The organism is Corallococcus sp. EGB (genome assembly GCF_019968905.1).
Classification (GTDB): Bacteria; Myxococcota; Myxococcia; order Myxococcales; family Myxococcaceae; genus Corallococcus.
In genome coordinates this window covers 6,406,143-6,463,813 of the sequence record NZ_CP079946.1, presented here as the reverse complement: position 1 = coordinate 6,463,813, position 57,671 = coordinate 6,406,143, and the positions used below count along the sequence as shown (strand labels likewise).

Genomic DNA, 57,671 nt, shown 5'->3' with positions numbered 1-57,671 from the left:
CACGCTCTCTGGAAACACGTTGTCGCTCGTGGGGGAGAAGACGCTCGGAGTCGCGGCCACGTCCGTTACGGCGCTGGGCCCGTGGCTGCTGGCGGGCTCCGACACCGGGCTGACGGTGCTGGACGCGCGGACGGCGCCCCGGATCGCGGGCTTCTATCCGGCGGTCCAGGGACGCGTCAGCGCATCGGGCAATACCATCGCCGCGGCGAAGGGGACGTCGCTGTCCCGGCTCATGCTGGGGCGGGGGCCCGGGGCGCCCCAGCTGACGCTCGCGCTGGCCGCCACGGCGGCCGCGGGCGCCCGGCTGCCGCTCACGGCGACCTGGTCGGACGGCGTGGTTCCTTTGAATGCGTTCACGGCCGAGCTGAGCGTGGGCGGGCGGGTGGTGCAGGTGCTCGACAATGCCTTGCCGACATCGGTGGACCTGCCGCCCGTGCAGGGTGTGGTCCAGGTGTCGCTGCGGGTATGGGACCTGGCGGGCAACGAGGCTCAGGCCTCGGGGACCGTGACGCTCGTGGACGCCGGCTCGGGGCCGGTGCTCCTGTCTCTGAATCTGCCGGCGGCTGTCCTTGAAGGGACGGAGTTCCTGATGCGCCCGGAGGCGGCGGCGCCGAATCAGGTGGACCGGGTGGAGGTATCGGTCGCGGGCGGTGAGCCCGTGGTCTTCAGCGCACCCGCGTGGGCCGGCATGCTGCGTGCGCCGCAGGTCACAGTGGATGGAGACGTGACTGTCACAGCCGTGGCGGTGGACGCTCAGGGCCGCCATGGCCCCGCGAAGCAGGGCTCAATCCGGGTGCTCAACGACACGGGAACCACACCGGGCGTGCTGAGCCTGGTGCTCGAGACCCCGTCCTCCATCGTGGAGGGGACTCGCGTGCGCATGGTCGCTACGACGGATCCGGGCACGGTCGAAGAGGTTCGTTTCCGACTCCTCGGCGCAGGCCAGCAGCTCCTGGATCAGCAGCGCGTGAAGGTAAAGCCCTACGTCGCCTCCCTGTTGATGCCGCAGGTGACGGGCAGCACGGAGGTCTTGGTGGAAGCGGTGGCCGTGGACGCATCTGGACGCACGTCCGCGCCCTACACGACGAAGCTCATCGTGGTGGATGACACCACCGCTCCGACCGTGAAGGTGGATGTGGAGCCCTCCGCGGGACGTATCGCCGCAGGCAGTCCGCTTTCGTCGAAGGTGACGGCGGAGGCCACGGGTGGGGTGGCGCGCATCCAGCAGGTCCTGACGCTGAATGGCGCCCTCGTCGCCAAGGGGAGCGGCCTGCTCCGCTATGTCGTGCCGGAGTCGACGCCCGTTGGCGCGGAGCTGAAGCTGGAGGTCATCGTCACGAGCCGCGCGGGGCTCTCACCGTCGCTGACGCCGACAGTGTGGAAGGTCGTGGCGCCCATCACGTCCCAGCAGGGCACGCTGTTCGCACAGGGCTTCGAGGGCGCCGAACAGGTCGAAGTGATAGAGGACCGTGTCTATGTCCGCACGGCCACGGGCTTTGCCGTGGGCCAGCTGACGCGTGGGCCCGTGCCTTCGCTTACGTACCTGGGGCGGTTCACGTCCGCTTCCCGTCCCTTGTCCATGGCCATCCGGGGCAACCTGGTCCTCCTGGCCTATGGCGATCCGGGCCTGGACATCGTGGACGCGTCCACGGTGGCGACTGCGCGCGTCGTGGGGCACGTGGAGCAATCCCTCGCGCAGGTCGCCACGTTCGGGAAGTGGGCATGGGCCTCGAAGGGTACGGCGCCCCTGGCGTATCCGAAGTACATCGACCTCGACGAGCCCTCGCGACCCGTCGTGACGAACTCGGGTTGGGGCTCTGGGACGGTGCTCGCGGCCGAGCGGGACGGATACATCGCCCGCCTTTCTGACGGCCGCATCCAGACGCTCTTCCGGGTCGGACAGTGGCCGACAGGCGTGTCGGATGCCGCCTTCTACCTGCCGGCCGGACAATCCGTCATCGCCGCCGAGCGGGATGGCAACCGGCTTGTTGTTGCCACGGACAAGTCCCTCTACGTTCGCGAGTATTGGGACGGGGGTACGTTCTCCGTCCCGCTCGGCGCGGCGGCACGTGCGCTGCATGTCGCTGACGGGCTGGCCTATGTCCTGTGCGAGGACGGGTTCCTGCGGGTCGTCGACGTGCGCGAGCCCATGTCCGTGGCCATGCTGACCACCTCGGCCATGGAAGCCAGCGACCTGCAGGTTTCGGGTGAGCTGATGCTCGCCGCGGGGGCCTCAGGCATCGAATTGCGTCGACTGCCCCAGCGGTTGGAGACGGTGGAAACGACGCCGTCCGCGACCTATGCCGCGACGCCCGCTCCTCTGGGCCTCACGGCTTTCCACGAAGGGGTCCTCGTCGCGGCGGGAAGCAGCGGCCTCCGTCAGCTGGGGGTGTCGAAGCCTGGGACGCTGGAGGTCCTCAAGCCCTGGAGCGGGTCCAGCGTCATGCAGATCGAGCAGGCGGGCGGCTATCTGTATGCGCTTGCTGGGAACTCGGTCCTCCGCATGAACGACCGGGGTAACGGGACCATCGACAGTGTTCCATCGAGTCTCGGTCAACTCCTTGGACAAGTTTCACGCATCAGCGTGTCGCCTGGGCGAATCTGGGGGCTCAACGGCCAGCGCGTCTCAAGCCTCACGCTGCTCCCGGACACCGGCGCCGTGTCACTCAGCCTCAATGTCGCCCCTGTGGACGTCTCGGGCTCGGAGGGAAAGGCCGCGATCGCACTGGGATCCGCAGGATGGACCCTGGTGGGCGTGGACGGCTCGGGCAGCCTGCGGCGTTGGGCAACCCACTCCGAGCTCCCGGTCCAGGCCCTGGCTCTGGATGACACGATGCTCGTGACGGGCAACGCGTCAAGCCTGACGATCTGGAAGGTGACGGACGCGGGCGGCGTGCTGCAGAAGACGGTGCCTACCGCTGGCTCGGTGACCCGCGTCCGGCTCCACGGCCGCCTGGCCATCGTGAGCGAAGCGGCCAGCGGCGTGCAGCTCTTCGACCTGACGGATCCGAATGTCCCTCGGCTCGTGCAGACAGTGCCGGCGGGGCGTGCGGACGATGCGGTGGTGGTCGGGTCGGATCTGGTTGTCGCGGACGCCTACCTGGGCGTCCGCCGCTTCCCGGTGGACTCCCTGCGGGCCGCGCCCTCGGTCCGCATCGCCTTGCCGCTCCCCGGGACAGAAGTGCTCCCAGGCGCGGAATACCTGGTGATGACCCAGGCTTCCGGCTTCGGCCTGAACACCGCCGAACTGCTGGTGAATGGCCAGCCGGTGGGCGTCCTGGATGACATCGTGGCGCAGGCCATCCCGTGGATCCCCGTGGGCAGCAGCGCGGGGACGGAAGTGTCGCTCCAGGTGCGGGTGCGTTCCGCCAACGGTGCCTCCGCGCTGTCGGAGCCCGTGAGCATCCGGGTCGGAGCGCCAGTGCTTCCGCAGAGACCGTTGGACCTCCGCTTCGCGTATACCCGAGAGACCTATTTCTCGGGTGAGCTCGTGACGGTCTACATGAACGGCCAGAGCGTGGTCGCTCCAGGACGCATCCGCTTGATGCTGGGAGGCAAGCTGCTGGCGGAAACCGTGACGCAAGCGGAGAACCCGTCGGTGACGTTCTCCGTGCGGATGCCCGTGACCCAGGTCCAGGTGACGGAGGTCCTGCGCGCGGAGCTCGTGGACGGTGCGGGGCGGCCGTTCTCAACCGAAACACCGGTGACCATCAATCCGACTCCGGTTTTCACGACGAAGCCCACAGGCCTGCCAACGGAGCTTCGTGCCCTGCCGTTCGAGAACGTCATCCAGAGCGGCAACTATTACTGGGGCAGTGGGCCATACACCCTGGAGTTGCTGATGGATGGCGTGACGGTCGCGACGGCCGAGCGCCTGATTCCGGCTGCAAATCCGCTGAGCGTGCGCCACGTGCTGCGCATTCCGCAGACACGTGTGGGACAAAAGGTGTCGCTGACCCTCCAGGTCCGCGACCCGCTGGGGCGCACCTCCGGGGACACGGTGGAGTACACAGTCAAGCCTGCCAGCGAGCCGCCCTCGGTTGCGTTCACTGACGTGCCCGATGTGGCGCGTTCTGGCGACATCGTCGGGGTGCGGGTGGAGGCGGACGATCCGAATGGGGAAAATGACATCGTCTCGTTGCGACTGCTGGCAAACGGCGAGGAGGTCGCCTCGACGACGTCGGCGGCGCTGTACGCGGAGTTCGTGCTGCCGGCTGCTGGGCCTTCCAACGAGGTGACCCTGACAGCCCTGGTCCGAGACCGCGCCGGGACTGAAGTTCCCGCCGCCGCGAGCATCCAGGCTTTGCCCAACCTGCCGCCCGAGGTGGCGTTGGATATCAGCAACAGTTCGTCACTGTATGCAGGCTATCCCGAAGAGATCTGCGTGCAGGTTGACGACAGCGGCCCACTTGCGAGCGTAGAGATTCGCCTGAATGGTTCGGTGATCAAGCATGAGGCGGATTGCGCTCATGCGGATTGCAAGAACGCCTGTGTACAGGTTGAGCACCTTCCGTCCTCGGTAACCCTGTCCGCGACCGCAGTGGATGCATTGGGGGCCGTCGGCGTCACTCCAGCGGCCTCCTACGTCGTGGGCGCCAACAATCCTCCAAGAGTGGTTCTGGAGACGAGCTACCTGTTCGCCGGCCAGGCCACGACCATCCGGGGACGTGTGGCGGATGAGTGGCAGAGCGTGGACTGGGTCGAGTTCAGCCTGGAGGGCACGCCATTCAGACGTATCATTGGTGCTTCGTCCTCCGGGGAGCTGGGCTCGAACGTGACGGCATCGGTCATCGCGCCTGTCGAAGGGACACATCAACTCAAGCTGGAGGCTCGGGACTACTCGGGACTCAATACAAGCGTTTCCCGGAATGTGTACGTGGTGCCTGAGGGCTCGGGGCAGTCCTGCGCGCTCCCTGTGCCCCTCAAGGATTCGCAGACTTATCTGTCTTGGAACTACGCCTCGGATGCTCCCCACTATTGCAATAATGAATTCTACGGTACGTGGGTTTCACTGCCATTCGACGGGCCCCTGAAGAGCCTCACGTTTGAAGCCAACGGCAGTGCCGCCATCATGGAGGATTGCGAGACAGGCATCACCTACTGCTTCAGCGAGGCAACACCCGCGAGGACCGTGTACGACGTCCCCGCGAAGGCCCGCATCTTCGTGGGTCAGCCCGCACGCTACGCTGAGGCCTCCGTCATCAAGCTCATCAGCGCGCGGTTGGGCCAGAATGCGAAGTGCGATCCTGCGTCCACGGACTTTATGTGTGCCGCGGGAACCTGCGAGCCTGACGCGCAGGGTGTGAACCGTTGCCATCTCCCGGCCTGCATGGACGGGGAGGACAACGAGGCAACGCCTGACCACAAGGTGGACTACCCGTTCGATCCGGGATGCGAATCTCCGGAGGACACTTCCGAGGACGACCCGGTCCCGTTGCCTGCCTGTTCGAACGGCAGCGACGACGACGGTGACTCGCTCGAGGACTTCCCCAATGACCCCGCCTGTGGCTCCGCGGCTGGGACCCAGGAGCAGCCCGGGAACGGGGAAAGCTGCCAGGCACCAGCGGTCATCACGTCATCAGTGACCGCGGTTTCCCTTTCGAACGCGACGACGGACTTCACGATGACCTGCGCGCCCCCAGCCCCGGATCGCGTCTACGGCTTCCACCTGCCTGACGATGCCTATGTCTATGCGGAGGCCAGCAATGCCAATGTGGCGCTGCGTTCCCTGTGTGCCGTTGTAAAGTCAGAGCTGGGCTGTGGCGCCCTCGATGCCGACCCGTATGTTTCGAAGGAGCTGAAGAAAGGCACCTACTTCCTGGTCGTCAGTGGCACTGAGGATTCCGACCTCTTCTTCTCCGCAACCCTGCCTTCAGGGGCCAAATGCGCAGACGCTCCAGACTGGTTGAGCTGCGAGTCCGGTACGTACTGCCTGCCGACCAACGGGGAACTGCGTTGCCGCGAGTCGGCTTGCAGTGATGGGGAGAACAACGACGACGGCGATTCGGTGAAGGACTATCCGAATGATCCAGGCTGTGAGTCCCTGGCGGATGACGACGAAACGGATCCCGATGTCGCGCCTGAGTGCTCCAACGACGCAGATGATGACGGCGTCAACGGCAAGGATTTTCCCAGGGACCCGGGATGTGGCTCCGCGAGTGGCAAGAAAGAAGGGGGCGGCACGGGTGAGAGCTGCGAGGGCCCTCAGGTCATCACGGCCGAGTACACCCCGGTCGCGCTGGTCGGGGCGACCCGGGATGAGTCACTGTCGTGCGGCGCGCCGCTGCCAGATCGTGTCTTCGGCATCTATCCGCCGAGTTCCGCATACGTCACGGTCGTAGCACCCACGGCTTCTGTCGAAGTGCGCAGACGGGGGTGCGGATTGCGCAGCACCGCCTACAGTTCCTACGGCGTCTGTTCCGCCGGTAGCGGTTCAATGGATGGCGGCGCGTTTGCCAGGCAATCACCGGAGGGCGGAGTCCTGGCTCTGGGGATGCCGGATGGAGGCATCCCCGACGGCGGCGTGTTGGACGGTGGAACCCCTCCTGGGGGAACGCCGGGTGGTACATCGCTGGTCGCGCACACCCAGGTCCAGGGGGTCTCGGATGGTGGAACTCCCAGCCTGGCTCGGCTGCGGGTCAGAGCGGATGAGTCCTTCTTCATCCTGGTCAGCGGAGCACAGGACACGACCCTGCACGTCACCGGCGAGCTCGACTGGGACGGCGTCTGTGATCCTGCTCGGCCCTGGTTCAGGTGCCCTGGGGAGGAAACGTGTCAACCGGATGGCGCCGAGTATCGCTGCCTTGAGCCGCTCTCCCTGAGAGGGGGGAGCCGGGAGTCCCGCGAAGATTCTGTGCGCGGGGCTTCGCCTACCCGGCAACGAGCGAAGCGCCCACCAGGGGAAAACGGGGACGCAGGTGTTTCCAACCCGGCGTCCAGGCAATCCGATGAACCTGTGGATGTTCCTGCGATCCGGATTCCGCGGGACGAGCACGCCGAGGCTGGGGGCATGCCCGACGCTGGGGCCTTGCTGGCCTCCGTCGTGATTGGGGCTGGAACGAATTCCCTGCCTTGGTGGGGCTGGGAGCCCGGTGGGCCCTGGCGTGCCATGATGGCGCCGGTCGGCGGTGGGGCCGCTGGCCGGATGGATGTCTGGAGTTGCGGCAATGGTGACTGCGTGGGCGCTTCCGTCCGCGGGTCCTCTGGAGGCGGACAGTGAAGAGGGGGCTGGTCTGGGGAGTGCTGGTGCTGGCGGCGTGCGGGGTGGCGGCGTGCAAGTCGCGGGATGAAGTCGCCCGGGTGGGGGACACGTCGGTGTCGCGCGCGGACGTCGCGTTGCGGCAGCAGGAGGGCGGCACGCCGGAGGTGGCGCTGGACGCGGTGGTGGAGCGTACGCTGCTGGCCGAGGCCGCCCGTCGCGAGGGACTGCTCGAGGACCCGGTGATCGCGGCCCGCGTGGAGGCGGCCCGTCGCGAGGTGCTCGCCAGCGCATACGCGGACGCAGTGGGCGCGAAGGCGTCTACTGAAGAGGCCCTGCGCCAGCGCTATGCGGCGCGGAAGGAGGACCTCGCCCGTCGCGAGGTGCACGTGGCCCACATCGTGGTCTATGTGCAGCCGCAGGCGACGGAGCAGCAGCGCGTGGCGGCCCAGGCGCGCATCAACGCCGCTTACGCGCGCGTGGTGGGCGGTGAGGACTTCGCGCTCGTCGCGCGGGAAGTGTCGGAGGACCCGGCCACCGGTGCCCGGGGCGGAGACCTGGGGCCCGTGCGCGAGGGGCAGGTGGACTCGCGCTTCTTCGAAGCGGTGGCGGACCTGAAGCCGGGCGCGCCGTCCGCGCCGTTCGGCACGGCGTTCGGGCTGCACGTGGCGAAGGCGCTGGAAGCTCCGCGCACCGTGACGCCCTCCTACGAGGAGGTTCGTGGCGTGCTCGCGGCGCAAGCCCGCCACGATGCAGTGCAGGAACGGGTGGAACAGCTTCGCAAGGACATCACCGTGAAGCGCTACCCGGAGCGGTTGTCCACCGCCGGGGTGCCCACGCGTGCCGAGGGGGAGTCTCGATGAGCGGCGGGATGCGAGGCGTCTGGCTCTGGGGAGCCCTGGCGCTGACCGTGGTGATGGGGTGTGGCAAGAAGCAGGACGCGCCAGCGGCGTCGGGGACGCCCTCGGCGGCCGTGGCCCGGTCTCAGGCCCCGCTGGCCCCGGCGCTCGTCCAGGCATGTGCTCCGGTGGAGCCGGTGACGACGAATCCGTCGTGGCGGGGCGGCACCCTGGTGGTCGCGGGTGGCGCGCAGGGCAGCGCGCAGATTCCCGGTTCCGAGGGAGAGCCGGCGCTGGTCGTCGTCCAGAACGGCAACGGCACGGGCCAGAACACGGTGCAGTCGGCCCAGGTCACGCTGAATGGCGCCACCGTGCTCATGCTCGCTCCAGGCACGCCCATCGCGGTGCGCCGCGTGGTGCTGGGTTCCCCCAATCTCTTGCAGGTGTCCGCCACGGGCGGTGGTGAGGTCCGAGCTTCGGTCGCGGCCCTGACCAACCTGCCCTGCGGAATCGTGAACGTGGTGGCGCAGGTGGGAAGTCCTCCGGTGGAGGAGCCGTCATTCAGCCGCAAGAGCGTGGAGACGCTGGCCATCCTGATGGTGGACCTCACGGGTGAGGACACCACGGCGGAGGTCCTGCTCAACGGCGTGGACATGCTTGCCAACGTTCCCGCCGCGGAACAGCGGACGTTCGTGGCGCTCGTCCCCGTGCTGGCGGAGGGAAACTCCCTGAAGGTGACCGTGCAGGGGAGCAGCGGTGGCAGCGCGCGAGCCGCGCTGTTCGACGCGGATGTCATGCCTCCCTCGTTGACGCTGAGTGAGCCGGAGCCGGGGTCGTACTTCACGACGTCGCCGGTGTACTTCTCCGGCAAGTTCGGCATGGACACGAAGGGGGTTCTCATCAATGGCCAGCAGGCATCGCTCGTCGGCCATGACGGGTTCCATACCGCGGTCCCGCTCGACGAGGGCATCAACGCTGTCACCACGACGATCTCGGACACCTGCGGGAACACCGCCCGTCAGTGTATCCCCGTGGTGCTGGACAGCGCGTCTCCTGTGATTGCGTTCAGCGGTGTGACCGAAGGGCTTGTGACCGCGGACCCGGTGACGCCGGAGTTCAGCGTGACCGGAGGCGAGGCCCCCGTGGTCGTCACGGCGACCTTGAACGGTGAGAGCTTCCAGAGTGGAACCGAGGTTTCGCGCCATGGCGATTTCGACCTGCGCGTCAGGGCGGAGGATGCCCAGGGACGCGCCGCCATTCAGCACCTCCACTTCGCCGTCCTGACCGAGGCTCCCACCGTCGTCGTCACCGGCGTGGAGCACGGGCAGGTGTACCCCGGACCGGTGAACATCTCCGTGGCGGTCACGAGCTCCCACGTAGACGTGTTCCAGGTCAGTTTGAATGGTGAAAATTTCGATAATGGCGTGGTGTCCACGCCTGGCGAGTACGTGCTGTCCATCCTCGCCCGTGATTCCCTCTATCACTACAACGTCCAGCTGATCCGCTTCTTCATCGACCCGCCCCCGGTGCTGACCTTGGTGTCTCCGCTGGCGGACGCCGTGACGGATCAGGGTCAGATTGAACTGGTCGTCCATGCCACGGACAACGGTTCCGTGACGAACGTGGAACTGGGGGAGACGTCCTTCGTGCTCGGGGAGGACGGAAACCACCGTCTCACCGTGTCGCTGGTGGAGGGAAGCAACGTCCTCCAGGTGGTGGCCTACGACGACAGGGGCAGCCGCACGACGCTCGCGGTGCATCTCGTGCTCGACACCGTGAAGCCCGTCCTCAAGGTGACCAGCCCGGTGGACAACGCCCTCGTCAGCGCGGAAGTGGTCACCGTCTCCGGAACGGTGCACGACGCCACCCCGGTGACTCTGACGGTGAACGGCCAGGCGGTGACGCCGGATGCGCAGGGGGCGTTCTCCACGCAAGTCCCCCTCGTGAATGGAGTCAATACGGTGACCGTCACCGCGACGGACGCGGCGGGGAACGATACGTCCATCTCGCGCACGGTGACGCGCTCCTCGGCGCTGCCCACGCTCGTCGTGACGGATCCTCCGGATGGCTACGCCTTCACCGAGAGCAGCGTCACGGTCCGCGGAGAGGCCTCTACTCCGAATCCCTCCGACACGCCGGTGGTGACGGTGAACGACGCGCCGGTGGTGGTCCACGAGGATGGGACGTTCGCCCATGTGCTTTCGGTGCCGGTGGGCGATCAGACGGTCGTCGTCCGGGTCACGGCGCCGGATGGCGCCAGCGTGGAGCGCATGCTGCTGCTGCACCGGATGTCCTCAGCGAGCGATGCTGGCATTCCCCCAGGACAGGATGCAGGAACGCAGCCTTCGCAGGATGGCGGTGCACAGGGGCCGCAGGACGGCGGGACGGCGCCGGGCGACGCAGGAATCCCATTTGACCTGGATGCGGGAGCTTCTGAGCTCCAGCCCGCTCCCACTCTGGTGGTGACGTCACCGGACGATGGCGCGGTGCTGGGCGGCGCGCGCTTCGCGGTGTCGGGCCAGGTGGAGGGGGGCGAGCTGCCGCTCCAGGTCACGGTGAACGGCTTCGCCGCGGCGGTGACTGGGCGGTACTTCAATGCCTCGCTGGGGCTGTTGGAAGGGCCCCAGACGGTAACGGTCGAAGTGAAGGACTCGCGGGGCCGCGTGGCGTCCTCGGTGCGTCAGGTGTCCGTCGACCGGACGATGCCTTCACTCTCCATCCAGGCGCCTTCGACCAACCCGGCCACGGTGACCCAGAGCCCCTTCGTGCTGAAGGGAACGGCCGGTGACACGAACCTGGCCCGGGTGACAGTGGACGGCGTGCCGGTGACGCTGATCGCCGGAAGCTTCGCGTGGCCGGTGTCTCTGCACGCGGGGTCGAACACGTTCGTCATCGTGGCGGAGGACCTCGCGGGCAACCGCCGCGTGCGCACGCAGGTGCTGAACATCGCCAGCGTGCCGCCGCAGGTGACGGTGCTCTCGCCGGCGGATGGCACGGAGGCGACGTCGGACGAGATCGACGTGCGCGTCCAGGTGAGCGGCGGGACGGAGCCCGTGACCGTAGCCATTGGCTCGCTCACCGCCACGAAGGAACCCTCGGGCGTGTACTCGCAGAAGGTGACGCTGGCCCTGGGCGCGAACACCATTGAAGTGCGCGCGACGGACGCCAACGGCCTGACGGGCACCGCGAGCGTCGGCGTCCGCTACCGCGACGTGGAGCAGGAACCGCTGGCGGTGACGGGCGTCTCGCCTGCTTCGGGCACCACCGGAGTGGAGACGGATGCGCTCGTGAGCGTGGCCTTCAACAAGCCCGTGGATGCGGCCACGGTCGCCAGCCATTTCGAGGTGCGCGCCCGCGGCTCGAAGCTGGAGGGCGGATACGCGGTGGCGCCCGGTGGCCAGACGGTGACCTTCGTCGCGCGCGAAGCACTGCCGGCGGGGGAGCGCGTCCAGGTCCGCGTCCAGGGCGCGGAGGCTGCCCAGGGGCCGGATCAATCCTCGGCGTTCGCAAGTGAGTTCACCGTTCGCCGCCCGCTGACGGTGGTTCGTGGCGTGGTGCTGGACGAGCGGCAGTTCCCGCTGTCCGGCGTGAAGGTGGAGGTGGAAGGCCAGGCAGGACAGTCCACGCGCACGGGGCCGGATGGCAACTGGGCGCTGATTGGCGTGCGTGGCGGACAGCAGGTGGTGATGCGCTACGAGGGCGGGGCCACGTCGGATGGCCGGTCGCTGCCCACGGTGCGTCGGCAGCTCTTCGTGACTGCCGAGCAGGAGACGCAGGACCGGCCGCTGATGCTCTTCCCGGTGGATGGCGCCTCGGCGCAACCGGTGAGCGGTGCGACCGGTGGAACCCTGACCTTCAATGGTGCGCAGGACGCGCTGAGCATGATTGTCCCCGCCGGCGGGCTTGCCTTCGCGGGCGGCTCGACGGAGGGCATGCTCACGGTGACGGAGCTGCCGCCGCACGGTCGCCCCGTGCCCATGGAGGACCGCGCGGGAGTCGCGGCCCTGTGGCAGCTGGGCCCCGAGCGCGTGCAGTTCCTCAAGCCGGTGACGCTGACCCTGCCCAACCGGACGAAGGTCGCGACCGGGCGCATGGTGGTGCTCGTCGCGTTCGACGAGCGGCGCCTGGCGCTCAAGCGCGTGGGCTTCGCCCATGCGGTGAGTGAGGCGGTGATCGAATCGGACGGGCCGGTGGCTTCGGCGTCGTTCGAGTTCTTCGGCTACATGGAGATCACCCCCGCGCAGCAGTTGCAGGTGGAGGCCGCGCTGGCCCAGGCGGGGGGCTCGTCAGGCGGCGGCACGACGGGTGGCGGCGGGAGCGCGACGGATGGTGGTCTGGGCCTGCGGTTGCGGCGGAATGAACGGCCGTCGCTCTGGCAGGAGGTGGCCAGCTACATCCTTGCGACAGCGCATGCCCAGGGACTGCTGAGCATCGTGCCGTTGGGCCTGAGCGCGATGGACTCCTTCCCGGGGGGCACGGCCCACGCCTGGGGCGTGGTGCGCGCGCCGGCCGAGGATGAAACGCGCCTGGAGCTGAGGGCGCCCGCGGAAGCCACCCTGGGGCAGTCGGTAGAGGTGGACTTGCCGTACACGCAGAACATCGGATTCGTCGCCCGCTATGAAGCGAACAGCGCCCTTGCGGCCCCGGGCGGTGAATCCGTCACCGCGGCCCTGTCGGGCGTCTCGCCAGACGGCACGCCGCTGGCACCGGGCGCGGGTGAGACCTGGACGGTCGAGCATGCCAACGAGGCGACGCTGACCACGTCGGTGACGCTGGCACCCGGGACGACAACGCTCGTCCTGAGGGGGGCGACGCGATTCGACACGCGGGCCATCGAACTGAAGGCCACGCTGACGCCCCTGCCGGCGGATGGTGGCATGCCGAAGCGCGCGACCCTGGTCCTGCAGCGCTCGGAGGTGAGCTCCGAGGGGGAACAGGATCCGCTGCATGGCGCGGCGCGCTTCCAGGGCGTTCGCGTGGACATCACCAGCGCCAACGACACCGCCGCGATGACGAGCGAGTCCGGCAGGTACAGCACACTCTTGCAGGTGCCCGCGCCCAACACGCAGAGCATCGCCTGCGCGGACATCCCCCTGGGACCCCGGTTCGTGGCCCGGCTGGACGCGGAGGGCAACACGCGCTTCGACAGCGTGGACAGCTCCTTCTCCTCGTGCTCGCCCATGTTCTGGCTGTATCCGGGCGCGACGACCCGCGCGGACGTGCTGGTGGACGTGCGGCTTCTGCACGGCGCCATCACCTTCAAGCAAAAGGATGGGCAGCCGCTTCCGGCGGTCTGCTCGGGCGTAACACAGACGCAGCGCGACCCGCAGACGGGCGAAGTGCGTCAACTCTCCGAGGCCGACGTCGCCACGACGGAGGTCCATTTCTTCCGCGAAGGAGACCTGGAGCACCCGCTGGCGCGCTACGCGGTGACGCGGCCGTCGGTCCAGGAGTGCCCGGATGCCGCGAACCCGCCGCGACTCTCCCAGGGGAAGTACTCCCGCCTGCGGTTGGGGCCGACGAACAGCGTCTCCCGAGCCACGCGGACCCGATGTGAGCAACTGCAGACGGAAGGGGCGAAGACGGTCGAGGAGCGCCTGTTCCTGAAGAACGAGTGCTCCGACAGCAACAGCGCCTTCCTGCGGTTGTCGGAAGGGGACCGCCTGGTGGTCTTCGCCATCAACCACGCCACCGGCTACTCGGGCATGGCGACGGTGACGGTGCCGTCGATCAACCGCAATGCCCGGGTGAACGGGACGTGCGCGGCGGACGCGAACGGTCCGCTGCAGATCCAGGAAGGCGATAAGACCTTCTCCATCTCCCATTGCACGCAGCAGGAACTGGGCATCCCGGGCGACGTGGACCTGTACCCACCGGAGATTGACGTCCGCGTGCAGCGGCGCGCCCAGGACGACGGCGTAGCGCAGGCGGCGAAGAAGCACCTCATCCGCACGGGCGGCGCCGGAACGACGCGCGACGATTACGTGCAGGTAGTGACCCGTTGGCGGGTGCGCCGGCAGAAACAACTGGCGACGGAGCCGGGGACCGGTGCGGCCGATGGCGGCGTGGCCCAGGGCGATTGCGTGCGGGGCCTCCATGCGGATGGCGGCTCGTGCGCGCCGGGGCTGTTGACGGACGACGACGCGGACGCGGGCGTACCGCTGGAGATGTACTGCTCGGAGCTGCCGCCGGGGGCCTCGGCCCTCCAGGCCGCCTCGTGCCTCCAGGACGACCAGGAGTTGGCGGACGTGCCGACGGGCGTGCCGCCGCTGGCGGGACAGATCATCCGGGTGACGGGCAGCGCGGTGGAGCAGCCCGCGGTGACGACGTTCGCGGTGGCGCCGGGCCAGCACACGGTGCACGTGGACGCGGCGCTGCGGCGGGTCAACGGGAATGGAAAGACGGAGACGGTCAACAGCCTGCTGACTGCGAACTATTACCTGCACGTCGTGGGCAGCCGATTGCTCGAGCGCGACCAGGACGGCGACGGTTGGGTGAGCCGTGCAGAGGACGTGGCGAAGCCGCCGCACTTCGAGGAGCAGCCGCCGCCAACGACCAACCCGCCAGGCCTGCCCGCGCAGGCCATCGTGTTGAAGAACGTCTTCAAGCGCTACGACGCGAAGGGCGTGCTCTCCGACCAGTACGACGTGGCGCGTGAGCACGAGTTCCGCATCCTCGACCTGAAGCCAACGAGGTTGGATGCCACGGGCGACGGCTCCACGCGCGACCTGATGGACCTGCCGAAGGAGGATGAACCGGCGGCGGCGGAGCGTGACCTGGCCTACGACTTCCTGGCCCAGCTCCTGGCACCGACGGACCCGGGGCGCGCTGGCACCCTCAGTGGTGACTACCGGGTGCGCCTGGGCAGTGATGCCTTCGGTATCGACTGCCCGTTGAAGGTGGACGCGCAGGCGCACACCCTCGTGGCGAGCTGTGGCGGCGAATACATCGCCGAAGTTCTAAGCGCGAGCGACATTCTCTACCTGGAGCTGTACCTCAGCGGGAACGCGGAGAACGTCCTCTACCGGTTCAACCTTTTCGGGCTCGCGTCGCGCAAGGACGTCCTCGCGGCGTCGACGGAGCATCTGGCGGAAGCCGCCGTGATGCCCGACGCGACGGATGGCACCGCGGCCATCGGACGTCAGGTGGGCCGCCCGGCGATGAGCACCTTCTTCGTGGAGCCGGACCAGCTCGGCGCCGGCGTGGTGAAGGTGTGCCTGTCGAAGGAGTGCGAGTCGTCGAACGGGAACCTCCTCAAGGAGGCGCTGCTCTCGGTCGGGGCGGACGGGATGCTCCAGGTGACGGACACGAAGCGGGGCCGCGTGCGTGAGCAGTTGCAGTTGTCGCCGCAGCCCTCCGCGACAGGGGCACGGCGCTTCCAACTCGCATTGCCCGCGGACCTGGCGAGCATGCCGGGCACTCCGCAGAAGACGAAGACGGTGTACCTGGTGACGGAGTCCGCGGCGTCGTTGGCTGCGGGAGAGCGCACGGTGACGGCATTGGGCAAGCCGGAAGGCTCCTACAACGCGGCGAATGCGCGGGCGGTGGGGCAATCGTCGGTGTCCGGCATCAGTTCGTCGGACGGGCACCTGTCCTTCTCGCACGACGACTTCGCCGTACCGTTCCTGGGCAGTTCATTCGGGTTCTCGCGGACGTACAACAACCAGGACAACGAATACGCGCCGGTGGGCATTGGCTGGCATCACAACTTCGAAGGCTACGTCCGCGAGGAGCGCTTCGGCCGTTACGTCGCGGTGGTGAACGGCCAGGCCTACAGCTTCCCAGGCTGCGCGACGCCGCCCGAGAACCAACCCACGCAGCGGGGCAATGCGAGCGATTGCACGACGGACAACACGCACGGCTTCAAGCTCACCGTGACGGCGCCGGTGAACATGTCCGGAGGCGACGCGGTCACCCTCACGACGCCCCGGGGCGAGAAGTTCGAGTTCAACCGCCGGGCGATGGGGGCCGCGGACGAGGGCAAGCGCCGCTGGCTGCTCACGCGCTTCGGTGATTCGCACGCCCGCGGTGATGACAAGGGTTGGACGAAGATCGATTACCTGCCGTCGTCGGACCTGGTGTCGTCCGTCACGCGGAAGGGCGAAACGACACAGGTGCAACTGGCCTTCGGCTACGAAGCCGTGGACCTGCAGGCGCCGGGCGTGTCACCGCTGTTGCGGCTGGCGGTCCGCAGCCAGGGCTTCCAGTGGCTGAAGACCGTGACGTTGACCGGCGGCGAGGGAGGCACCTACACGTCGACGTTCACGCGGGATGGCGTGGGCAACCTGACGCGTGTGGTGCGGACGCCAGGAGCGCCGTACCTCATCTATACCTACGAATACGAGCCCGTGCCCCAGTCATTGGGTGCCACGGACCGCTGGGCGGCGCTCAATGAGTTGTCGGTGGCGCGCCGGATTCATGGAAACGCCGTGGAGGCGGTGGGCCCGGTGCAGTACGCGGCCCGGTACTTCCGGCAGTCGCCCGGTGCGCCGCACCCACACGTCTCGAAGCAGGAGGTGGTGTCGGCGGTGCAGGAGACTGGCATGGCCGGGACGCTGTCGATGACGTACGGCGCCAAGGGGCAGCGCACCGTCACGCGGCCGGACGCGGTGCAGGTACAGTTGCAACTCAACACGTCCAATAATCTATCCAGCAGTCAGACACTGCTGGCGCTGACGAAGCAGCAGTGGCCGAGCGATATGAAGGGTCAGCCCGTGGTGTTAAGCCAGACGGAGTCACCCACCGGGCGGGTGATGAACATGACGTCCAACACGAGTCTGCAATTGACGGACGCGGTGTTGACGAAGGGGCCGGAGGGCAGCCTGCCCGTGGCGGGCCTGGGCTCGGATCGGAAGCTCGTGCATTTCGACCTGGATCCCCGCTTCGGGCTGCCGACGACGTCGACGGTGAAGGTGGGGCAAGGCTCCGCGACCATCTCAAGTCCTCGCAATGCGGCGGGCGACCTGATGGGACTGACGTTGGCGAACGTCGAGGGTTCAAAGCCCGTATTCCAGGCGCAGGAATACGATCCGGACGGCCTGCTCAAGACCTTCACGGATGCGCAGGGCCGGAAGGTGAGCAACAAGGACTTCAATGGCCTGGGACAGGCGAAGACGACGGAGACGAAGCTGGAGGGGGCCACAGGGCTGGACACTCTGACGCAGACATTGACGTTCGACGCGTATGGCCGGGTGTTGCGCTCCGAGGAGACGGAGACGGGCGTCTTCGAAGCGTGGACGTATGATGGACTGGGCCGGGTGCTCAGCGTGGAGCGCTCCGGTACTCCCAAAGAGAACTGGACGTACACGTACACGGAGACCGAGTCGCCGGAAGGCACGCTGGTCCTGACGGTGACGGAGACGCTGGCGCAGGCGGATGCCCAGAATGGTGGCACGACGTCCGCTCACCTGCGGGTGACGACATACGAGGATGGGCTGTTGAAAAGCGAGTCCGTGCGCGTGGGTAACCCGGTGCGGATGGCGACGACGACCTACGCGTATGAAAATGGCCAGCTGAAGAGCACCACGGACGCGACGGGCCACGTACACGTCAACGTGTATGACCTTGAGGGCCGTCTGGAGCGTGTCACAGTCGATGGCCTCACGGAGGTGGAATACCAGTTGGACGCGGAAGGGCGTCCCCTGGCCATCTGGGACTCGCTGAGGCATCAGACAAAGATTGACTACGACGAGGCGGGCCGTGCCGTGTCGTGGGACTACGGGGATGGCGACACGGAATCCGTGCTGCTGGACGCGCAGGGCAATCCCATGCGCCAGGTGCTGGGCGGCACCGCCGCAAACCAAGCATTGGTGATGTCGCGACTGGATGCGATGGGGCGGCCGGGGAAGACAGACAGCGTGCGGGCGAATGGCGCTGTGCACGAAGTGCGCCTGTATGACAATGCCGGCCGGCTCACGCGCGTCGAGGACGCAGAACTGGGCCTCGTGGAGGTGATGGAGTACTCGGACGTTTTGGGGCGGCTGACCCGCACGACGCGAACTGTGGGGACGTCCAATGCTCGGACGCGAACGCTCGTGGAGACACGGACGTACGACGACGCGCAGCACCTGGTGACGGTGGCGCGCACCATTGAGACGGAGAATGGGCCGCGTACGGAGTCACAGACGCTCCTGATGGACACCGCGGGCCGGGTGCTGGAAACCCGGCGCCAGGTGGACGGGCAGCTGGCGGTGGACGTGTACCGCTACACGGAGCGCGGCGACATGTATTGGCACGTGTCGCCAGAAAACGAGGTGACGCGCAGCACCTATGACGCCGCGGGCAACCTGCTGAAGGTGGAGGACCCTGAGCACTTCATCAAGACCTACGAGCGCGATAACGAGGGCCGGGTGGAAGTGGAGAAGGGGCCGCACCCGGGGTACCAGAGCACGCTGACGTACGACGGCCTGGGACGACCCCTGAGCCGCACGGTGGCGGCCTACGGGTCGACGCCGCAGATGCAATGGACCTATGGCTATCTGCCGATCTCGCACGAGACAGTGGAGACGGCTGTCCTCGGCACGGACAAGAACATCGTCACGACACGACGGCACAACGCGCGGGGCCGCTTGGTGAAGGAGACGGTGACGGGACACAATGTCAACCGTGAGCTGACGGTCGCGTGGGAGGGGCCGTGGGAGAAGTCACGGAAGGTGACGGAAGGCTCGGACTGGACGGCGACCACGACCTACGGCTCGCGGGACGACCGGGGCCGCGTGCTGGCGCAGGCAGAGTCATGGTCCGCGGACAGCGCGTCCTACCTTTACGAGACGACGACGGCCTGGGTGAAACGCAAGGCGACAATGACGAGCGTGGACACCGCTGGCGGCAAGACCGACACGTGGACGTCCGAGATCGAAGTTGACTCGTTGGGCAACGTGGTGTCGCTGAAGCAAGATCGGGATACGGACGTCTGGGATTATGATGCCGCGGGTGCGCTGACGAAGCAGCAGAAGGCAGGGCTGCTGGCGACGACCTATTCGTATGTGAATGGCCTGTTGAAGACCGAGAACTTCGATACGGTTCCGACGGTCTACAGCTACGACCGTGCGGGTCGGGTGACACGGCAGGATCATCCGGACGGAAGGCAGACGCAGACCTTCTACAACTCTCGAGGTCTGAAATGGCGCGTCAAGTACGGTCGGTCCACGAACTGGGAGACAACTGATTACACATACGACGCGAACGGCCAGCCCCTCACGGTGACGTACGGAGTTGACGCTCAGGCTCCTGAAACTCCCCAGACGTGGACCTACGCGCGAGGTGCGCAAGGGGAACTGCTCGGAGCTCAGCCTCCGGGTCTAGGCATGTTTGAGTATCGGTATGACGGGCTCCTGCGGCTGACCTCGGTCACGCCCCCGGCGGGAAGCCCCACGGCGGCCCAGACCTTCGGCTATGACGCCCTGGGGCGTCAGGTCTTGAGGACGCGGGGGACGTCGCAGTGGCTGACGATGTGGGACAATGGTGTCTCCACGCAAGTGGACGCGAATCAGGACACGGTGGTGACGCTGATGGACGGCCGAGGCCGTCCGGCGCGGGTCTCCTACCAGCCGGGAACAGCGAGCGCCGCAAATACGCAGTTGACAAAGGTGGCGTTGGCGTACACGGCGGCGGACCAGCCGTGGCTCGTGGCGGAGACGCAGGGAACACAGACGCTGGTCAATGACTATGAATACAATGCACGGCGTCTGTTGAAAAGGCAGAGTCGCGACTCGGACACCGTGAGCTTTACTTACACTGCCTCGGGGCTGCGTTGGACAGTGACGTCCTCCGCGGGGGAGGTGGCGTATGGGTATGACTCGAGGGGGCGGCTGCACACGGCGACGGGCCCGGCTGGCGAGACAACCTTCGATTGGGAGCCCGGTGGCGCCAGACTCCAGTCTGTGATCGGCGGCGGCCTTGTGGAGCGGCGCTGCTACGATGATCGTGGTCGCCTGAGCGCGGTGCTGAATGCAGGTGACGACGCGGTATGTAATGAACTGGAGTCGGCTCAACAGCTGAAAAGCCTCTTCAAATACTCCTACGATGTTCGGGGCAATCGGACCCAGGAAGACTATTGGGACGCACCGGGCGCGATGGTGAAGCGGACAACCTACGGCTACGACGGCGCTGACCGACTGACCGGTGTGAAGTACGACGACGGTAAGGCGGTGTTGTACAAGCTGGCTCAGGATGGAACGCGGTTGGAGGAGAAGGAGACAGCCCTAGGCTACGCCGGCCCACTGACGCCAGATGGCTTCGACAAAGCGGTGGCCCAGCGTCACTGGCGCTACACGCATGACCCCCGTGGTGGATTGGAATCCATCCTCAACGAGCTGGATCCGAATCCGGATCCGACGCAGAGGCGTTTGGCGACGTATGTGACGGACCCGGTGGGCCGCGTGACGTCCGAGCAGCGCGGAAGCGGCGGCAAGACTTACGGCTGGGATGTGGCAGGGCGTCTGACGCAGGTGACAGTCGCTCCCGAAGTGCCAGGAGAGAGCAGCAGCGTCACGACGCAATATCAATACGGCTGGGACGGCTTGCGCGTGGAGCGGACGACGGGCGCACAGACAGTAGCCTATCTTTGGGCAGGCGGCGCGCTGGTAGAGGAACGCTTGGCAGGACAGCCCGCGCTGCTTTACACGCAGGGCGGAAGTATGGCGGTCGCGGTGGGGGCCGAACGCATTGCTCATGACGGTTTGGGTAGTGCGGTGGGGCGCTACACAGCTAGTGGCTCGGGTGCTCAGCATCGGTATGATGTCTGGGGTAGGTACCGCGATGATACGGCTCCATCATCCACGCAGGCAGGCGTCGGCTTTACCGGTCACGCCTGGGATGATGATGTGGGCCTCGCCTACGCCCAGCAGCGTTGGTATGATCCGGCCGTTGGCCGTTTCCTTTCCGCGGATCCGATAGTGGCGGGTGCGTATCTCGCCACGCCGACGGAATTGAATGCGTGGATGTACGCACGCGGCAATCCGTTGATGTTCATCGATCCGACGGGCGAGGCGACCCGTTGTGCGCAGTACGGACCGGATGCAGAGCTGGATAGTCGTATCTGTGCCGCTCGTTCAGCGCAAGCTTGGCAAACAGCAAATATGTTGGCTGCGCAGCGTCAGAATGACGCTGGCGCAGCCAGGATGCATGGTTTTCTGCGGGCGGCTGCGGCCGAGTACGAAGAGGATGTTGTTAATAATAAGCACTTGGAACGCGATGTTGTTCGACCGACTCTTAGTGCGCTTGGACTAATGGTCGTCGGCCACTATGCGGCCCCATTGATTCCTGCGGCTGCGCACCCCTGGATTTCGCGCGTCATGTTTGTTTCTGGCCTGGTGAATGTGGGCGAGGCCATACGGGGAGAGGAAAAGATCTCCATCTCCCCGGTCCGCGCGTTGTTCGAACGGTCGACTAAGAACCTTGTTGTCGTTGAGAAGTTTGAAAGTCAGCCTCATCGGTATGCACACGGATTTCTTGGTGCGTTTGATCTAGTTGGCGGTTTCCTTGGTAGAGGTGTCCGATCAACTCGGCAGGTGATTCCGCTTTCCGAGGATGCAGTCCCGCAAATCGCACCCAGGTCAGAAAATGCACTTGGGTCGTTGAGGGAATATTATAGTGGAAGTGGAAATGTATGGGATAGTAGATTTAATCCTCCCCCCGACTTGAGGATGGGCGGTGCGCCTGTCAAGACACCTGGGGCTGGGTTCGGTACAGTCACTGGTCGATTCTTTATGGGGAAGGCAGGTCCTCATTTTACGTGGATCTTGCGATTCGGAGACAAGTGGAGAGAGGTTCATTTGATTCAACTTGAAAATGGTGAGACTGTGGTGCGTGATTTTAATCCAAAGACAGATAAAATTAAGCTGAAGGAGTATGGTGAGCCGATTACTGTGCCTGATGGACAAGCACTATTGGATGCGGCGGAAGCACTTGTGAATGGAGGGAAACGCGGTCCTCTGGTGCTTGGTGGGGCAAAAATTAACAGCTGTGCGAGCATTGGATGTTTGTTGATTGAGGCGGGTGGTGGAGTGGTTCCTCTGCATAGGTCGCAGTGGCGAAGCCATGTTTATGGGATGTTCAAAGAAACGCCGACGCCGAGGTGATTCGTGATTGAGTGCGGTGTTCATGGTTTGCAAGATTCAATTCCCTGTTGTCGTCATATTCTGGGTAGTGTTGGGGGTGGGGTGGCGTGTGATTTCGGTTTTGTTTTTGATGATTATGGGTGTGCGTATCTTTTCTGTTTGGATTGCTTGGAGGTGGCGCGCCAGCACGTTGCGTTGTGTCGGGAGGGGGTGGTTGACGTGTATCCTGTTGATATTGCAGGGGGGTGTCTCGTCCATCTTCAGGAGTGGAGTGGGCGGGTAAATCGCGTGGACTTGGACTTGTTGCTGGAGCAGACTGAGTTGAGGACGGGGCGTCGGCCTGAGCGTTAGAAGATGAGGAGCCCGAGGAGTTTCTGCGTAACGTCCGGCCGACGTAACCGTCCGGCTCCTCCGCCCCAGGATTTCTTGAGACACCTCTCTGTGAGGAATAACCTCCCCCTTGTCCGGTGGATGGAAGAAGCAGCAGAAGCAGGACAGGACGTCGGAGCGCGGTCGATTCTCGGCGAAGCGCAAGAAGGAGGCCGTGCTCCGGTTGTTCAAGGGCGAGGAACTCGACGCCCTGTCGCGGGAGCTGGGTGTCACGGCGGCCGTGCTGAGTGAGTGGCGGGAGAAGTTCCTGGCTGGGGGCGAAGCGAACCTCAAGAGCCGCGAGCCGGAAGCAGCGGACGACGAGGTGCTGCGGCTCAAGGCTCCGCGACCATCTCAAGTCCTCGCAATGCAGCGGGCGACCTGATGGGACTGACGTTGGCGAACGTCGAGGGTTCAAAGCCCGTGTTTCAAGCGCAGGAGTACGATGCGGACGGCCTGCTCAAGACCTTCACGGACGCGCAGGGCCGGGCGGTGAGCAATCAGGACTTCAATCGCTTGGGCCAGGCGAAGAAGACGGTGACGTCACTGGCCGGTAACCGTCCGGCCAACGACGTGCCGTGAGGGATTGCCGGGGTAGCGGGGCGCGGCGGACGCTGCTGGGCATGGCGAAGCAGGTGGAGAAGCCGGAGTGGGCGCGCATCGCGGAGGCCTTTGAGGCGAGCGGGCAGACGCAGCGGGAGTTCGCGTTGGCGCACGGCATGCGGCTGAGCACGTTGCAGTCGTGGGTGTACCGGCATCGGCGGTCCGCTCCATCGCGAGCGGAAGCCGTGCGGCTGTTGCCGGTGCGAGTGGCGAGCGCCCCCGCGGCGCCGGAGTCCCTGGTGGTGGTGGCCACGAGCGGAGCGCGGGTGCGATTCGCGGTAGGTACCGACGTCGGTTACGTGGCCCGGCTCGTCGCCGCGTTGGGGCGCTGAAGTGATGTTCGCCCTGCCTGCGTCGGTGCGCGTGGTGCTGGCGATGGAGCCGGTGGACATGCGCAAGTCGATTGACGGCCTCATGGCGCTGGTGCGCACGGCATGGGGCGAGGACGTCTACTCGGGGCACCTCTTCGCCTTCGTCTCCAGGCGGGGCGACCGCATCAAGGTACTGACGTGGAGCCGGGGCGGCTTCGTGCTGCTGTACAAGCGGCTGGAGACGGGCCGCTTCCGGCTGCCGCCGGTGGACGCGGGCGCGCAGGCGGTGACGCTGGACGCCACGCAGTTGGCCATGCTGCTGGACGGCATCGACGTGGCCCAGGTGAGGCGCCAGCCCGCCTGGACGCCTCCCGGGCGTCCGGGCACCTGACGTGCCCGGCCCGGGACACGGCGCGGCGGCGGGGTGTTGAAGCCCGGTGCCCCGTGAGCTTCCCCAAGACCACTTCTGCCCCTGGCGCGAAGAGGCCGAAGAGCTCAAGGAGCGCCTGACGTCGCTGGAGGCGAAGATGGCGGCGCTGGAGCGTCACGTCTTCGGCAGGAGGACGGAGAAGCTGCCGACGGTGGCCGCCGAGTTGCGTGGAGCCACGGACTCGACGGCGGCCCAGGCCGAGGCCGCGAAAGAGAAGCGGCAAGAGAGAGCCGCCCGCAAGGCCGAGGGGGCCCCGGCGCGGGAGATTCGCCACGCGGTGCCGGCCGAGGAGCGCCACTGCCCGGCGTGCGGCAGCGAGGACTTGAGGCCCCTGGGCAAGGGCAAAACCTCGGTGGTGTACGAGTACGTGCCCGCCCGCTTCGAGAAGCAGGTGCACGTGCAGGAGGTGCTGGCGTGCGCGTGCGGCCGGGGCGTCGTCACCGCCCCGCCTCCGGCCCGGGTGGTGGACAGGGGCGAGTACGGCCCGGGCTTCCTCTCCCACGTGGTGACGTCCAAGTGCGCGGACGCCATGCCCCTGCACCGGCTGGCCCAGCGGGTGGAGAGAGGCGGCGTGCCCATGAGTCGCAGCACGCTGACGGACCTCTTCCACCAGGCCGCCTCGGTGCTGCTTCCTCTTTCGCAGCACCTCCTGCAGTGCATTGCGTCCGCGGACGTGGTGTGGGCCGACGAGACGCCCATGCGCGTGCTGGACGTGAAGAAGACACGCCAGGGCTACCTCTGGACCTTCCTCACCCAGACGCCCACGGGCGAGTGGCTCATCGGCTACCGCTTCAGCCTCGGCCGGGCCAGCACGACGCCCGAGGACGTGCTGGGCGGCACCCGGGGCGCCCTCGTCGTGGATGCCTATACCGGCTACAACGCGGTGACGCTGCCCGAAGGGCGCGTCCGCGTCGGGTGTTGGGCGCATGTGCGGCGTCGCTTCTTCGACGCGCTGCCCACCGCGCCCGAGGCCCGCGAGGCCTTGGACTTCATTCTGGCCCTCTACCGGGTGGAGGCGCTGGCCCGCGACGCGGGCGTCGTGCGCACGGACGCGCACCAAGCGCTGCGCCAGCAGCAAAGTCTCCCCGTCCTCACTGCGCTGCGTGCGTGGATGGAATCCCAGGCCCCACGCCACCTGCCCAGGGGCCCCATGGGCCAGGCCCTTTCCTACGCGCTCAAGCAGTGGGACGCCCTGGCGCGTTTCGTCTCTGACGCGCGTCTGCCCTTGGACAACAACCGCTCCGAGGCGGCGCTGCGCAAGGCCGCCCTGGGCCGGAAGAATTTCCTCTTCGTCGGCCACGAGGCCGCAGGGCAGAACCTCGCCGGCCTCTACGCTCTCGTCGCCACCTGCGAGGCCAACCAGGTCAATCCCGAGGCCTACCTCGCGGATGTCCTGTTGCGCGTCCAGACGCACCCGTACTCGCGCATCGGTGAGTTGCTACCTCACGAGTGGATGCGGCGACGCGCCGCTGACCCGCCCGAGTCACCCCTCCAGCCCAGTCCCTGACCAACTCGCTCCTCGCGGCGCTCGCTGAGCACGGTCGTGGTCCGTCTTCAATCCTTCCGGCACGTCACTGGCCGGACGGTTACGCCGTGCAAGCTGCGCTCGCGTTGTACCCAGGCCGCGTCCGGCAGGGGGCGCAGCGTCACGATGGGCGACGATGAGCGGCTCCAGAAGCGCCTGCGCTCACGTCTGCAGTCGCGCACGGGCCGCGCACAACTCCGCGAGCGTGTCGGCGTCGAGCATTGCCTGGCACATCTCGCCAACCGCCAGGGCCCGAAGGCCCGTTACCGAGGCACGCGCCGCAACCTCTTTGACCTCAGGCGAATCGCGGTCGTCCAAAACCTCGAGGTCGCCGCGCGCTATCAGCGCGCGGCGTGACCTAACCTGTTCGGCGCTCTAGCGATCCATTGGGAATGTGGAATTATCTGGCAATACCTACGGAACTTAATCCCTGGCTCTATGCTCGGGACAATCCGCTTTTGTTTACGGACCCGACAGGCGAGAGTAGTTTTGAAGGTTACCCGGGTCACGTGTCTGATTCGATTTGCTGGGTTTGCTTTTGGAAAAGCACTTTCGGCGACAGCGATCCTTGGTGTGATTCTGGGCGCGCCATGGAAGTTGCTTTGGAGGCTGATCGGTGGAGCGCGGAACTGAACTCCAAAGTGGTCGTGGTGACTGCAGGGTGCGCTGTGGCTGGTCCTGCGGGTTGTGTAAAGGGCTTGTCTCTAGGGTTTGGCATGGGCTTCGTGTCGGACATGGGGCAGCAGACCTATGCCAATCCGAATCGTGTCACTTATTGGGATCAGATTGATTACGCACGGTCGTGGAATGCAGGCATCAATGGCGCGACGCTTGGCTCTGCGGGGCAGGCTCTTGGGGCCGCCGGGACGGCTGGTGAACTGACGCTGTCTGTGCTGGGACTTGTTGGCGCGTACGCCGGAATTCACGAAGGCGGAACTCAAATGAGTTACGCGCTCCAGCAGGGCGACTTCGGCAGAGGTCTCTACGGGCTCTCAAATATCACGCTCGGTGTCGTCGCGGCCCATGAGAGCTATCGGACGCTCAAGACGTTTGGTCCCCCAGGAGCAACTGCCGAGAATTTTGTCACTTGGCTCAAGGCCCGGATTGCACCCAATGAGATGGGGGTCACCTCGACTGGGTATGGCATGCCAGTACCCGGAGTCGTTGATGATTTGGCGACGTCCTCTCAACCGGTGCTGATGGCAGGGTCGAAGAGTGCTCAGCAGGAACTCCGCGGCTTGGGCCGGCTAGAGGGGCGTTCGGCAGCATCCATCGAGCGGGACTTGGAAAAGCGCGGGTTCTCCTCCACTGAAGGGAGAGGCGGTGGTAAAGTGTGGACCAAAGAGATGCCGAAAGGGCAAACGGCAGTTGTCCGCATTGACCCGGCCACCGAACGCACGCCTCCGCGAGGATATGCTGACGAGGTGCCACACGCGCATAAGGAGATTGTTCCAACTGCAGAGACAAATAATCGCGGAAACTTTTCAAACAACAGGCGCGCGACGACTCTTGATGATGATGCAAAGAAAACAACAGATCCCGCTAGGGCCCACATTCCGATTCAGCCATGAGCAAGAATGTTGAAGATCAAGACTTCATTCGGCTCGTGGCCGCAGAGTTGATTGAGGATCCACATAGCGCCGACGTGCTGTCGGCGGCTGCTCAGGTCATTAGTGAAGGGGCGGGAGCGTTCCTATTTAAGGCGCTGAAGGACCAAGTCGGGCTTCACGCGCAAGATTATGAGCTCGTGCGACGTGTTATGTCGCTTCTTGAGGCTGCCATGGATGTGGAGCCTTGTGTTGCGGGGTATTTAATGGCGAGGCTTTATCCTCTGGCGGGTCAGGAATATGCGCATGATGTTTATAATGGCATTGAATTGTGGATGCACAATAGTGACTCCATGGCCCTGGCGGATGCCTTGAATGCATTGAGTGAGGAGTCGGTGCGACCAATGCTCAGGAGAAGCTACCGGGAATGGGCGGAAGTGATAAGGAGACGGGCATTGAAGAAAAGTACTGAATAGGGTGTTGGGTGTTGGCGTGGCCCCTGTGGTGCATCTGTTGTGGCTTGTTGTTGAGGGTTCCTTGCTTGCTGTGTCGCGAAGATATTGATGTTGATTTGTTGCGTGTGTTGTGATGGGCGAGTGGTGTGTGCTTGCGTGTTGAGCGATGCCTAATAATCGATTCCTCCAAATGGAGGGGTGGCGTCGCTGTTTCTCCGCACTAAGTAGGTTGGCTCATGTTGCAACAATTCGATGGGGGTTGTAGATGGCGCCGGGATCTTCTCGGTAGGTTGAGCTGCATGATGTGTGATGTGCGGCTTTGTTGGTTTGCTAATCCTACAGCTGTAGTTCGGAAGACTCCGCAGACCTCCTCCTGTTGAAGAAACAGGAGGGGGAGGAGCGAGTCTTTCCATGCAGCAGCCATCGGCTACAGAAGCGCAGGCACCGGAAGTCCGGCTGGTTGGCCGTCTCGCGACGGAACTGGAAGCGGTCGGCGCGTGGCTGCAGCCGCACTTCCGCAGGCGCGAGGCGCATGCCACCGCGGTCGAGTACGTGAAGGCCCTGCTGGGGCGAGCGCAGCGCAAGAATGTGTGGGGCCTTTCGGAGGAGGCCGGGCATCGAGCGCCCTATGCCTTCCAGAACCTGCTGCTGCGTGCGAAGTGGGACGCGGATGCGGTGCGCGACGACGTGCTGGAGTACGCACGCAGGGCGCTGGGGGAAGGCGGCATTCTCGCGGTGGACGAGACGGGCTTCCTGAAGAAGGGAGAGAAGTCCGTGGGCGTCGCGCGCCAGTACACAGGCACTGCGGGCAAGGTGGAGAACGCGCAAGTGGGCGTCTTCCTCTCGGTAACCGTCCGGCCAGTGACGTGCCGGAAGGATTGAAGACGGACCACGACCGTGCTCAGCGGGCGCCGCGAGGAGCGTGAGTTGTTCAGGGACTGGGCTGGAGGGGCGAAGCGGGCGGGTCGGCGGCGCGTCGCCGCCTCCACTCGTGGGGTAGCAGCTCACCGATGCGCGCATTCGGGTGCGTCTGCACCCGCAGCAGGACATCCGCGAGGTACGCCTCGGGATTGACCTGGTTGGCCTCGCAGGTGGCGACGAGGGCGTAGAGGCCCGCGAGGTTCGCGCCCGCGGCCTCATGGCCGACGAAGAGGAAATTCTTCCGGCCCAGGGCGGCCTTGCGCAGCGCGGCCTCGCTACGGTTGTTGTCCAAGGGCAGACGCGCGTCGGAAGAGAAGCGCGTCAGTAACCGTCCGGCCAGTGACGTGCCGGAAGGATTGAAGACGGACCACGACCGTGCTCAGCGAGCGCCGCGAGGAGCGAGTTGGTCAGGGACTGGGCTGGAGGGGTGACTCGGGCGGGTCAGCGGCGCGTCGCCGCATCCACTCGTGAGGTAGCAACTCACCGATGCGCGAGTACGGGTGCGTCTGGACGCGCAACAGGACATCCGCGAGGTAGGCCTCGGGATTGACCTGGTTGGCCTCGCAGGTGGCGACGAGAGCGTAGAGGCCGGCGAGGTTCTGCCCTGCGGCCTCGTGGCCGACGAAGAGGAAATTCTTCCGGCCCAGGGCGGCCTTGCGCAGCGCCGCCTCGGAGCGGTTGTTGTCCAAGGGCAGACGCGCGTCAGAGACGAAACGCGCCAGGGCGTCCCACTGCTTGAGCGCGTAGGAAAGGGCCTGGCCCATGGGGCCCCTGGGCAGGTGGCGTGGGGCCTGGGATTCCATCCACGCACGCAGCGCAGTGAGGACGGGGAGACTTTGCTGCTGGCGCAGCGCTTGGTGCGCGTCCGTGCGCACGACGCCCGCGTCGCGGGCCAGCGCCTCCACCCGGTAGAGGGCCAGAATGAAGTCCAAGGCCTCGCGGGCCTCGGGCGCGGTGGGCAGCGCGTCGAAGAAGCGACGCCGCACATGCGCCCAACACCCGACGCGGACGCGCCCTTCGGGCAGCGTCACCGCGTTGTAGCCGGTATAGGCATCCACGACGAGGGCGCCCCGGGTGCCGCCCAGCACGTCCTCGGGCGTCGTGCTGGCCCGGCCGAGGCTGAAGCGGTAGCCGATGAGCCACTCGCCCGTGGGCGTCTGGGTGAGGAAGGTCCAGAGGTAGCCCTGGCGTGTCTTCTTCACGTCCAGCACGCGCATGGGCGTCTCGTCGGCCCACACCACGTCCGCGGACGCAATGCACTGCAGGAGGTGCTGCGAAAGAGGAAGCAGCACCGAGGCGGCCTGGTGGAAGAGGTCCGTCAGCGTGCTGCGACTCATGGGCACGCCGCCTCTCTCCACCCGCTGGGCCAGCCGGTGCAGGGGCATGGCGTCCGCGCACTTGGACGTCACCACGTGGGAGAGGAAGCCCGGGCCGTACTCGCCCCTGTCCACCACCCGGGCCGGAGGCGGGGCGGTGACGACGCCCCGGCCGCACGCGCACGCCAGCACCTCCTGCACGTGCACCTGCTTCTCGAAGCGGGCGGGCACGTACTCGTACACCACCGAGGTTTTGCCCTTGCCCAGGGGCCTCAAGTCCTCGCTGCCGCACGCCGGGCAGTGGCGCTCCTCGGCCGGCACCGCGTGGCGAATCTCCCGCGCCGGGGCCCCCTCGGCCTTGCGGGCGGCTCTCTCTTGCCGCTTCTCTTTCGCGGCCTCGGCCTGGGCCGCCGTCGAGTCCGTGGCTCCACGCAACTCGGCGGCCACCGTCGGCAGCTTCTCCGTCCTCCTGCCGAAGACGTGACGCTCCAGCGCCGCCATCTTCGCCTCCAGCGACGTCAGGCGCTCCTTGAGCTCTTCGGCCTCTTCGCGCCAGGGGCAGAAGTGGTCTTGGGGAAGCTCACGGGGCACCGGGCTTCAACACCCCGCCGCCGCGCCGTGTCCCGGGCCGGGCACGTCAGGTGCCCGGACGCCCGGGAGGCGTCCAGGCGGGCTGGCGCCTCACCTGGGCCACGTCGATGCCGTCCAGCAGCATGGCCAACTGCGTGGCGTCCAGCGTCACCGCCTGCGCGCCCGCGTCCACCGGCGGCAGCCGGAAGCGGCCCGTCTCCAGCCGCTTGTACAGCAGCACGAAGCCGCCCCGGCTCCACGTCAGTACCTTGATGCGGTCGCCCCGCCTGGAGACGAAGGCGAAGAGGTGCCCCGAGTAGACGTCCTCGCCCCATGCCGTGCGCACCAGCGCCATGAGGCCGTCAATCGACTTGCGCATGTCCACCGGCTCCATCGCCAGCACCACGCGCACCGACGCAGGCAGGGCGAACATCACTTCAGCGCCCCAACGCGGCGACGAGCCGGGCCACGTAACCGACGTCGGTACCTACCGCGAATCGCACCCGCGCTCCGCTCGTGGCCACCACCACCAGGGACTCCGGCGCCGCGGGGGCGCTCGCCACTCGCACCGGCAACAGCCGCACGGCTTCCGCTCGCGATGGAGCGGACCGCCGATGCCGGTACACCCACGACTGCAACGTGCTCAGCCGCATGCCGTGCGCCAACGCGAACTCCCGCTGCGTCTGCCCGCTCGCCTCAAAGGCCTCCGCGATGCGCGCCCACTCCGGCTTCTCCACCTGCTTCGCCATGCCCAGCAGCGTCCGCCGCGCCCCGCTACCCCGGCAATCCCTCACGGCACGTCGTTGGCCGGACGGTTACGCGCGTCAGGGCGTCCCACTGCTTCAGCGCGTAGGAGAGGGCCTGGCCCATGGGGCCCCTGGGCAGGTGGCGTGGGGCCTGGGATTCAATCCACGCACGCAGCGCAGTGAGGACGGGGAGACTTTGCTGCTGGCGCAGCTCGCGGTGCGCGTCGGTGCGCACGACGCCCGCGTCGCGGGCCAGCGCCTCCACCCGGTAGAGGGCCAGAATGAAGTCCAAGGCCTCGCGGGCCTCGGGCGCGGAGGGGAGCGCGTCGAAGAAGCGCCGTCGCACGTGCGCCCAACACCCGACGCGGACGCGCCCTTCGGGCAGCGTCACCGCGTTGTAGCCGGTATAGGCATCCACGACGAGGACGCCCCGGGTGCCGCCCAGGACTTCCTTCGGCGTGGTGCTGGCGCGGCCCAGGCTGAAGCGGTAGCCCAGGAGCCACTGCCCTTCGGGCGTCTGGGTGAGGAAAGTCCAGAGGTAGCCTTGCTTCGTCTTCTTCACGTCCAGCACGCGCACAGGCGTCTCGTCGGCCCACACCACGTCCGCGGCGGCAATGACTTGCAAGAGGTGCTGCGAGAGAGGCCGCAGCACCGAGGCGGCCTGGTGGAAGAGGTCCGTCAGGGTGCTGCGACTCATGGGCACGCCGCCTCTCTCCACCCGCTGGGCCAGCCGGTGCAGGGGCATGGCGTCCGCGCACTTGGTGTCAAGGCTCGGCCAAGCAGGTCGCTGTTCGGTTCGGCCAACCAGGTCCGGACGTGAAGCGCCCAGGAATTGCGACGGAGTGGGCCGCGCGGGTTCGGCCAAACCGGTCCGGCAGGGGCTGCGCCAGGTGTCAGCGTGCGGCAGTCTCGACCTGGGCCGCGCGCGGAGCGCGGGTGCGCTTGGCGGGCGGAGGGTTACGGTAGCTGTCACCCTCGATGGTGAGGACATGGGAGTGGTGCAGCAACCGGTCCATGGCGGCGCTGGCCAGCAGTGCGTCACCAAACAGCGGCGGCCACTCCTCCAAGGCGCGATTGGAGGTGATGCAAGTGGCCGCGCGCTCGTAGCGACGGCGGACAATCTCGTACAAGTCGATGCCCTCCTCACCCGTAAGGGGCCGCAGTCCGAGGTCGTCGACGATGAGCAGGGCTGGCGTGGTGAAGCGCAGGAGGCGACGCTCGTAGCCGTTGTCGGCGCGTGAGGCTCGCAACTGCGTGAGCATGTCGTGGGCGCTCACGTAGAGGACGGCGTGGCCGGCGCGGCAAGCTCGCTGCCCCAGCGCCTGGGCGAGGTGACTCTTGCCGACGCCCGCCGGGCCCACCACCAGCACATTCTCTTGCCGCTCGACAAAGGCGCAGGTGCCCAGCTCCAGCACCTTGGTGCGAGGGACGGAGGTGTTGAAGGAGAAGTCGAAGTCCTCCAGGGTGCTGGGCCGCTCGAAGGCGGCACGGCGCATGCGCACGTCCAATTGCTTGCCGTCGCGGCGCTCCACCTCGTCGGCCAGGAGTCGGTAGAGGAATTCCGTCAGCGACAGGTTGGCGTCGGCCGCCTCGCGGCAGCGCACCTCGAGGGACTGCAGCAGCCCGGACAGGCGCAGCTTCTTCAGCACGGGGACGAGCTCGTCATAGGTACTCATGCGGCGGGACACTCCTTGAGCGGGGTGGGACTGCAGGGACAGCGAGGAGGGGGCGCTAACGCAGCAGCAGCGTGCGCACGTCGCGCGCGTAGCGGGGCGCCGGCGACGCAGCCGTGGCGGCGGGCGTGGCGAGGGCCAGGTGCCCGTCCTGGGGCAACGGCTGCAAGTCCAGGCCGCGGCGCAGGATGTCCTTGAGGCCCTGGTAGCGCAGGTTGCCGAAGTGCAGCGCCCGGCGGCACGCGGCCTCGGCCCGCTCGCGCGGGAAGCCCTCCAGGTGCACCACCATGGCCTGCACGCAGCGCAGCTGGCTGAGGACGTCATCGGCGTCGAAGACGGCGCGCACGTACGCCTCGGTGTGCGGGCCCAGCCGGGCCGCCCGTGTCTCCCAGTGGCCGCGGCTGCGGTGGCGCAGGGCCGCGCGCGCCTCGGGCAGGTGGGACTCCACGGTGCTGCGGTGGCCCTCGCCGCGCAGCGGGTGGGTGGCCACGCGCTCGTCCTGGGCGTACACGCGCACGTCGTAGGCCGTGACGCACAGCCAGACGCGCTGGCCGATGAGACGCCACGGCACTGAGTACAGCCGTCGGCCGTACATGACGTGGGCGTCGCGGTGCACGCGGGCCTCGTGCCACACCTCGGGCGCCCACGCGGCCGCCGGTAGCGCACGCAGCGCCTCGGCTTCGGCCTGCTGGAAGAGGAGGCGCGGCTGACGCCCCGTCGTGCCGTGCACGCGCACCGACGCCACGTCCCGCAGCCAGCGCTGCAGTGCGGCCTCGCACTCGCGCGCGTCCTCTCCGGCCCTCCCGGCGAAGAAGTTGCCTTTCACGTAGCGCACGCCCGCCTCCACCTTGCCTTTCTTCTCAGGGGCGCGAGGAGGGGCCGGGTCGACGATGAAGCCGTAGTGGCGCGCCAGCGCGCGGTAGCTGCGCTGCAGGGCCCGCTCCCCGTCCACCCCGAAAGCAGCGCGCACCACCGCCGCCTTGAGGTTGTCGGGCACCACGCACCGGGGCACCCCGCCAAAGTACGTGAAGGCGGCCTCGTGGCAGCGCAGCCACGTCTCCACACGCTGGTCGAAAACCACCGTGGCGAAGAGGTGGCGGCTGTAGCCGAGCACCCTGACGAACACCCAGGCGCGACGCAGAGTCCCTGCGTCTGCGTCGTACAATCGGCCCACTTCACCGAAGTCCACCTGCGCGACTTCGCCTGGGGCCGTCTCCACGGGGATGGCGACGTCCTCTTCACTCACGCCCTGGGCCCGACGCACGCTGCCCACCAGGCGCTTGACGGCCGAGAGGCTGCCTGCCGGCACCCCCGCCTCCATCTGCAACCGGGTGAAGATGGCCTGTGGCTGCAGTCCCTTCGCCACCCACGCTTCCACCTGGGCGCGGTGTGCCTCCAGGCTGGACGTTTGCTGGGGCGCTGGCGGGGCCGCGGGCCGCCCCGCCAGCACTGCGGCCTTGAGCACCTCGAGCTCGGGCAGCACCTGCACGTCGCCTCGCAGCAGCCCCGCCGCTTCCAGCACGCGCCGATAGCTGCGCTCCACGTCCACGCCCATGCGCAGCACCCGGGCCACTTGCCGCGCGGGCGTGCCCAGGCGGTGCAACCGCACCAATTCCTGCAGCCGGTCCATCTCCACTCTCCGGTTACTCACGCCACTTCCCTTTCCAAGGGAAGCCAGCGTGGCCTGTCGGCGGGACGCCCGGGGGACCGGGTTGGCCGAACCGGTGCGGACCGGTTTGGCCGAACTCACCCCGACCGGGTTCGCCGAACTCCGGAGGACCTGTTACGCCGAGCTACGACACACTTGGACGTCACCACGTGGGAGAGAAAGCCCGGGCCGTACTCGCCCCTGTCCACCACCCGGGCCGGAGGCGGGGCGGTGACGACGCCCCGGCCGCACGCGCACGCCAGCACCTCCTGCACGTGCACCTGCTTCTCGAAGCGGGCGGGCACGTACTCGTACACCACCGAGGTTTTGCCCTTGCCCAGGGGCCTCAAGTCCTCGCTGCCGCACGCCGGGCAGTGGCGCTCCTCGGCCGGCACCGCGTGGCGAATCTCCCGCGCCGGGGCCCCCTCGGCCTTGCGGGCGGCTCTCTCTTGCCGCTTCTCTTTCGCGGCCTCGGCCTGGGCCGCCGTCGAGTCCGTGGCTCCACGCAACTCGGCGGCCACCGTCGGCAGCTTCTCCGTCCTCCTGCCGAAGACGTGACGCTCCAGCGCCGCCATCTTCGCCTCCAGCGACGTCAGGCGCTCCTTGAGCTCTTCGGCCTCTTCGCGCCAGGGGCAGAAGTGGTCTTGGGGAAGCTCACGGGGCACCGGGCTTCAACACCCCGCCGCCGCGCCGTGTCCCGGGCCGGGCACGTCAGGTGCCCGGACGCCCGGGAGGCGTCCAGGCGGGCTGGCGCCTCACCTGGGCCACGTCGATGCCGTCCAGCAGCATGGCCAACTGCGTGGCGTCCAGCGTCACCGCCTGCGCGCCCGCGTCCACCGGCGGCAGCCGGAAGTGGCCCGTCTCCAGCCGCTTGTACAGCAGCACGAAGCCGCCCCGGCTCCACGTCAGTACCTTGATGCGGTCGCCCCGCCTGGAGACGAAGGCGAAGAGGTGCCCCGAGTAGACGTCCTCGCCCCATGCGCCGCGCACCAGCGCCATGAGGCCGTCAATCGACTTGCGCATGTCCACCGGCTCCACCGCCAGCACCACGCGCACCGACGCAGGCAGGGCGAACATCGCTTCAGCGCCCCAACGCGGCGACGAGCCGGGCCACGTACGCCACGTCGGTGCCTACCGCGAATCGCACCCGCGCTCCGCTCGTGGCCACCACCTCCAGCAGGGACTCCGGCGCCGCGGGGGCGCTCGCCACTCGCACCGGCAACAGCCGCACGGCTTCCGCTCGCGATGGAGCGGACCGCCGATGCCGGTACACCCACGACTGCAACGTGCTCAGCCGCATGCCGTGCGCCAACGCGAACTCCCGCTGCGTCTGCCCGCTCGCCTCAAAGGCCTCCGCGATGCGCGCCCACTCCGGCTTCTCCACCTGCTTCGCCATGCCCAGCAGCGTCCGCCGCGCCCCGCTACCCCAGCAATCCCTCACGGCACGTCGTTGGCCGGACGGTTACGAGCAGCGCGGAAGCGGCGGCAAGACCTACGGCTGGGATGCGGCAGGGCGTCTGACGAAGGTGACGGTCGTTCCCGAAATGCAAGGGGAGGGCGGCAGCGTCACGACGCAATACCAGTACGGCTGGGACGGCCTGCGCGTGGAGAGGACGACGGGTGCTCGGACGTCGACATACCTATGGGCCGGTGGCGCGCTGGTGGAGGAACGCTTGGCAGGACAGCCCGCGCTGCTCTACACTCACGGCGGAGGGATGGCAGTAGCGGTGGGCGCCGAACGGATTGCTCATGATGGTTTGGGCAGTGCGGTGGGGCGCTACGCGGCCGACGCAAGTAGCCAGCACCGGTATGACGCCTGGGGTAATTATCGCGACGATACGGCTCCAGCATCCACTCAGTCCAGCCTCGGATACACGGGGCACGCGTGGGATGCGGAAGCGGGACTGACGTACGCCCAGCAGCGTTGGTATGACTCGGTGACAGGAAGGTTCTTGTCGCAAGATCCGACTGCGGCGGACGCTTTCCTGGCTACTCCAAATGAGTTGGGTCCTTGGCTCTATGTTCGCGGGAATCCGCTCAGATATACCGACCCTCAAGGAACATGTATTTGGAGGGGAAGTTGCTGGAGTGCGATGGGTGAAAGTATTAACGGGGCGGCTGTTGGTTTTGTCAATGGCTCGATGTGGCTTTCTCGACCGCTGGTTAAAGACCTGACTACACTCTTCTCTGACGAGACTGTTGTTCTAGGTGCTTTTAACGAGGACTGGAGTTACGACAGGTCGCGCAAACGTAGGATTGAGCAAGAGTGGGCCAGGCTTGCCACGTTGGATTATCTGTCGAATGGGCCGGAATATGCGTTTAAGATGTCAATTGTCACCACCGGTGACGACTTCAAGGAGACGGCTAGTTACTGCTATTTGGCTGAGACTAGCGTTCTGACGGAGGAGTTTACTCGTGCGTGTGGCAAAAAACTGCCCGCAACGGCGCTGACAGTCGTTGATTCTCTCCTGGAAACTCATGGTGCGAGGGTTAGTATTGAACGTGCGCTTGCGAATCTTGCGAACTTCAATCATCCTGGCCCACCTTTGGTTCACGCAGGTATTCCCAAGGGCTCCCTGAGCACGCTTGAGGGCGTAGAAACTCTGGCGGATTCTTCTCAGCCCCTGCAGATGGGTAAGAATAGGCCGTGGAAGGGAGCTGCCGAACACAAGGCAAAAAATCTCCCACCTAAAAAGCCTAAGAACGTAACCCAGCCACCCTATGAGGGGGCGGTTGATCATGATGTGTATGATCCTGCTACCGGAAACAGAATCACTGATATTGATCGTATTGAGGAGGGAGTCCTTTGGGAGAGGAAGTCGGCTGGTGGTGGCATGGAGCCAGACCCTGCTGCGTGGGCAGAACGACACCTCTTTGGAGAGGACGGGAAAATTGAGAAATATATCATGGCAAGACGGCAATTGCCGGGATATGAAAACGCTCCTGTGGGGTTGGATTTTACAGATCCGGTTACGCCTGAGTTTAGGAGTGCTATCGAGGCTGCTGTAGATGTTCTTCGGGAACAGTATCCAAATGTCGAAATACGGATTCGATGGAGGTAGATGTGGGGGTGCTTTTCCAGTGGCAAGATAGTGTGGTGTGGAATCCATCGCTTAGAATGGCTCGGCTTTTTGTTTCTCAGGTGCGAGCCTTGGAGGAGGCGGTGGGGATTGAGAGTGGTGTTGGTGAGATTGTTTCTGATGAAGTGGAGATTGATCCTGTGCTGCTTGGGGCATTTGTCTTGGCGCTCGTGAAACAGTTGGATTCAGGGATGAGTGAGACGGCCAAGAGCCTAATGGGGGGGGGGTTTGCGATCGCGTACGGAATTCTTGTGGCTTGTGTTCCGAAGGTTGTGTTTTTGATGAAGGAGGATACGAGGCGTCTTGCGCGCAGGGGAGAGGTGCTGGTGTCTGGTGAATATTGGGTGGGGCCTATTTATGAGGGGCTTGTTGATTGATGTAGTGACGCTGTTTCGGTGGGGTTGGTTGAGATTTGCTATGTTGATCGATCGCGCTTTCTAGAGTCGAAAACGAAGGCCCGGGCCAGCGCGTCCCTCGCGCCAACCCGGGCCTCAATCCCATCCAGATGAATCAGCGACCTACGACTTCTTCACGTCGTAGGACAGCAGCTCCTCCAGCCGTTCGCCCTCCTCGCGGACCTTGCCCACGCCGGGAACCAGCCAGTAGGTGCGTGACTTCTCCTCCTTCACCTCGCCGTTCTTTTTCAGCTTGTCGCGCAGGACCTTGATGGCATTGGTGAACGTGCCCGCGGGCGTCGTCACCGTGACGTCCTTCTCCAGCACCTTCCAGACGTACTTCGGGTCCTTCCCCTCCGTTCCGCCCGCCGCGTAGGTGATCAGCTCCCGCACCTGGTCCTGGTGCTCCCAGGGCACGGAGGCCGGCATCGTCGCCAGGGACTTCATCATCGCCGGGGACCAGGTCGTCGCCTTCGAGGGCAGCCCGTCCAGGATGTCCTCCTCGCGCAGGCGCACCACCAGCCCGTTGGTCAGCTCCAACTGCCAGGAGTTCTCTTCGTAGACCGTGCCGGACTTCGTGCGGTCCTGCCGGCTGTGCACCTTCACCGCGGACATCGTCGTGCCCGGCACCGTCTCCGGGCCCTGCACCGTCACCACCTTGTTGAAGACGCCTTCCACGTCGTCGGTGATGCGGTAGGTCCACGTGGAGCCCGTGGTCAGCGGCCAGAGCGTCGTCATCTCCGCCTGTTGATCCGGCTTCGTGCCGCCGCCCTTGTCGGGGTCCACCGCGTTGCCAGGCAGGTCCACTGAACCGTCCGGATTCGTCGTGGGCGCGCCCGGATCATTCCCCTTGGGCAGACTGCCTCCGCCACCCCCACAGGCGGCGAGCGCCCCGCATGCCGCGAACAGCACCGCCAGCTTCCTGAACTTCATACCAGCTCCTCCCGCGCGCCCTTCGCGCTCACCGCCGTCCACCGCAGGCCCCGCAAGGGCGCCCCTTCCGTCCGTCCCAATGCCGCCGCCAGGCTTCCAGGCTCCGGCTCCTCCACTTCCAGCTCCACCCGCCGCGCGGAGAAGTCCATCGCGCAGCTCTTCACCAGCACGTTGCGCTCCCCCAGCGCCGCCCTCAGCGTGGCCTCCGCGCACACCAGGTCGTCCGCCTGCGCGGACACCACCAGCCGCTGCTTCGCGTCCTTCGTCGCCATGGCCTTCTTCTCGAACAGGTCCAGCAAGAAGAGCAGCGTCGCCACGAACCCCGTGCCCACGAGCGCCACCACCAGGTTCCCGTGGCCACACGCCATGCCCAGGCCAATCACCAGGAACAGGATGGCCGCGTCCCTCGGGTCCTTCAGCCCCGAGCGGAACCGCACGAACCCGCCCAGGCCCACCAGCCCGAACGCCTTCGCCACGCTGTTGCCAATCACCGCCGTAATCACCGCCGCCGCCGCGCAGAGCAGGATCTGCGCCTGCACCATCTCCACCTTCGGCAGCGGCTTGCCCGTCAACATCCGCCACGGCCGCGACGACAACAGCGCGCCAATCAGCGCCGCCGCCACCAGCCGGGGGAGGATGGACCCCATCGACAGGGCCGACAGCTCCTGCTCCACGTCCTGGAACAACGCTCCGAATGGACCCTCCATGGACGTCATGCCTCCTGCCGCCCGGCGTCCACGCTCAGCATCTCCGCCAGGGCCCGCGCCGGCCGCTGCGCGTGCTCCAGCGCCCGGGCGTGCGCCACCACCGCGTACGCGTTGCGCAGCACCGGCAGCTTCCCGGGCTGCTCCTCCAGGATGCGGTCCAGCAGCGCCCGCGTCTCCGCCACCAGCGGCAGCCCCCTCATCGACGACACCACCGTCGCCGGCCACCGGCGCGCCGCGGAGGCCCGCAGCTTCCACGCGCGCGGCGAGTCCATCCCGTCCACGGAGTCCAACGCCTCCTTGGTGGACTGCACACCCCGCTCGCGCATCGCCCAGGCCCGCGGCGTGTCCACGCCCGTCAGCGAGCGCAGCACCAGCTTCAGCGCTCCCTTCTCCAGTTGCTCGCGCAACCCCACCGCCACCGGCGTCTCCAGCCCCGTGGTGCTCTTCAGCACCGCCAGCCGGTCGTGCGGAATCAGCGCCTCGCGCAGGGCCTCCGCGCGCTCCGTGGTCAGGCCGCCCAGGCTGCGCGCCACCTCCGTGTACAGCTTGCGCTGCATGCCCGCCTCGCGGAGCACCCAGGACTCCTCGCCGTCCACGCCGGCCAGGCCCAGCAGCACCGCCGCCAGGTGCCCGTCCCTCACGCCGCGCTCGCGCAGCGCCCACGCTTCCGGCGAGTCCTGGCGCTTGAGCCCCTCCAGCACCGCCGCCGGCGCCGGGGCGTACAGCCGCTGCCGCAGCGCGTGCGAGCGCGGCGACGTCACGAACCCCAGACCCTCCGCCACGTCCACCGGCACACTTGGCGCCAGCACCTCGCGCAGCGTCCACGACGTGTCGTCATCCAGTCCATTCAGGCTGCGAGCGACCAGCCCCGGCAACCGCTCCGCGTACGCCACCCGGCGCTGGTGCGCGGGCAGCCCCGGAATGCCGTTGAGCAGCCACGCCGCCAGCTGCGGCTCGCGCGCCTCCAGGCCGTCCACCGCCCGGAAGAACCGCTCCTCCACGTCGTCCACCGACGCCACGCCCGGCATCGGCGGGGGAGGGGCGGGGACCAGCCGCTGCACCGGCTGCTCGCGGCCCTCCAGCCGCGCCACCACGGCCTCCACCAGGCGCTGCTCCAGCACTCGCAGCGGCTGATCATTGTTCTCCAGGATGATCCACCGCGCCGGATCCTTCCGGGCCTGCGCCAGGAACGCCTCACGCACGCGCACCGCCAGCCCCGCGCCGACGAGGCCCTTGCGGCTGTCCGCGTCGTTCACCTTGCCGCTCTGCACCTTGCCCAGCCGCTTGCGCAGCCGCGCGAGATCCGGGTCCACGTCCACCAGGATGACCAGGTCCGGCCACAGCCCCTGCGACGCCAGCTCGCACGCGGGCAACAGCTGCGCCTCCTTCAGGCCCCGCCCACCGCCCGTCAGCGCGAGCTGCGAGTACAGATACCGGTCGGTGATGCACACCTCGCCCCGCTTCAGCGCGGGCGCGATGACCTCCTCCAACTGCTGCGCGTCGCGGGCCAGGTTCAGGAAGAACTCAGCGCGTGGACTCATCTCCAACAGCTTCGCGTCGCGCGTCAGCTCGCGGATGCGCCGCGCGGTGGGCGACTGCAGCTCGCCCCCCTCGCGTGCGTGCGCGACCTTGTAGCCCAGCCGCTTCAGCCGGGACGCGAGCAGGTTGGACAGCGTCGTCTTGCCGCTGCCGTCAATGCCTTCGAAATCGATGAACACGGTGCCCTAACCCCCTACGACCCCAACGCCATCTGTTGTGAAGGCATGTACCCGCGCCATGCCCTCCGCGAACTTGCTGTATGTCTGCGCGCCCCCCGGATTGAGGGCCGCCAGCCACCCGGGCAACGACGCCCCGAGGTGCTTCACCTCCACCACCACCCGCGAGTCCTCCCACGCGGGCAGCCCCAGCCGCTCCACCGACAGCGCCGTGGGCGAAAGGGCCAGCTCCGGCGACACCGCGTGGAAGCCGATGTCCCGGTCCACCGTCACGCGCCACTCCATCGACACCTGGTACACGTGCCGCCGGTACGTCACCGCCAGCACCGGCGTCAGGCTGCCCCCCGCGATGAGGGGCAACAGGCTCACGCCGCCCGTCAGGGCCCGGCCCAGCTCCGCGCGCGGCACCCACACGCGCCGCTTCTGCGTGAGCCCCCGGTGCTCGCGCTTCACCTCCAGCACAACGCGCTCGCGGCCCGCGGCGCCCACGTCCGGCGAGTACTCCTTCGTCCTCACCTTGAGGCAGTCGTCCGGCGTGAGCAGCGCGCGCCGCGCCAGCGGACAGCCCGGCTTGTCGAAGTACACCGACACGATGCGCGTGGGCGGCGGCCGATAGCCCCCCAGCTCCTGCGACAGCCGCGTGCACACCGCCTTCGCGTCGGAGGCCTCCAGCACGCGCTTGAACTCACGCCGCAACTTCGTCACTTCGCCTTCCGCGAACGAGATCATGTCCTGGAGTCTCCTCATCGGAAGCGGGTGGCGAGCTGCACGGACAGCTCGAGCGCGGGCGCCACATCCCCCGGCCGGAGCGCCCGCTCCGCCTGGACCTGCGCCTTGAAGGAATCCGCCAACAACACGTTGAAGCCCCCCGTCATCGAGTGTCCCTGGGCCTGGATGCCGCCCTGCAACTGCAGCGCCTCCGCCCCCACCACCGGCTGCACCGCCCACCCCCGGCGTCCCACCGGCACCGTCCAATAGGCGAGCACCGACTGCGACCGGAACGGCCCCAACGCCAGCCGGCCCGCCGCCGCCTCGCCCACCACCGACAGCCCCCACAGCGTCACTTCCGCGTCCGCCGCCGTCGCGTACTGCTTCGTCCCGTCCAGCACCTGCGTCAGGTACGTGCTCGTGCCCAGCGTGAGGAACTTGAAGGGGCGGATGCTCAGCCTCGCGGAGCCGTCCTCGCTCAGCCGCTTCCCCATGGCGTCCTCACCGCCCTGGAAGAGGCCCGCGGACAGCTTCAGGCCCCACGCCTGCTTGAGGCGCATCTCTCCCATGACGCCCAGTCGCCGGCCGCCCAGGTCGTTCGTCGACGTGAGGTAGTCCTCCACCAGCCCGCGCGCCTGGAGGGGCAATTGCCACGCCGACTCCTGCGAGCGCTGGAGGAAGGGCGACTTGAAGCGGCCCGCGTACAGCCGCAGGCGCTTGTCGTCGTCCGATAGCCGCACGAACGCGTCCTTGAGGATCGTCTTGGACGCGAGATCCGCGCTCACCTCCGCGTCCAGGTTGGACAGCGACGCGGCCACACCCACGCGCGCGGACGCGATGCCCAGGTCGCGCTCGTACTTCTGGCGCTCGTCTGCGGCGGCGCGCGCGAACACCCGGCCGAACACGCGGATCCGCTGCCGGGGCGCCCCCTGGTCGTCCACCTTGTCCGCTTCCGCCGGCGCCTCGCCCAGCGTGTCCTCGGGGCCGGCGGTCTTCTTTTTCTTCTTCTTGCCCGGCACCGCCGCGTCTGGCACCGGCGCGCCCGGCTCCGTCACCGCGTCCGCCGTACCGACGACCGGCCCCTGAGCGCCCGCTGGCATCGCCTGCGCCACCGCGCCGTCCAGCGGCTTCGCGTCGTCGTCTCCGGACACCTGGAGCGGCTGGTCCGCGCCGTCCGTCACCGCGTCTTCGTCCGGTTCCGGCGCCGCGACCGCGACCGCCGGCAGGCCGAGGAGGACCGCGACGAGCAGTCCACGCCGCCACCCCTTCTCCTCCAGCCCCTTCCCGCCCATGCCCGATGTCTCCCCGCCCCGGAAATGCCCACGCCCACCGACCTGCTGCCCGCTCCCCCGTGCAACCCCGGTGCCCGCGGCCGGGACGTGCACTGGCGGACAGCCGGAAGCGGCGCGAGGGGTGGATGCCCCGTGACGTGGCTGTGACCCGACCCAACGTGGGAAGGATTTTTCCCTCCCGGGCCCGGACAAGGCTGTAACGCCTGGCTGTAAGAAGGGCGGTGTTACCGATCAGCGGACGGCTCCGCCGGCGGGGCGGCGGGCGCTGGATGCGCCTCGGAGTCGGGCTGTGACGGAGCTGTCGCGGAAGTCGCGCCTGCCCCCGGTGGCGGAGGCCCGGCGACGGGCTCCACGGGCGCGGCTTCCGGAGGCGGGGCCTGGGGCAGGGGAGGAATGGGGTGCTCCGGCGTCACCCCGCGCCGCGTGACGGCATACAGCACCCGCACCAGCAGGAGCCCTCCGGCGATGGCCAGGAGGATGCGCCAGACCCACGGTGGGACCGGGGGGCTGCTCACGGTGAACTGCGCGTGCGCCGTCTTGGGGCGGGTGGTGAGGAAGCGCACGTCCACGTCCCAGGTGCCGGCCTCGTCCGGGACGAACTCGGTGCTCCACCCCACGGCGTCGCGCGTCAGCGTGCGCGTCACCTGGCCGGGCACGCCCTCGCGGGAGAACGCGACCGTGACGGCGCCCTTGAACGGCGGGCCCTGGAGGTTTCCCACCGACAGCGTCAGCCGCAGCGGCTCGCCGGGGCGGGGGACGGCCGGGGTGAGGACGCCTTGGAGCTGGTCCTCCGCGTCCCGCCAGGACAGGGAGAGCAGATCCCCCTTGCGCTCCACCTTGATCTGATCCGGCGCGGGGGCCGCGGCGGCATGGAGGGCCAGCAGGCAGGTCACGACGACCCATCCCACCAGGGAGGTGCTCCTCCGGCTTTGCCTCATGGGCCGCTGTCCCCTAAGATGCGCTGCCCTGTCACCTTCCACTGAGCCCGCTCCCCCCGGGGAGTCCCCGGGATGAACCCTCAAGCCTTCGGGAAATACCAGCTCCTCAAGAAGCTCGCCACGGGCGGCATGGCCGAAGTCTGGCTGGCTCGTCAGTCCGGAATCGAGGGCTTCCAGAAGGAGCTTGTCGTCAAGCGCATCCTCCCGCACCTCGCGGAGGACCGCGAGTTCGTGGAGATGTTCAAGAACGAGGCGCTGATCGCCGCGCGCTTCAACCACCCGAACATCGCGCAGGTCTACGAATTCGGCGAGGCCAACGGCACCTACTACATCGCCATGGAGTTCATCCACGGCGAGGACCTGGGCCGGGTCATGCGCAAGGCCAGCGGGATGAACCAGTGGATCGCCCGTCCGCTGGCCATCCGCATCGTCGCCTCCGCGTGCGAGGGCCTCTACTACGCGCACAGCCGCACGGATGATCGCGGCCAGCCGCTCAACGTGGTCCACCGCGACATCAGCCCGCAGAACATCCTGATCAGCTTCGATGGTTCGGTGAAGCTGGTGGACTTCGGCATCGCGAAGGCGGCGGACCAGGCGTCGATGACGAAGTCCGGCGCCATCAAGGGCAAGTTCGCGTACATGGCGCCCGAGCAGGCCGCGGGCAAGCACCTGGACCGGCGCGCGGACATCTTCGCCATCGGCCTGGTGCTGTACGAGATGCTCACCGGGCACCGGCCGCTCAAGAAGGAATCGGAGCTGGCCACGCTGCAGGCGGCCATGGAGTGCGCCATCCCGTCCCCGTCCGAGGTGGCCGACGTGCCCCGGGACATGGACCACGTGGTGATGCGCGCGCTCGCCAAGAACGCGGACGACCGCTACGACAACGCGCGCGAGTTCCAGACCGCCCTGGAGGAGCTGCTCGTCAACGAGCGCTGGCTGGTCACCTCCGGTCAGATTTCCGAGCTGATGAAGACGCTCTTCGCGGAGCGTCTGGACGAGGAGCGCAAGCAGGGCCAGTTCGTGCCCGTGGGCGAGGACTCCAACACCTCGCCGCCCCGGCCGCCCCCGGACATGAGCTGGGAGGCCCCGCCGGGCGAGTCGCCGTCGCAGTCGCGCGAGCGCTCTCGCGGCAACGCCACCCGCACGGGCTCCGCGCCCCGCCGCGCGACGGGCATGTCGCCCGCGCTGGCGGAGGATCCGAACGAGTACGACGCGCCGTCGCTCACCGGCGTGGAGCCGCAGCCCCGCCGGCGCTCCAGCGCGTCGGAGCCGGCGGTCCGCCGCGGCACGTCCACCAGCAACCCGAACGCGACGCAGATTGCCCGCACCAACTCGCGCTCGGACCTGCGCAGCCAGGCGGTGGACGACGTCCCGCCGCCCCGGCGCACGATGTCGCGCGGCGCGCCGGTGTCGGAGCCGCCCATGCGCTCGCGCTCGGGCGTGCAGCGCATGGACCTGGAGGACGACGAGCGCACGCGCCTGCCGCCTCCCGAGGACGATCTGGAGACGGAGCCGGTCCCCGCGCCCCCGCCGCGCCGCCGCACCAGCACCAGCCAGTCCGCCGTGGAGGCACCGCGCCGCCGCACCTCCAGCCGCGTGGACGCCCCGCGCCCGCGCCCGGTGGCCCCGCCGGTGGACGAGGACGAGGACTCCGGCGAGCGCCGCCCGTCGCGCTCCAACGCCCCCGCGCTGCCGGAGCCCACGAAGCCCCGGGGCGGCAGCGTGCGTACGCTCATCTCCGTGGGTCTGGTGGTGGGCCTGCTCGCGCTGGTCGTGCTCTTCCGCGAGCCCATCATGCTGGCGCTCACGTCCAAGGCCGCGGACGCGCAGGGCGTGTGGCTCACGGTGAACACCAACCAGCCGGTGAAGGTGTCCGTGCGGCACACGGAGCGCTGCAACAGCCCGGAGCCGGTGACGTTCCTGGGCACCGCGCCGCTCACGCGCGTGCAGGGCGCCCACCTGCAGGACACGCTCATCCTGGAGAACGACGCCCAGGGCATCTACCTGGAGGACTCGGAGGAACTCGCGTTCGGCCAGCCCGGCGAGCTGAAGACCTTCGAGCGCAGCTTCAAGGAAGGCACCCTCAAGCTGAAGATCACCCCCAAGGCCATGGCGTCGGGCCTGACGGTGTACCGGAACAACCAGATGATGGGCAGCGCCGGCACGACGCTCAAGCTGATGGAGGGCAAGCAGCGCCTGGAGCTGCGCGGCAAGCAGCTCAAGGAGCCCGTGGCCTTCGAGGCCACCATCAAGCCGGACGAGACGACGGACCTGCCCCTGGACCTGGCCTCCGCGCTCTAGTAGCGCGGCAGGGACGGGTCCACGGTGCGCGAGTACAGGTCGATGCCGCCGTGGAGCGACACGGCGTCCAGGCCCCGGTCGATGAGGTACGCGGCGCCGTCCAGGCTGCGCACCCCGTGGTGGCAGTAGACGACCACGGGGCGGCCCCGGAGGGCGTCCAGCTGCGCGTGGAAGTCCTCCAGCTCCGGCAGGGGCATCAGCACGGAGTCCGGCAGGGCCACCCATTCGTGCTCGTGCGGGAATCTCACGTCCACCAGCACGGGGCGCGCTTCGGGGGGACCTGCCAGGCGCCGGGCCAGCTCGGCGGGGGTGATTTCAGGGATGGGCATGGGGGTTATCTTCTGTTGAGCCGGGAAGGGGCCCGTCAGGTCCCTTGGCTTTTCGGGCGCCAGGGCGTTATGAGGCGCCGTCTACGAGGAGATTGAAGCACATGGATACTTCTACCGCCGTCGCCGGCTCCACGCCGGCCTCCCAGCCCGCCACCTCCGCGCCGGTCGTCCTGACGGCCGCCGCCGTCGCCCAGGTGAAGACGGTCATCCAGGCCCAGGGCTTCCAGGGGTACTTCTTCTCCATCCGCGTGGTGCCCTCCGGCTGCAGCGGCCTGGGCTACGACCTGAACCTCGTCAAGGAGACGAAGGCGGGCGACCAGACGTGGGAGCAGGATGGCATCCAGATCGCCACGGACGCGCTGAGCGCCCAGTACCTCACGGGCACGCACATCGACTACGTCACCAGCATCACCGGCGCGGGCTTCAAGTTCGAGAACCCGAACGCCAAGTCGTCCTGCGGCTGCGGTACGTCGTTCACCACCTGAGCCGTCGCCCGACGCTTCAGGGTGGAAGGAGGGCCGGGATGGGACGCCGGACAGGCGTGCCCCCGGCCCTTCGTGCGTCCAGCCCTCAGGCGCCGGCCACGGGCTTCATCACCTTCATCCAGTTCTGCTCGCCCTGACCGCGGTTGCGGCGCTGGGCGCGGCGGGCCTCGGCCTCCTGGAAGGCCTGGCGCTCGGCGTCCGACTCCAGGAGCAGCGGTGGCACGGGCACGCCCTTGCCGTCCTGGCCCTGCGCCACGAAGGTGAGCAGCGCGCTGGTGGTGAGGTGCCGCTCACCGGTGAGCGGGTTCTCCGCGTGCACGGTGACGCCCACCTCCAACGACGTGCGGAACGCCGCGAGCACGCGCGCGTGGAGCAGGGCAATCCAGCCCACGCGGATGGGGGCGTGGAAGTGCAGGTCGTCCATGGACGCCGTCACCACGACCTGACGGCAGTGGCGCTGGGCGGCCACGGCGCCGCAGATGTCGATCCACTGCATCACCTTCCCGCCGAACGCGGCGTTCAGGTTGTTGGCGTCCGGAGGGAGGATGAGCTGCGTCATCACCACTTCGGATTCGCGCGGGCTCTTCGGGCTGAGGTCGTGCATGGCGCGGCCGAGCGTCGCACGAAACGCGGCCGTGTCAGGCGAGGAATGCGGAGACGCGGTCCATGAACTCGTCGCGCCCCGGGCCCCGGCGGATGTCCTGCGTCGTGACGTCCACCACCAGGCACTCCACGCCGTACTTCTCCTGGAGCACCTGGGGAAAGCCCGCGTAGTAGCCGTTGAGGCCCTTGAGGAACTGCTTGCCAATGCCCTTCTCCTCGGCGCGGCCGCGGGTGCGGATGCGCTGGAGCAGCACGTCCTCGGAGGGCACGTCGAAGCAGATGACCTTGTCCGGCCGCACGATGTGGCGCGACAGCCGCTGGAAGTACTCGTAGTACAGGTCCAGCTCCGCGTTCGTCATGTGCCCCAGGCCGTGCAGGTACTTGGCGAAGATTTCCGGGTCCTCGTAGAGCGTGCGGTCCTGCACGCAGCTCTTCCTGACGGAGTGGATGAGCTCGTGGTGCTCCACGCGCCGGATGAGGAACTCCAGCTGCAGCGTGAACGACCACCGCGTCATGTCGCCGTAGTAGTCACGCAGGAAGCGGTTGTCGATGACGGGCTCGTCGAAGAGCTCGAAGCCGAAGCCCTGGCTGATGAGCTTCGCGGCCGTCGTCTTGCCCGCGCCGATGTTGCCCGCGAGCGCCACGAAGCGCTTGGCGCGCGGCACCTTCACCTTGAGCTTGAGGGTGTTGCGAGCGGGCTTCGATTCGGACTCGGCCGGGGGCGGCGCCTTGGGGGAGGGCGGCTCGGAGCGGGACGTCGCCGGACGCGCGCGGGCGGTGGAGCGGGGCATGGAGCCCGAAGGCTTAACCCGGCTTTCCAGAGGCGTCCATTCGCTGGCGGAGCAGGTCCGGCCGGTCGGTCATGATGCCGCCGATGCCCTCCTGGAGGAGCCGGTCCATCTCCGCCGGATCATCCACGGTCCAGACGTTGAGCCACTTGCCGCGCTCGGCCGCGGCCTTGAGCAGCGCGTCGTCCACCAGCCGGACCTCGCCGAAGTACAGCGGCATGTCGAGCACGCGGAAGCGCGCGTCCTCCGGCGGCGCCTCGCCCGCCTTGAGCGCCAGGACGAACGCGGCCAGCGCGTCGCGTGGATAGAAGTGGCACACGTCGGGGAGCCGCGCGTGGAGCCGCTCCGCGATGACGTCCTGCTCGCTGCCAATGCACACGCGGCCCAGGGCGTCTTCCTCGGTCAGCAGGCGGGCGAGCACTGCCTCCGCGCCTGGCACGTCCGGCTTGAGCTCCACGTTGAGGCGCAGCGATGGGAAGGCGCGCAACACCTCGCGCAGCGTGGGCAGGCGCACGCCCTGACCACGGAAGGGGAAGGTGCGACCCTCGTCCGGCGTGAAGCGGTGGCCCGCGTCCAGCTTGCGCAGCTCCGCCAGCGTGAGCGCGGCGAGCGGACCTTCACCATCGGTGCAGCGCTCCAGCGTGTCGTCGTGCGCGACGATGACTTCGCCATCGCGCGACAGGTGCACGTCCAGTTCCAGCATGTCCGTGCGGTGCGTGTGGACGGCGCGGTGGAACGCCTCCAGCGTGTTCTCCGGCGCGAGGAGCGCGCCCCCGCGGTGCGCGATGTGGAGCGTGGGCTTCAGCCCATGGAGAAACGTGTCGCGCGGAAGCATTGATCCACCTATTCCTGAATTGACGACGATGTCACGAACGGGGGCCCAGTCCGTTCCTTGCCGGCCCCGTGGGGCCGCCGGTATAAGGGCCTGAATCCTCAGCCCGACCGGCGTCTGACTTCAACAACGACGGCGCCCCTTACCTCCCGGAGAGATACGAATGGAACTGCGCACGAAGCTGGGGGCCGCGGCCCTCCTGGCTGCAGCGGCGATGGCCACGGCGGCCGGCTGTGGCGGCCGTGACGATGAAGGCAACAACCCGACTCCGGACGCCGGCTGCACGGGCGTCTGCAGCACGGATGCTGGCACCGACGCGGGCTCGAACACCGACGCCGGCACCGATGCGGGCTCGAACACCGATGCCGGCACCGACGCGGGCTCGAACACCGATGCGGGCACGGGCGGCCAGATTGCCCAGACGCGCAAGCTGTCGTTCGGCACCAAGGCGACGCTGCACGACGTCATCGTCACCGACGTTGACTATGAGAAGCTGGGCACCGACGGGAAGCAGTGGCGCTCGTTCTTCTGGGTGACGGACCCGGCCTTCCCGAAGGAGGGCCTCTATATCAGCAAGTTCTACGACGATGTGCCGGACACGTACCGCCCGCAGCCGGGCAACAAGGTCGACATCGAGGGTTACTTCGGCACCGAGCCGAACTACCAGCCGTTCAGCGGCCGCCGCCATCACCTGGCGAATGACTACCGCAACGGGAAGACGCTCAACATCACCGTGAAGTCCGACGCGGGCGTGGACGCCCGCCCGCCGGCCAACGAGGTGACGGTGGAGGACCTGAAGACGTCGCTCGAGGCGGCCCAGAACGCTGCGTCCTTCCTGGGCACGCGCGTCCATCTGACGGGTCCGCTCACGCTGACCAACCCGCAGCCTGTTCAGTTCCAGCGCTTGGACAATGAGGACGCGGGCACCATCTACTACGGCTTCGAGGTCACCGGCGGCATCCTCGTCTACCAAGACAAGACGCGCTCCCGGAATCTGAGCGATGGCGGCACGGTCGTCGGCTGTGACTTCCAGAAGGCCGCCCTCGATGGCGGCACGGTGACGTTCCCCAACGGCATCAGCGGCGTCTGGGACACCTACACCTTCGCGCCCTGCACCAACGGTAGCTCGGACATCACCGGCTGCGGCAACAACAGCTCCGACAGCGGCGTGCCGGGCACCACCCAGCGCTACACCTACACCATCATCCCGCAGGGCTGCGAAGACCTGCCGGGCCAGGTGAACGGCGCGGCCTTCCCGTAATCCGCTGGACCTGAAGTCTTCCCGTCCGCCTCCCAGGGCCCCGTGCCCTGGGGGGCGGTCATGTTTCAGGGACCTGAAAGTTCGCGTGCCCCGCCGGGCCTGCCTAGAGTCCGGCGCCGGGCGGGTCGGACGGCTCCCCCCGGGGCTGGAATGCAGGTAGGCTCCGGACACGCTTCAAAGTTCCACCCGCGGTCCGCACCTTCCACGTCCTTGAGCTCGCCCCAGACGGCCACCCCGTTCGGTAAATACCTGCTCATCAAGCGCCTCGCGCTGGGCGGGATGGCGGAGCTGTTCCTGGCGCACAAGCCGCCGGACCCCACGCTGGTGGTCATCAAGCGGATCCTCCCGTACCTCTCCGAGGAGCCGGAGTTCGTCCAGATGTTCCTGGACGAGGCGCGCATCGCCGCCCAGCTCCACCACCCCAACATCGTGCAGGTGCACGAGCTGGGGAAGGAGGGGGACAACATCTTCATCTGCATGGAGTACGTGGAGGGCGTCGACCTGCGCCGCGTGCTCGCCGAGGAGTTCAAGTTCGGCGCCTCCATGCCGTATGGCGTCGCGGCGAAGATCTGCGCGGCCATCGCCGCGGGCCTGGACCACGCGCACTTCAGCCGCGGCGTGGACGGGCGCCCCCTGGAGCTGATCCACCGGGACGTCTCTCCGCAGAACGTGATGATCTCCTACGACGGGCGCGTGAAGCTCGTCGACTTCGGCATCGCCAAGGCCGGCGCGTTCATGGAGCGCAGCAAGCCGGGCGTCATCAAGGGGAAGTTCCTCTACCTGTCCCCGGAGCAGATCCTCCAGGAGCGGCTGGACCACCGGGCGGACATCTACGCGCTGGGCGTGATGCTGTACGAAATCACCACCGGCAAGCAGCCCTTCCACCGCCCCACCACGGAGGGCATCCTCTACGCCATCCGCTACGAGGAGCCGTCGCCGCCGCACCTGGTGCGCCCGGACTACCCGGAGGCCCTGTCGCGCATCGTGATGCGGTGCCTGGTGAAGGACCGCACCCAGCGCTACCAGCGGGCCTCGGACGTCCGCAACGACCTGGAGGCGTTCCTCGCGTCCGGCGTGCTCAAGCAGAGCCTGGACGTGGCGGGGTACATCGCGCGGCTCCTGGGAGAGAAGGAGGAGCGCACCGTGCTCCACATCCCTCCGGCGAAGCGCGCGGGCCGGCACGAGGCCACGGTGCCGCTGCCGGCCCTTCGCACGCCGCTGCCGCCTCCGGTGCCCGACCTGCCGGAGGACACCGCCGCGCGCACGCTGCCCCTGGCCGACGCGGAGGACACGGCCGCTCGGACGTTGCCCCTGACCGAGGACACGGCGTCGCGCACCCTGCCGCTGGGCGGCACCGCTTCGCAGCCCCGGGGACCCTCGGCGCTGACGCCCGTGGCGCTGGTGGCCCGGCCTCCCGCGCGCAGGCCCACGGCCGAGGCCGCCGCGCTGCGCGCCTGGGACGCCGAGGAGAAGGAACCCGAGACGCAGATGGCGCTGCCGCGCGACCTGCCCACGCGTGACGACGGCGACGAGGACGACGAAGGCGAGTCCACCGCCGTCGGGACCCTGCCCGGAGCGCCCGCGCCGCGCCGCCACCTGGAGCCCGAGTTCGAGGCGGAAGCCTGGGACGACGAGGACGTGCAGGAGGAGGACGACGACGCCGACTCCACCGTGCCGCTGCGCGCACGCCGTCCCCGGGCCATGGCGCCCACGCCGGCGCGGCGGGTGGGGCCTCCCGAGGCGACCGCTCGCACTGGAGAGCGGGGCGGGGGAGACCGTTCGCGGCGTCCGTCGTCCGGCGTGGCCACGCCTCGCGGGACGGGCACTGGGGAGGAGCCGTTCGCGCCCACCGCGCGCCGCACGCCTCCCAGCGCGTCCGAGGCGCGTACCTCGACGCCGCCCGCGGTCTCGCGCCGTCCGGGTGCGGCGGCTGCCGACGATGGCCGCTCCGAGCCGCTCTCGTCCGGTCCCCGCCGCATGGGAGACGACGGCCGCTCCGAGCCGCTTTCCTCCGGTCCTCGCCGCATGGGCGACGAGGGCCGCGTGTCACAGTCCGCGGGCCCGCGCCGGGGCGTCTCGCCTTCCAGCGACGCGAACCGGGCCGCGTCGCCGGGAGGTCCCGGGGCCCGCAACGCGCGCCCGCCGCCGCGGCCTGCGCCCGAGGACGACGAGCTCTTCCACACCGACCCGGGCCCCTCCGGGGCGAGCCTCACGGACCCCACGCCCGTGTCCTCCGGCGACCCGGACGACGACGAGTCCACCGTCGGGTTCCAGGCCCCGCGTCGGCCGCCCCGGCGGACCGTGCGCCCTCCCGTCGACGAGGACGAGGCCTACGCTGACGAGGGGCCCGCCACCCTCGACCACTCCCGGCAGCGCGGGCGTTCGCGCGCCGTGCTGTTCGTGGTGGGCACGATGCTCGTCGCCGTGTTGGGCCTGGGGCTTGCGTGGATGATGGGCCTCTTCAGCCAGGAGGCGCAGTCACCCCCCGCGCCCATGAAGGGGGCTCCAACAGGAGGTCCGGCGCGCCCCGGGCCCCTGGGGGCAGCCCCTGCGAAGCCGCCCCCGCCCGCTCTGGAGCTGGCGGCGCCCCCGAAGTCCGCGGAGCCTGCCCTCGCGGACTCCGCCGCGACGATGAAGCCCGCGGAACCCGCCGTCGCTGACACCTCCGCGACGCCGCCGGACGCAGGGCTCGCGGTGGCCGCGGCCGGTGCCGAAGCCGCACTCACTCCGGCCCCGGAGCCGGCGCCCCCCACCGAGCCCCCACCCCCCGCCACCGTGGACGTCCGCTTCGAGGCCCCGGCGCGGACGGTGCTCGGTCGGCCGGGCGGCGGGAAGCTGCCCATCAACCAGGTGGTCGCCCTGGCCCCCGGCCCGCTCCGCGTCCAGTACACCTGTCCGGGAAGACGGGCACCTCGGGGGATCGAAACCTACAACGTCCGACCTGTAACCGGGGAACTCCAGACGCTCCGGGTCCCCTGCCGGCGGAAGCACTAATTGGCACGGCGACTTACGCGTATGCGGCATCCGCACCCTGCGGCGGACACGTAGGACCGGGTAAGCTTGAGTGCCCTTAAGTCGTTGGAATTCCTTGGCTTTCCACCAAGCGGGCGCGTTTACACATGTCAGAGGGGTCCGTAGACTCCGACCCCTCTATGGCTCGCGCGAAGAAGCGGAAGAACATCAACCGACAGAGGACCTACCCCGCGGGGAGGGTGGCCCGGCAGCTCCCGGTCGCCCCGGAGCCCAACCGACTGGTGAAGGTGTGGCGGCGCGTGTTGGAGCGCCGGCTGCGCACGCGGCTGCGGGGGAAGGTGGCGGTGGAGATCCACGACAACACCCACACGATGCTGACGTTCCAACGGCAGCGGGCGCTGTGGCGGTTGAGGCTGCACCACATGTTCCTGGCCGCGCCGGACGACGTGCTCCAGGCGCTCGCGAGTTTCGTGCGCAAGGGGGACCCGGACGCCAGCGCGCTCCTGGACCGCTACATCGAGCGCAACCGCATCTTCATCCGCCGGCTGTCCCCGGCGCAGATGCGCAAGCGGCTGCGGCTGTCGCCGGTGGGGCGCTACCACGACCTGGGGCGCATCTATGAGCGGCTCAACGAGCGCTACTTCCAGAGCCGCATCGACGCGGCCATCACCTACGGGCCGGCGCCCCGGGTGAAGGGGCCTCGCAAGAGCATCAAGATGGGCTCGTACTCGGCGGACTCGAAGGTCATCCGCATCCACCCGGCGTTGGATCAGCCGCTGGTGCCCCGGTACTTCGTGGAGTGGATCGTCTTCCACGAGATGCTGCACCACGTCTACCGCGCCCGCCGGGGTGAGGACGGCCGGCGCTGCATCCACCCGCCGGAGCTGATGGAGCACGAGAAGCGCTTCCACGACTACCAGCGGGCGGTCGCCTGGGAGCGGGAGAACCTGGACCTGCTCCTGTGCGCCCGCACGGAGCCGAACTGACGTGAAGCGGGCCCGCTCCCGCGACGCCCTGGAGGCGTTCGGGACGCGGGGCCCTGGATGGAGTGGCTGCGCGCGGCCTCAAGGCAGGATGAGGCCGCCGGGGCTGCGCCGCTCGCCCGTGGGGGCGGCAGGAGCCGCTTCCGGGCCCGTGGCGGCCTGCGCCTGGGCACCCGCCGCGGCCAGGACCACGACCTTGGCGAAGAGCGTCTCCGCGAAGCGCGAGAAGGGTTCCTCGAGCCCGTGGAAGAGGCGCCGCGCCTCGCCCCTCGCGATGGATGCCTGGAGGGCCCGCCCGGTCGCGTCGAAGAAGGCCGCCATGCGCCACAGGCGGCGTGCGTAGCGCTGGCGCACCTCCGGCGTGAAGTACGCCTTCGCCGCGTCCCGCACCCGCTGCTGCACCTGCTCCTGCCGCTGGACTCCGCTCAACGCCAGCGGGCTCGCGGCCAGCGCCTGCACCTGCTCCATCAGCGCCTGGACCTCCGCGTCGGGCGGCATCCACTCGGCGATCTCCGGCGTGGCGTGGAGCTGGTCGCCCTCCAGTGCGTGGCGCACGTCGTCGGGCTCGGGGGCGGGGAGGGGCTCCGGCTCGTGGAGGGGCTGCACGCCGTGGTGGCGCAGCGCGGCCTCCAGGTCCGGCGGAAAGGGCGTGCGGGTGCGCAGGTTGAGGGCCGCTGCCTCGGCGAGCAGCCGGGCTCCCTCCTCGCGGGAGACCTCCATGCCGAAGCCGTTCTTCAGCCCATGCTTGAGGATGCGGCGGATGGACCCACGGCTCTGCTCGGTGCGGGTGAGCTCCAGGACGCCCTGCTCGTCCGACGCGATGACCTGGAGCAGCTCCACGCCGCCGTGCACCACGCGCGTGAGCAGCAGGCCGTACTGCCCCGTCGAGGACACCACGGTCACCAGCGTGGGCAGCGTCTCCGGCGCCGGAGCCTGGGGCGCGGCCCTGGGGGCTTCCGCCGGGGTGACGCCCCGCGAGCGCAGCCGGTAGAGCGCCTTCTTCGCGGCCTTGGCCAGCGGCTTCATCGTGGAGGCGGACAGGGCCTCCGGCAGCGCCACCTGGCCCGCCAGCACCGCCGCCTCCAGCACCGCGCCCGCCAGGGCCTCCGGCAGGGCCTCCACGGTCGCGGCGGACGCGCTGCCCACGTCGTCCGCGAGCCTGCGGGCCTGCGCGACGTCCGCCTCCGGGAAGGCGGGCAGGGGCGTGCCGGCGCGCAGCGCATCCAGCAGGGGACGGGGCTCGGTGGAGGCAGGGCTCATGCGCGGGGGTTCTACTTCACGCCCTACCGCCGCCGCACCAGCCAGCTCCCCCCGGCCTGTCCCACGATGACCAGTTCCGACTGGAGACGTCCGCCGAAGACACGCGACGGATGCACCCCTCGCACGAGGAAGTGGTCGTACCAGCTTCCCTGGGTCGCGTAGTCCATCTCCTGGGGCCGCCATTCGGAAGGGAAGGTGGGCGGCACCTCGCCCCGGTAGCGCAGCGGCGAGTGCGGCGTGCTGGCGAAGGTGAAGTTGGGCACCCCGCCGCGCTCGCGCGCCACCACCGCCGCGGCGTGGATGAACACGGGGAAGCGCACCACGCGCGAGCGCGGATCGAACACCAGCCCCATCACCTTCGGCCGGTTCGCGGCCAGGTTGGAGAGCGCCTCCAGCTCGCGGGCCTCCACGGAGAAGTCCCGGAAGCCGCGCCCCATCACGAAGGTCAGCACCAACGCGCTCGCCGCCGCCGCGAAGGTCAAGGGCGTCCGCCATCCGGCGCGCACGGCGGGCACGCTGGCCACCAGCAGCGCCGCGGCCAGGTGCGCGTAGCGAGTGTTGAGGTAGTAGACGTACCCCCGGATGTCGAAGGGCAGGAGGAAGTAGAGCGCCAGCGCCAGCGCGCCCAGCCCCAGCAGCCGCCAGCGCGCCACCGGGCCCTCGCGGCGCGTCCCCGCTCCCACGAGCCCCAGCACCCAGCCCGCCACCGCCAGCGCGCCCACCGCGTACAGCGGCCAGCGGTCCGAACCGTCGTGGAACGTGTTGGCGAGCACCTGGAAGAACTCCGAGCGGTTCTGCTCGAAGCCCTTCCACGCCAGGTTCTGCGGCGAGAACGTGGGCCCCCACGCCTTCCACGGCGCGCCCGGCTGGATGTCCGGCGGGTTGCCGAACCGCAGCACCACCCACGACAGGAACAGCGCCACGCCGGGCACCACGCCCAGGAGCGCCGGCACGCGCGGCCGCAGCCGGGCCCCCATGCCGCGCGCCGTCGCGTCCTCCGGCACCGGCGTGGTGATGAGCAGCCACGGCAGCCCGAACGCCAGGAACCCGAAGGCCTGCACGTGGAAGAGCAGCACCGCCACCAGGCACACCGCCAGCCCCAGGCCCCAGCGCGCGCGCCGCGGTGCGTCCGTCAGCGTGCGCACGAAGAGGCCGCAGCACAGCAGCGTCAGCGGCAGGGCCGCCAGGTAGTTGATGAAGCCCCAGCCGAAGCTGTCCCCGTACGCGAGCGGCAGCGTGAGCAGCGCGGGCCACGAAGGCCGCCCCAGGCTGCGCAGGAGGAAGGCCATGCCCAGCGGCATCCCCACCACGTACGCGGTGAGGAAGACGCGGTTGGCCAGCTCCAGCGGCAACAGCCAGTTGAGCGCGCTGACGAGGTAGTAGTACCCGAGGTAGGGCGTCAGCTCGTGCCGCGCCGCGAACAGCGTGGGGTACAGCGTCGTCGGGTCGTCCAGCCGGTGCAGCACCGAGATGAGGTACAGGTGCTGCGGCAGGTCCACCATGGGCAGGAAGCGCGACACCCAGAGCGGGAGCGCCCCCAGGACGAGCGCGGCGAAAAAGGCGATGCGGGCGGGTCGGGTCGTCACGGGCGGCAGGGCGCGGACTGTACGCGCGCGGCACGTCGACGGGCGAGCGCACCGTGTGCTCCGTCAAGAGGTAGGCAAAGGTGCGCGCGAACGCCTTGGCAGGGGGAGTCCCCTGCGCTATAGGCCGGGACGGCGGCCGGCCTCCCCCCAACGCCTCGTCGGGGCCTCCGCCAAGGAGAACGGACCATGGCACGCAGCGCGATGTGGATGACCTCGGGATTGCTGCTGGGCGGCCTGTGGCTGATGCCCGCCAGCGCCCACGCCTGCGAGGCCCACGCGAAGGCGGCCGCC

General features: G+C 68.2%; 41 protein-coding genes and 2 pseudogenes (2 of these 43 cut by a window edge). 21 read left to right on the top strand and 22 right to left on the bottom strand.

Going from position 1 to position 57,671, the window contains the following annotated elements; translation table 11 throughout:
• From KYK13_RS26515 to KYK13_RS26460, 12 genes are all read left to right on the top strand, one after another.
• Window positions 1-7,219: the final stretch of an Ig-like domain-containing protein gene (locus KYK13_RS26515; RefSeq protein ID WP_223634923.1), read on the top strand. The gene continues 24,119 nt to the left of window position 1, outside the view; only the last 7,219 of its 31,338 coding nucleotides appear in the window; its start codon lies off the left edge, out of view; the stop codon is at window positions 7,217-7,219.
• Window positions 7,216-8,061, top strand: coding sequence for a peptidylprolyl isomerase (locus KYK13_RS26510; protein ID WP_223634921.1), 846 nt, complete (start codon window positions 7,216-7,218; stop codon window positions 8,059-8,061). Before KYK13_RS26515 ends, KYK13_RS26510 begins: the two co-directional genes overlap by 4 nt.
• A gap of 8 nt (window positions 8,062-8,069) precedes the next feature.
• Window positions 8,070-22,118: an RHS repeat-associated core domain-containing protein gene (locus KYK13_RS26505; RefSeq protein WP_223634919.1), complete on the top strand. Its 14,049-nt coding sequence runs from the start codon at window positions 8,070-8,072 to the stop codon at window positions 22,116-22,118.
• A 439-nt stretch (window positions 22,119-22,557) separates the two neighbouring features.
• Window positions 22,558-22,851 (top strand): helix-turn-helix domain-containing protein, encoded by a 294-nt coding sequence (locus KYK13_RS26500; RefSeq protein WP_223634916.1) that lies wholly within the window; start codon window positions 22,558-22,560, stop codon window positions 22,849-22,851.
• Complete coding sequence (locus KYK13_RS26495) at window positions 22,851-23,048, top strand: hypothetical protein (protein WP_223634913.1); 198 nt, start codon at window positions 22,851-22,853, stop codon at window positions 23,046-23,048. The genes KYK13_RS26500 and KYK13_RS26495 overlap by 1 nt, the downstream gene beginning before the upstream one ends.
• A gap of 41 nt (window positions 23,049-23,089) precedes the next feature.
• Entirely contained in the window at window positions 23,090-23,401 is a 312-nt protein-coding gene (locus KYK13_RS26490; protein ID WP_223634902.1) for an IS66 family insertion sequence element accessory protein TnpB, read from the top strand.
• 4 nt (window positions 23,402-23,405) lie between these two features.
• Window positions 23,406-23,771, top strand: coding sequence for an IS66 family insertion sequence element accessory protein TnpB (gene tnpB, locus KYK13_RS26485; protein ID WP_223634903.1), 366 nt, complete (start codon window positions 23,406-23,408; stop codon window positions 23,769-23,771).
• 46 nt (window positions 23,772-23,817) lie between these two features.
• Complete coding sequence (locus tag KYK13_RS26480; protein ID WP_223634905.1) at window positions 23,818-25,317, top strand: IS66 family transposase; 1,500 nt, start codon at window positions 23,818-23,820, stop codon at window positions 25,315-25,317.
• A gap of 24 nt (window positions 25,318-25,341) precedes the next feature.
• Complete coding sequence (locus tag KYK13_RS26475) at window positions 25,342-25,692, top strand: transposase (protein ID WP_255654399.1); 351 nt, start codon at window positions 25,342-25,344, stop codon at window positions 25,690-25,692.
• A gap of 35 nt (window positions 25,693-25,727) precedes the next feature.
• A complete protein-coding gene (locus tag KYK13_RS26470; protein WP_223634911.1) occupies window positions 25,728-26,906 on the top strand; it encodes a hypothetical protein in 1,179 nt (392 codons plus the stop codon).
• Window positions 26,903-27,358: a hypothetical protein gene (locus tag KYK13_RS26465; RefSeq protein WP_223634909.1), complete on the top strand. Its 456-nt coding sequence runs from the start codon at window positions 26,903-26,905 to the stop codon at window positions 27,356-27,358. Before KYK13_RS26470 ends, KYK13_RS26465 begins: the two co-directional genes overlap by 4 nt.
• Before the next feature lie 390 nt (window positions 27,359-27,748).
• The gene (locus KYK13_RS26460; RefSeq protein ID WP_223634907.1) at window positions 27,749-28,219 is read left to right on the top strand and encodes a transposase; all 471 of its coding nucleotides are present in this window, start codon (window positions 27,749-27,751) and stop codon (window positions 28,217-28,219) included.
• A gap of 49 nt (window positions 28,220-28,268) precedes the next feature.
• Here the strand turns inward: KYK13_RS26460 and KYK13_RS26455 are convergent.
• From KYK13_RS26455 to KYK13_RS26410, 10 genes and pseudogenes are all read right to left on the bottom strand, one after another.
• A pseudogene (locus KYK13_RS26455) lies at window positions 28,269-28,583 on the bottom strand (transposase domain-containing protein); the annotation flags it as partial.
• Between the two features lie 82 nt (window positions 28,584-28,665).
• The gene (locus tag KYK13_RS26450; RefSeq protein ID WP_223634905.1) at window positions 28,666-30,165 is read right to left on the bottom strand and encodes an IS66 family transposase; all 1,500 of its coding nucleotides are present in this window, start codon (window positions 30,163-30,165) and stop codon (window positions 28,666-28,668) included.
• Window positions 30,166-30,211: 46 nt separating this feature from the next.
• Window positions 30,212-30,577, bottom strand: a complete 366-nt coding sequence (tnpB, locus tag KYK13_RS26445; RefSeq protein WP_223634903.1) for an IS66 family insertion sequence element accessory protein TnpB — start codon at window positions 30,575-30,577, stop codon at window positions 30,212-30,214.
• Between the two features lie 4 nt (window positions 30,578-30,581).
• On the bottom strand, window positions 30,582-30,893 hold the full coding sequence (locus tag KYK13_RS26440; protein WP_223634902.1) for an IS66 family insertion sequence element accessory protein TnpB: 312 nt from the start codon (window positions 30,891-30,893) through the stop codon (window positions 30,582-30,584).
• Between the two features lie 25 nt (window positions 30,894-30,918).
• Entirely contained in the window at window positions 30,919-31,881 is a 963-nt protein-coding gene (locus KYK13_RS26435; protein WP_223634901.1) for an IS66 family transposase, read from the bottom strand.
• Window positions 31,784-32,566: an IS21-like element helper ATPase IstB gene (gene istB / locus KYK13_RS26430; RefSeq protein WP_223634900.1), complete on the bottom strand. Its 783-nt coding sequence runs from the start codon at window positions 32,564-32,566 to the stop codon at window positions 31,784-31,786. The genes KYK13_RS26435 and istB overlap by 98 nt, the downstream gene beginning before the upstream one ends.
• Window positions 32,567-32,621: 55 nt before the next feature.
• A complete protein-coding gene (istA, locus tag KYK13_RS26425; protein WP_223634898.1) occupies window positions 32,622-34,214 on the bottom strand; it encodes an IS21 family transposase in 1,593 nt (530 codons plus the stop codon).
• Between the two features lie 95 nt (window positions 34,215-34,309).
• A complete protein-coding gene (locus KYK13_RS26420; protein ID WP_223634896.1) occupies window positions 34,310-34,876 on the bottom strand; it encodes an IS66 family transposase zinc-finger binding domain-containing protein in 567 nt (188 codons plus the stop codon).
• A 46-nt stretch (window positions 34,877-34,922) separates the two neighbouring features.
• Window positions 34,923-35,288, bottom strand: a complete 366-nt coding sequence (gene tnpB / locus KYK13_RS26415; protein ID WP_223634894.1) for an IS66 family insertion sequence element accessory protein TnpB — start codon at window positions 35,286-35,288, stop codon at window positions 34,923-34,925.
• A 4-nt stretch (window positions 35,289-35,292) separates the two neighbouring features.
• Window positions 35,293-35,607 carry an IS66 family insertion sequence element accessory protein TnpB gene (locus KYK13_RS26410; RefSeq protein ID WP_223634892.1) on the bottom strand — a complete coding sequence of 105 codons (315 nt, stop codon included), beginning with the start codon at window positions 35,605-35,607 and terminating at the stop codon, window positions 35,293-35,295.
• Here KYK13_RS26410 and KYK13_RS39375 point away from each other — a divergent pair.
• The 3 genes and pseudogenes from KYK13_RS39375 to KYK13_RS26395 all read left to right on the top strand — a co-directional run.
• Window positions 35,510-36,259, top strand: a pseudogene (locus KYK13_RS39375) (RHS repeat-associated core domain-containing protein); the annotation flags it as partial. The gene KYK13_RS26410 and the pseudogene KYK13_RS39375 overlap by 98 nt on opposite strands.
• Before the next feature lie 45 nt (window positions 36,260-36,304).
• A complete protein-coding gene (locus KYK13_RS26400) occupies window positions 36,305-37,273 on the top strand; it encodes a hypothetical protein (protein ID WP_223646959.1) in 969 nt (322 codons plus the stop codon).
• Between the two features lie 8 nt (window positions 37,274-37,281).
• The gene (locus KYK13_RS26395; protein ID WP_223634888.1) at window positions 37,282-37,668 is read left to right on the top strand and encodes a DUF6086 family protein; all 387 of its coding nucleotides are present in this window, start codon (window positions 37,282-37,284) and stop codon (window positions 37,666-37,668) included.
• A gap of 141 nt (window positions 37,669-37,809) precedes the next feature.
• Here KYK13_RS26395 and KYK13_RS26390 read toward each other — a convergent pair whose 3' ends face one another.
• From KYK13_RS26390 to KYK13_RS26365, 6 genes are all read right to left on the bottom strand, one after another.
• A complete protein-coding gene (locus KYK13_RS26390; RefSeq protein WP_223634887.1) occupies window positions 37,810-38,619 on the bottom strand; it encodes a hypothetical protein in 810 nt (269 codons plus the stop codon).
• Window positions 38,616-39,326: a DUF4956 domain-containing protein gene (locus tag KYK13_RS26385; protein WP_223634885.1), complete on the bottom strand. Its 711-nt coding sequence runs from the start codon at window positions 39,324-39,326 to the stop codon at window positions 38,616-38,618. Before KYK13_RS26385 ends, KYK13_RS26390 begins: the two co-directional genes overlap by 4 nt.
• Before the next feature lie 5 nt (window positions 39,327-39,331).
• A complete protein-coding gene (gene tmk / locus KYK13_RS26380) occupies window positions 39,332-41,044 on the bottom strand; it encodes a dTMP kinase (RefSeq protein ID WP_223634884.1) in 1,713 nt (570 codons plus the stop codon).
• Window positions 41,045-41,050: 6 nt separating this feature from the next.
• Window positions 41,051-41,770 (bottom strand): VTC domain-containing protein, encoded by a 720-nt coding sequence (locus tag KYK13_RS26375; RefSeq protein ID WP_223634882.1) that lies wholly within the window; start codon window positions 41,768-41,770, stop codon window positions 41,051-41,053.
• 14 nt (window positions 41,771-41,784) lie between these two features.
• Window positions 41,785-43,041 (bottom strand): hypothetical protein, encoded by a 1,257-nt coding sequence (locus KYK13_RS39110; RefSeq protein ID WP_304504058.1) that lies wholly within the window; start codon window positions 43,039-43,041, stop codon window positions 41,785-41,787.
• A gap of 224 nt (window positions 43,042-43,265) precedes the next feature.
• Window positions 43,266-43,949, bottom strand: a complete 684-nt coding sequence (locus KYK13_RS26365) for a hypothetical protein (protein ID WP_223634880.1) — start codon at window positions 43,947-43,949, stop codon at window positions 43,266-43,268.
• Between the two features lie 102 nt (window positions 43,950-44,051).
• Between KYK13_RS26365 and KYK13_RS26360 the strand changes: the two genes are divergently transcribed.
• Window positions 44,052-46,280, top strand: a complete 2,229-nt coding sequence (locus tag KYK13_RS26360; protein ID WP_223634878.1) for a serine/threonine-protein kinase — start codon at window positions 44,052-44,054, stop codon at window positions 46,278-46,280.
• Here the strand turns inward: KYK13_RS26360 and KYK13_RS26355 are convergent.
• Window positions 46,277-46,609 carry a rhodanese-like domain-containing protein gene (locus KYK13_RS26355; RefSeq protein ID WP_223634876.1) on the bottom strand — a complete coding sequence of 111 codons (333 nt, stop codon included), beginning with the start codon at window positions 46,607-46,609 and terminating at the stop codon, window positions 46,277-46,279. The two genes, KYK13_RS26360 and KYK13_RS26355, sit on opposite strands and share 4 nt — an antisense overlap.
• A gap of 101 nt (window positions 46,610-46,710) precedes the next feature.
• Between KYK13_RS26355 and KYK13_RS26350 the strand changes: the two genes are divergently transcribed.
• Window positions 46,711-47,094, top strand: a complete 384-nt coding sequence (locus KYK13_RS26350) for an iron-sulfur cluster assembly accessory protein (protein WP_223634873.1) — start codon at window positions 46,711-46,713, stop codon at window positions 47,092-47,094.
• A gap of 85 nt (window positions 47,095-47,179) precedes the next feature.
• Here the strand turns inward: KYK13_RS26350 and KYK13_RS26345 are convergent, their stop codons facing one another.
• Genes KYK13_RS26345 through KYK13_RS26335 form a run of 3 tightly spaced genes read right to left on the bottom strand, consistent with a single transcriptional unit; the run spans window position 47,180 to window position 49,320 of the window.
• Window positions 47,180-47,698: an acyl-CoA thioesterase gene (locus KYK13_RS26345; RefSeq protein ID WP_223634871.1), complete on the bottom strand. Its 519-nt coding sequence runs from the start codon at window positions 47,696-47,698 to the stop codon at window positions 47,180-47,182.
• Between the two features lie 34 nt (window positions 47,699-47,732).
• Complete coding sequence (locus tag KYK13_RS26340; RefSeq protein WP_223634868.1) at window positions 47,733-48,488, bottom strand: deoxynucleoside kinase; 756 nt, start codon at window positions 48,486-48,488, stop codon at window positions 47,733-47,735.
• A 13-nt stretch (window positions 48,489-48,501) separates the two neighbouring features.
• Entirely contained in the window at window positions 48,502-49,320 is an 819-nt protein-coding gene (locus tag KYK13_RS26335; RefSeq protein WP_223634866.1) for a glycerophosphodiester phosphodiesterase, read from the bottom strand.
• Window positions 49,321-49,480: 160 nt separating this feature from the next.
• Between KYK13_RS26335 and KYK13_RS26330 the strand changes: the two genes are divergently transcribed.
• From KYK13_RS26330 to KYK13_RS26320, 3 genes are all read left to right on the top strand, one after another.
• Window positions 49,481-50,578, top strand: a complete 1,098-nt coding sequence (locus KYK13_RS26330) for a hypothetical protein (RefSeq protein ID WP_223634863.1) — start codon at window positions 49,481-49,483, stop codon at window positions 50,576-50,578.
• 210 nt (window positions 50,579-50,788) lie between these two features.
• Window positions 50,789-53,572 (top strand): serine/threonine-protein kinase, encoded by a 2,784-nt coding sequence (locus tag KYK13_RS26325; RefSeq protein WP_223634859.1) that lies wholly within the window; start codon window positions 50,789-50,791, stop codon window positions 53,570-53,572.
• Window positions 53,573-53,730: 158 nt separating this feature from the next.
• Window positions 53,731-54,537: a hypothetical protein gene (locus tag KYK13_RS26320; RefSeq protein WP_223634857.1), complete on the top strand. Its 807-nt coding sequence runs from the start codon at window positions 53,731-53,733 to the stop codon at window positions 54,535-54,537.
• 78 nt (window positions 54,538-54,615) lie between these two features.
• Here the strand turns inward: KYK13_RS26320 and KYK13_RS26315 are convergent, their stop codons facing one another.
• Together KYK13_RS26315 and KYK13_RS26310 are read right to left on the bottom strand one after the other, a co-directional pair.
• Entirely contained in the window at window positions 54,616-55,794 is a 1,179-nt protein-coding gene (locus KYK13_RS26315; protein WP_223634854.1) for a hypothetical protein, read from the bottom strand.
• Between the two features lie 23 nt (window positions 55,795-55,817).
• Window positions 55,818-57,380 carry a hypothetical protein gene (locus tag KYK13_RS26310; RefSeq protein ID WP_223634852.1) on the bottom strand — a complete coding sequence of 521 codons (1,563 nt, stop codon included), beginning with the start codon at window positions 57,378-57,380 and terminating at the stop codon, window positions 55,818-55,820.
• A 186-nt stretch (window positions 57,381-57,566) separates the two neighbouring features.
• On the opposite strand from KYK13_RS26310, the gene KYK13_RS26305 reads away from it, so the two are divergent.
• Window positions 57,567-57,671: the 5' end (the start) of a metallothionein gene (locus tag KYK13_RS26305; protein WP_223634850.1), read on the top strand. Its footprint extends 261 nt past the window's final position; the window shows 105 of its 366 coding nt (coding positions 1-105); it begins with the start codon at window positions 57,567-57,569; the stop codon falls past the right edge of the window.

Excerpts from the sequence above, each read along its gene's own strand:
- KYK13_RS26505 (WP_223634919.1), top strand. The coding sequence starts at position 8,070 with ATGCGAGGCGTCTGGCTCTGGGGAGCCCTGGCGCTGACCGTGGTGATG.
- KYK13_RS26495 (WP_223634913.1), top strand. The coding sequence starts at position 22,851 with ATGGGACTGACGTTGGCGAACGTCGAGGGTTCAAAGCCCGTGTTTCAA.
- KYK13_RS26490 (WP_223634902.1), top strand. The coding sequence starts at position 23,090 with ATGGCGAAGCAGGTGGAGAAGCCGGAGTGGGCGCGCATCGCGGAGGCC.
- tnpB (WP_223634903.1), top strand. The coding sequence starts at position 23,406 with ATGTTCGCCCTGCCTGCGTCGGTGCGCGTGGTGCTGGCGATGGAGCCG.
- KYK13_RS26470 (WP_223634911.1), top strand. The coding sequence starts at position 25,728 with ATGTGGAATTATCTGGCAATACCTACGGAACTTAATCCCTGGCTCTAT.
- KYK13_RS26465 (WP_223634909.1), top strand. The coding sequence starts at position 26,903 with ATGAGCAAGAATGTTGAAGATCAAGACTTCATTCGGCTCGTGGCCGCA.
- KYK13_RS26460 (WP_223634907.1), top strand. The coding sequence starts at position 27,749 with ATGCAGCAGCCATCGGCTACAGAAGCGCAGGCACCGGAAGTCCGGCTG.
- tnpB (WP_223634903.1), bottom strand. The coding sequence starts at position 30,577 with ATGTTCGCCCTGCCTGCGTCGGTGCGCGTGGTGCTGGCGATGGAGCCG.
- KYK13_RS26440 (WP_223634902.1), bottom strand. The coding sequence starts at position 30,893 with ATGGCGAAGCAGGTGGAGAAGCCGGAGTGGGCGCGCATCGCGGAGGCC.
- KYK13_RS26435 (WP_223634901.1), bottom strand. The coding sequence starts at position 31,881 with ATGTCCTCACCATCGAGGGTGACAGCTACCGTAACCCTCCGCCCGCCA.
- istB (WP_223634900.1), bottom strand. The coding sequence starts at position 32,566 with ATGAGTACCTATGACGAGCTCGTCCCCGTGCTGAAGAAGCTGCGCCTG.
- tnpB (WP_223634894.1), bottom strand. The coding sequence starts at position 35,288 with ATGTTCGCCCTGCCTGCGTCGGTGCGCGTGGTGCTGGCGGTGGAGCCG.
- KYK13_RS26410 (WP_223634892.1), bottom strand. The coding sequence starts at position 35,607 with ATGGCGAAGCAGGTGGAGAAGCCGGAGTGGGCGCGCATCGCGGAGGCC.
- KYK13_RS26400 (WP_223646959.1), top strand. The coding sequence starts at position 36,305 with ATGGGTGAAAGTATTAACGGGGCGGCTGTTGGTTTTGTCAATGGCTCG.
- KYK13_RS26390 (WP_223634887.1), bottom strand. The coding sequence starts at position 38,619 with ATGAAGTTCAGGAAGCTGGCGGTGCTGTTCGCGGCATGCGGGGCGCTC.
- KYK13_RS26385 (WP_223634885.1), bottom strand. The coding sequence starts at position 39,326 with ATGGAGGGTCCATTCGGAGCGTTGTTCCAGGACGTGGAGCAGGAGCTG.
- KYK13_RS26375 (WP_223634882.1), bottom strand. The coding sequence starts at position 41,770 with ATGATCTCGTTCGCGGAAGGCGAAGTGACGAAGTTGCGGCGTGAGTTC.
- KYK13_RS39110 (WP_304504058.1), bottom strand. The coding sequence starts at position 43,041 with ATGGGCGGGAAGGGGCTGGAGGAGAAGGGGTGGCGGCGTGGACTGCTC.
- KYK13_RS26360 (WP_223634878.1), top strand. The coding sequence starts at position 44,052 with ATGAACCCTCAAGCCTTCGGGAAATACCAGCTCCTCAAGAAGCTCGCC.
- KYK13_RS26355 (WP_223634876.1), bottom strand. The coding sequence starts at position 46,609 with ATGCCCATCCCTGAAATCACCCCCGCCGAGCTGGCCCGGCGCCTGGCA.
- KYK13_RS26350 (WP_223634873.1), top strand. The coding sequence starts at position 46,711 with ATGGATACTTCTACCGCCGTCGCCGGCTCCACGCCGGCCTCCCAGCCC.
- KYK13_RS26345 (WP_223634871.1), bottom strand. The coding sequence starts at position 47,698 with ATGCACGACCTCAGCCCGAAGAGCCCGCGCGAATCCGAAGTGGTGATG.
- KYK13_RS26340 (WP_223634868.1), bottom strand. The coding sequence starts at position 48,488 with ATGCCCCGCTCCACCGCCCGCGCGCGTCCGGCGACGTCCCGCTCCGAG.
- KYK13_RS26335 (WP_223634866.1), bottom strand. The coding sequence starts at position 49,320 with ATGCTTCCGCGCGACACGTTTCTCCATGGGCTGAAGCCCACGCTCCAC.
- KYK13_RS26330 (WP_223634863.1), top strand. The coding sequence starts at position 49,481 with ATGGAACTGCGCACGAAGCTGGGGGCCGCGGCCCTCCTGGCTGCAGCG.
- KYK13_RS26320 (WP_223634857.1), top strand. The coding sequence starts at position 53,731 with ATGGCTCGCGCGAAGAAGCGGAAGAACATCAACCGACAGAGGACCTAC.
- KYK13_RS26315 (WP_223634854.1), bottom strand. The coding sequence starts at position 55,794 with ATGAGCCCTGCCTCCACCGAGCCCCGTCCCCTGCTGGATGCGCTGCGC.